This window comes from Cupriavidus sp. OV096, assembly GCF_900115455.1.
Taxonomy (GTDB): domain Bacteria; phylum Pseudomonadota; class Gammaproteobacteria; order Burkholderiales; family Burkholderiaceae; genus Cupriavidus.
The window spans coordinates 737,424-794,151 of record NZ_FOWM01000001.1 but is presented as its reverse complement, the minus strand read 5'-3'; the positions used below and the strand labels follow the sequence as shown (position 1 = coordinate 794,151).

At 64.0% G+C, this 56,728-nt stretch carries 53 protein-coding genes (2 of these 53 only partly in view); 24 read left to right on the top strand and 29 right to left on the bottom strand.

The genetic code is table 11. The features are described 5' to 3' along the window. From BM115_RS03695 to BM115_RS03670, 6 genes are all read right to left on the bottom strand, one after another. Positions 1–579: the 5' portion of a peptidoglycan recognition protein family protein gene (locus BM115_RS03695; protein ID WP_092290665.1), read on the bottom strand. The gene continues 12 nt to the left of window position 1, outside the view; the window shows 579 of its 591 coding nt (coding positions 1–579); it begins with the start codon at positions 577–579; its stop codon lies beyond the left edge, outside the window. Positions 580–856: 277 nt separating this feature from the next. Beyond that, complete coding sequence (locus BM115_RS03690) at positions 857–2,587, bottom strand: TRAP transporter large permease (RefSeq protein WP_092290663.1); 1,731 nt, start codon at positions 2,585–2,587, stop codon at positions 857–859. After that, positions 2,584–3,126 (bottom strand): TRAP transporter small permease subunit, encoded by a 543-nt coding sequence (locus tag BM115_RS03685; RefSeq protein WP_092290661.1) that lies wholly within the window; start codon positions 3,124–3,126, stop codon positions 2,584–2,586. Before BM115_RS03685 ends, BM115_RS03690 begins: the two co-directional genes overlap by 4 nt. Positions 3,127–3,312: 186 nt before the next feature. Continuing rightward, positions 3,313–4,722, bottom strand: coding sequence for an argininosuccinate lyase (gene argH / locus BM115_RS03680; protein WP_092290659.1), 1,410 nt, complete (start codon positions 4,720–4,722; stop codon positions 3,313–3,315). A gap of 120 nt (positions 4,723–4,842) precedes the next feature. Continuing rightward, entirely contained in the window at positions 4,843–5,577 is a 735-nt protein-coding gene (locus tag BM115_RS03675) for an anti-sigma factor (RefSeq protein WP_092290657.1), read from the bottom strand. Then, complete coding sequence (locus BM115_RS03670) at positions 5,574–6,197, bottom strand: sigma-70 family RNA polymerase sigma factor (RefSeq protein WP_369823375.1); 624 nt, start codon at positions 6,195–6,197, stop codon at positions 5,574–5,576. The genes BM115_RS03675 and BM115_RS03670 overlap by 4 nt, the downstream gene beginning before the upstream one ends. Before the next feature lie 195 nt (positions 6,198–6,392). Between BM115_RS03670 and BM115_RS03665 the strand changes: the two genes are divergently transcribed. Then, on the top strand, positions 6,393–7,001 hold the full coding sequence (locus tag BM115_RS03665) for a ferritin-like domain-containing protein (RefSeq protein ID WP_092290901.1): 609 nt from the start codon (positions 6,393–6,395) through the stop codon (positions 6,999–7,001). A gap of 13 nt (positions 7,002–7,014) precedes the next feature. On the opposite strand, the gene ppc is transcribed toward BM115_RS03665, so the two are convergent. Then, the gene (ppc, locus tag BM115_RS03660; protein WP_092290655.1) at positions 7,015–10,041 is read right to left on the bottom strand and encodes a phosphoenolpyruvate carboxylase; all 3,027 of its coding nucleotides are present in this window, start codon (positions 10,039–10,041) and stop codon (positions 7,015–7,017) included. A 133-nt stretch (positions 10,042–10,174) separates the two neighbouring features. Between ppc and hemC the strand changes: the two genes are divergently transcribed. From hemC to BM115_RS03645, 3 genes are read left to right on the top strand one after another with little or no spacing between them, the layout of a single operon-like run. Continuing rightward, entirely contained in the window at positions 10,175–11,170 is a 996-nt protein-coding gene (hemC, locus tag BM115_RS03655; protein WP_092290653.1) for a hydroxymethylbilane synthase, read from the top strand. 10 nt (positions 11,171–11,180) lie between these two features. Then, a complete protein-coding gene (gene hemDX, locus BM115_RS03650) occupies positions 11,181–13,289 on the top strand; it encodes a fused uroporphyrinogen-III synthase HemD/membrane protein HemX (RefSeq protein ID WP_092290651.1) in 2,109 nt (702 codons plus the stop codon). Positions 13,290–13,291: 2 nt separating this feature from the next. Further along, positions 13,292–14,482 carry a heme biosynthesis protein HemY gene (locus BM115_RS03645; protein ID WP_092290649.1) on the top strand — a complete coding sequence of 397 codons (1,191 nt, stop codon included), beginning with the start codon at positions 13,292–13,294 and terminating at the stop codon, positions 14,480–14,482. Positions 14,483–14,491: 9 nt separating this feature from the next. On the opposite strand, the gene BM115_RS03640 is transcribed toward BM115_RS03645, so the two are convergent. After that, entirely contained in the window at positions 14,492–16,072 is a 1,581-nt protein-coding gene (locus BM115_RS03640; protein ID WP_177219839.1) for a cryptochrome/photolyase family protein, read from the bottom strand. A 63-nt stretch (positions 16,073–16,135) separates the two neighbouring features. Between BM115_RS03640 and BM115_RS03635 the strand changes: the two genes are divergently transcribed. The 9 genes from BM115_RS03635 (at position 16,136) to BM115_RS27025 (ending at position 22,847) form a co-directional block, all read left to right on the top strand. Further along, positions 16,136–16,843: a pseudouridine synthase gene (locus tag BM115_RS03635; RefSeq protein WP_092290899.1), complete on the top strand. Its 708-nt coding sequence runs from the start codon at positions 16,136–16,138 to the stop codon at positions 16,841–16,843. 92 nt (positions 16,844–16,935) lie between these two features. After that, positions 16,936–17,508, top strand: coding sequence for a YqgE/AlgH family protein (locus BM115_RS03630; RefSeq protein WP_092290645.1), 573 nt, complete (start codon positions 16,936–16,938; stop codon positions 17,506–17,508). After that, the gene (ruvX, locus tag BM115_RS03625) at positions 17,501–17,938 is read left to right on the top strand and encodes a Holliday junction resolvase RuvX (protein ID WP_092290643.1); all 438 of its coding nucleotides are present in this window, start codon (positions 17,501–17,503) and stop codon (positions 17,936–17,938) included. Before BM115_RS03630 ends, ruvX begins: the two co-directional genes overlap by 8 nt. Continuing rightward, a complete protein-coding gene (gene pyrR / locus BM115_RS03620) occupies positions 17,935–18,459 on the top strand; it encodes a bifunctional pyr operon transcriptional regulator/uracil phosphoribosyltransferase PyrR (RefSeq protein WP_092290641.1) in 525 nt (174 codons plus the stop codon). The genes ruvX and pyrR overlap by 4 nt, the downstream gene beginning before the upstream one ends. A 61-nt stretch (positions 18,460–18,520) precedes the next feature. Further along, complete coding sequence (locus BM115_RS03615; protein ID WP_092290639.1) at positions 18,521–19,492, top strand: aspartate carbamoyltransferase catalytic subunit; 972 nt, start codon at positions 18,521–18,523, stop codon at positions 19,490–19,492. A gap of 40 nt (positions 19,493–19,532) precedes the next feature. After that, positions 19,533–20,807 carry a dihydroorotase gene (locus tag BM115_RS03610; protein WP_092290637.1) on the top strand — a complete coding sequence of 425 codons (1,275 nt, stop codon included), beginning with the start codon at positions 19,533–19,535 and terminating at the stop codon, positions 20,805–20,807. 45 nt (positions 20,808–20,852) lie between these two features. Further along, positions 20,853–21,683, top strand: coding sequence for a lysophospholipid acyltransferase family protein (locus tag BM115_RS03605; RefSeq protein WP_092290635.1), 831 nt, complete (start codon positions 20,853–20,855; stop codon positions 21,681–21,683). A gap of 246 nt (positions 21,684–21,929) precedes the next feature. Then, positions 21,930–22,277 carry a hypothetical protein gene (locus tag BM115_RS03600; protein ID WP_218158015.1) on the top strand — a complete coding sequence of 116 codons (348 nt, stop codon included), beginning with the start codon at positions 21,930–21,932 and terminating at the stop codon, positions 22,275–22,277. 66 nt (positions 22,278–22,343) lie between these two features. Then, on the top strand, positions 22,344–22,847 hold the full coding sequence (locus BM115_RS27025; RefSeq protein WP_143093847.1) for a hypothetical protein: 504 nt from the start codon (positions 22,344–22,346) through the stop codon (positions 22,845–22,847). A 65-nt stretch (positions 22,848–22,912) separates the two neighbouring features. Here BM115_RS27025 and BM115_RS03595 read toward each other — a convergent pair whose 3' ends face one another. Then, on the bottom strand, positions 22,913–23,761 hold the full coding sequence (locus BM115_RS03595) for a symmetrical bis(5'-nucleosyl)-tetraphosphatase (protein WP_092290633.1): 849 nt from the start codon (positions 23,759–23,761) through the stop codon (positions 22,913–22,915). Between the two features lie 259 nt (positions 23,762–24,020). Here BM115_RS03595 and rfbB point away from each other — a divergent pair, with 259 nt between their 5' ends. The 6 genes from rfbB to BM115_RS03565 all read left to right on the top strand — a co-directional run bounded on the left by rfbB (position 24,021) and on the right by BM115_RS03565 (position 29,537). Beyond that, positions 24,021–25,085 carry a dTDP-glucose 4,6-dehydratase gene (rfbB, locus tag BM115_RS03590; protein ID WP_092290631.1) on the top strand — a complete coding sequence of 355 codons (1,065 nt, stop codon included), beginning with the start codon at positions 24,021–24,023 and terminating at the stop codon, positions 25,083–25,085. Then, positions 25,075–25,992, top strand: a complete 918-nt coding sequence (gene rfbD, locus BM115_RS03585; RefSeq protein ID WP_092290629.1) for a dTDP-4-dehydrorhamnose reductase — start codon at positions 25,075–25,077, stop codon at positions 25,990–25,992. Before rfbB ends, rfbD begins: the two co-directional genes overlap by 11 nt. A gap of 8 nt (positions 25,993–26,000) precedes the next feature. Continuing rightward, positions 26,001–26,879, top strand: a complete 879-nt coding sequence (gene rfbA / locus BM115_RS03580) for a glucose-1-phosphate thymidylyltransferase RfbA (RefSeq protein WP_092290627.1) — start codon at positions 26,001–26,003, stop codon at positions 26,877–26,879. After that, positions 26,876–27,427 carry a dTDP-4-dehydrorhamnose 3,5-epimerase gene (gene rfbC, locus BM115_RS03575; protein ID WP_092290625.1) on the top strand — a complete coding sequence of 184 codons (552 nt, stop codon included), beginning with the start codon at positions 26,876–26,878 and terminating at the stop codon, positions 27,425–27,427. The genes rfbA and rfbC overlap by 4 nt, the downstream gene beginning before the upstream one ends. A 121-nt stretch (positions 27,428–27,548) precedes the next feature. Continuing rightward, the gene (locus BM115_RS03570) at positions 27,549–28,646 is read left to right on the top strand and encodes an MraY family glycosyltransferase (RefSeq protein ID WP_092290623.1); all 1,098 of its coding nucleotides are present in this window, start codon (positions 27,549–27,551) and stop codon (positions 28,644–28,646) included. A 3-nt stretch (positions 28,647–28,649) separates the two neighbouring features. After that, the gene (locus BM115_RS03565; RefSeq protein WP_092290621.1) at positions 28,650–29,537 is read left to right on the top strand and encodes a GumC domain-containing protein; all 888 of its coding nucleotides are present in this window, start codon (positions 28,650–28,652) and stop codon (positions 29,535–29,537) included. A 17-nt stretch (positions 29,538–29,554) separates the two neighbouring features. Here BM115_RS03565 and BM115_RS03560 read toward each other — a convergent pair whose 3' ends face one another. The 19 genes from BM115_RS03560 to BM115_RS03470 all read right to left on the bottom strand — a co-directional run bounded on the left by BM115_RS03560 (position 29,555) and on the right by BM115_RS03470 (position 49,458). After that, positions 29,555–30,445 carry a methyltransferase domain-containing protein gene (locus BM115_RS03560; RefSeq protein ID WP_255370679.1) on the bottom strand — a complete coding sequence of 297 codons (891 nt, stop codon included), beginning with the start codon at positions 30,443–30,445 and terminating at the stop codon, positions 29,555–29,557. A 38-nt stretch (positions 30,446–30,483) separates the two neighbouring features. Continuing rightward, complete coding sequence (locus BM115_RS03555) at positions 30,484–31,836, bottom strand: hypothetical protein (protein WP_092290617.1); 1,353 nt, start codon at positions 31,834–31,836, stop codon at positions 30,484–30,486. Next, positions 31,833–32,177 carry an EamA family transporter gene (locus BM115_RS03550; protein ID WP_092290615.1) on the bottom strand — a complete coding sequence of 115 codons (345 nt, stop codon included), beginning with the start codon at positions 32,175–32,177 and terminating at the stop codon, positions 31,833–31,835. The genes BM115_RS03555 and BM115_RS03550 overlap by 4 nt, the downstream gene beginning before the upstream one ends. Beyond that, the gene (locus tag BM115_RS03545) at positions 32,174–33,181 is read right to left on the bottom strand and encodes a glycosyltransferase family 2 protein (RefSeq protein WP_092290613.1); all 1,008 of its coding nucleotides are present in this window, start codon (positions 33,179–33,181) and stop codon (positions 32,174–32,176) included. Before BM115_RS03545 ends, BM115_RS03550 begins: the two co-directional genes overlap by 4 nt. 24 nt (positions 33,182–33,205) lie before the next feature. Beyond that, positions 33,206–34,327: a DUF1972 domain-containing protein gene (locus BM115_RS03540; protein ID WP_092290611.1), complete on the bottom strand. Its 1,122-nt coding sequence runs from the start codon at positions 34,325–34,327 to the stop codon at positions 33,206–33,208. Between the two features lie 9 nt (positions 34,328–34,336). Beyond that, the gene (locus tag BM115_RS03535) at positions 34,337–35,146 is read right to left on the bottom strand and encodes a glycosyltransferase family 2 protein (RefSeq protein WP_092290609.1); all 810 of its coding nucleotides are present in this window, start codon (positions 35,144–35,146) and stop codon (positions 34,337–34,339) included. Between the two features lie 2 nt (positions 35,147–35,148). Beyond that, positions 35,149–36,213 (bottom strand): EpsG family protein, encoded by a 1,065-nt coding sequence (locus tag BM115_RS03530; protein WP_092290607.1) that lies wholly within the window; start codon positions 36,211–36,213, stop codon positions 35,149–35,151. A gap of 64 nt (positions 36,214–36,277) precedes the next feature. Beyond that, entirely contained in the window at positions 36,278–37,456 is a 1,179-nt protein-coding gene (locus tag BM115_RS03525; RefSeq protein ID WP_092290605.1) for a glycosyltransferase family 2 protein, read from the bottom strand. Further along, positions 37,456–38,466, bottom strand: coding sequence for a polysaccharide biosynthesis protein (locus tag BM115_RS03520; RefSeq protein ID WP_092290603.1), 1,011 nt, complete (start codon positions 38,464–38,466; stop codon positions 37,456–37,458). Before BM115_RS03520 ends, BM115_RS03525 begins: the two co-directional genes overlap by 1 nt. A 12-nt stretch (positions 38,467–38,478) precedes the next feature. Beyond that, positions 38,479–39,843, bottom strand: coding sequence for a lipopolysaccharide biosynthesis protein (locus BM115_RS03515; protein ID WP_092290601.1), 1,365 nt, complete (start codon positions 39,841–39,843; stop codon positions 38,479–38,481). Then, the gene (locus BM115_RS03510; protein WP_092290599.1) at positions 39,843–40,991 is read right to left on the bottom strand and encodes a DegT/DnrJ/EryC1/StrS family aminotransferase; all 1,149 of its coding nucleotides are present in this window, start codon (positions 40,989–40,991) and stop codon (positions 39,843–39,845) included. Before BM115_RS03510 ends, BM115_RS03515 begins: the two co-directional genes overlap by 1 nt. A 12-nt stretch (positions 40,992–41,003) precedes the next feature. After that, the gene (locus BM115_RS03505; RefSeq protein ID WP_092290597.1) at positions 41,004–42,089 is read right to left on the bottom strand and encodes a DegT/DnrJ/EryC1/StrS family aminotransferase; all 1,086 of its coding nucleotides are present in this window, start codon (positions 42,087–42,089) and stop codon (positions 41,004–41,006) included. 13 nt (positions 42,090–42,102) lie between these two features. After that, on the bottom strand, positions 42,103–42,927 hold the full coding sequence (locus tag BM115_RS03500; RefSeq protein WP_092290595.1) for a GNAT family N-acetyltransferase: 825 nt from the start codon (positions 42,925–42,927) through the stop codon (positions 42,103–42,105). A 15-nt stretch (positions 42,928–42,942) separates the two neighbouring features. Beyond that, positions 42,943–43,326 carry a MarR family EPS-associated transcriptional regulator gene (locus BM115_RS03495; protein WP_092290593.1) on the bottom strand — a complete coding sequence of 128 codons (384 nt, stop codon included), beginning with the start codon at positions 43,324–43,326 and terminating at the stop codon, positions 42,943–42,945. Positions 43,327–43,484: 158 nt separating this feature from the next. Next, complete coding sequence (locus BM115_RS03490; RefSeq protein WP_092290895.1) at positions 43,485–44,492, bottom strand: glycosyltransferase family 4 protein; 1,008 nt, start codon at positions 44,490–44,492, stop codon at positions 43,485–43,487. 68 nt (positions 44,493–44,560) lie between these two features. After that, positions 44,561–45,808: a lipopolysaccharide biosynthesis protein gene (locus tag BM115_RS03485; RefSeq protein ID WP_092290591.1), complete on the bottom strand. Its 1,248-nt coding sequence runs from the start codon at positions 45,806–45,808 to the stop codon at positions 44,561–44,563. Continuing rightward, the gene (locus tag BM115_RS03480; RefSeq protein ID WP_255370678.1) at positions 45,808–46,959 is read right to left on the bottom strand and encodes a glycosyltransferase; all 1,152 of its coding nucleotides are present in this window, start codon (positions 46,957–46,959) and stop codon (positions 45,808–45,810) included. Before BM115_RS03480 ends, BM115_RS03485 begins: the two co-directional genes overlap by 1 nt. Then, complete coding sequence (locus BM115_RS03475) at positions 46,959–48,287, bottom strand: sugar transferase (RefSeq protein ID WP_092290589.1); 1,329 nt, start codon at positions 48,285–48,287, stop codon at positions 46,959–46,961. Before BM115_RS03475 ends, BM115_RS03480 begins: the two co-directional genes overlap by 1 nt. 1 nt (position 48,288) lies before the next feature. Further along, entirely contained in the window at positions 48,289–49,458 is a 1,170-nt protein-coding gene (locus tag BM115_RS03470) for a glycosyltransferase family 4 protein (RefSeq protein WP_255370677.1), read from the bottom strand. 172 nt (positions 49,459–49,630) lie between these two features. Between BM115_RS03470 and BM115_RS03465 the strand changes: the two genes are divergently transcribed. The 5 genes from BM115_RS03465 (at position 49,631) to BM115_RS03445 (ending at position 55,676) form a co-directional block, all read left to right on the top strand. After that, entirely contained in the window at positions 49,631–51,016 is a 1,386-nt protein-coding gene (locus tag BM115_RS03465; protein ID WP_092290587.1) for a phosphomannomutase/phosphoglucomutase, read from the top strand. Then, positions 50,997–52,097, top strand: a complete 1,101-nt coding sequence (waaC, locus tag BM115_RS03460; RefSeq protein WP_092290585.1) for a lipopolysaccharide heptosyltransferase I — start codon at positions 50,997–50,999, stop codon at positions 52,095–52,097. The genes BM115_RS03465 and waaC overlap by 20 nt, the downstream gene beginning before the upstream one ends. Further along, positions 52,097–53,371, top strand: coding sequence for a lipid IV(A) 3-deoxy-D-manno-octulosonic acid transferase (gene waaA, locus BM115_RS03455; RefSeq protein ID WP_092290583.1), 1,275 nt, complete (start codon positions 52,097–52,099; stop codon positions 53,369–53,371). Before waaC ends, waaA begins: the two co-directional genes overlap by 1 nt. Positions 53,372–53,487: 116 nt before the next feature. Next, positions 53,488–54,285, top strand: coding sequence for a DUF4377 domain-containing protein (locus BM115_RS03450; RefSeq protein ID WP_369823374.1), 798 nt, complete (start codon positions 53,488–53,490; stop codon positions 54,283–54,285). Positions 54,286–54,362: 77 nt separating this feature from the next. Then, on the top strand, positions 54,363–55,676 hold the full coding sequence (locus tag BM115_RS03445; protein WP_092290579.1) for an O-antigen ligase family protein: 1,314 nt from the start codon (positions 54,363–54,365) through the stop codon (positions 55,674–55,676). On the opposite strand, the gene BM115_RS03440 is transcribed toward BM115_RS03445, so the two are convergent. Further along, positions 55,660–56,728, bottom strand: the 3' portion of a protein-coding gene (locus tag BM115_RS03440) for a TolC family outer membrane protein (RefSeq protein WP_092290577.1). Its footprint extends 419 nt past the window's final position; the window shows 1,069 of its 1,488 coding nt (coding positions 420–1,488); its start codon lies off the right edge, out of view; it ends in the stop codon at positions 55,660–55,662. The two genes, BM115_RS03445 and BM115_RS03440, sit on opposite strands and share 17 nt — an antisense overlap.

The following is a 56,728-nucleotide window of genomic DNA, read 5'->3' as shown; positions in this document are numbered from 1 at the left end:
GGAGCTCGCTTCGGACTCGGTTTTCCGAGAGAGTTGAGGGTGTCTGTAGACATCGCCCATGGCCACTTTCAGGGTGGCTGAAAGTTCTGCTACGAGCCATCGAACAGCGTCATTCTGTGACGGGGTCACGGACTCGTACACTTCGTTTTTCTCAATGTATGCCCCTACCAGTTCAATGCCAACCGAATCCGTATTGCCGGGATATCGTTCGGGGAAGGGTTTCCTGTGCTCATGCCGCGATAGTGGCGTAGGTCGCCATTTCAATGGGTAGGCGGCATTGAACTCTGCCGGCGAGCATTTCCTGGTTTCCAGGCAACGCGACTTGATATTGCCGACGTGGTTCGTTCTTTTTCTCAGCGACGCGGTCTGATAGATAGTCCCATCCCTATCAATCAGGAAGTGTGCGCCATTGGCGCCATTGACCTGATATGAACTGAAGGTGCTGGAGGCCGTGGGAGCTGCCGTCTGATGCACCACAATTCCATTCACCTTGTGCATCGGACCGCGTTCGATCCGAGGATAAATCCGTACAACGATACGATCTGAGTCAACGTGTCCTTCCTTCGATATGAACAGCATGGTCTCTCCTAAATCAGGCCGCCTTACCGGTATTGCTGTCGTACCGTGTCTGCGGCAGAAACACGATCTCGTCGGTTGTCTTGCCATCGCAGGTCGGTAGCCATGGAAGTCATGGCCCTGACGTGGCAAGGTACCAATGCGTTCAATACCGTAATGACTCGCTGCCGTCTTTAGCACTACGTCCAAAAATCTGGAGGCACTCGGCCCTTGGCGCAAACGACGGACGAAAAAAAGCCCCGCATCGCGCGGGGCTCTTGTGCAGTCCGATTCGGCCGTATTACTTCTTCTTCTCGAACTCGAACTGCGGTGCGGCTGGTTCGGCGGGCTCGGCGGCCGGCAATTCCAGCGTGCCCGGGCTCGATGCGCCGCCCGGTGGCGCCGCCGGCTTGGCATCCTCTCCGCCAAGCGGGATGCTTACCTCCGCCGAGTTGCTGTGCTTGAGCGAGCCCTTGTCCAGCAGGCCCGTCACCATGCCCGGCCAGAACATCACCAGCAGCACCATCACCATCTGCAGGCCGACCCAGGGCAGGGCGCCCCAGTAGATGTCCGAGCTTTTCACTTCCTTCGGGGCGATGCCGCGCAGGTAGAACAGCGCGAAGCCGAACGGCGGATGCATGAACGAGGTCTGCATGTTCACGCACAGCATCACGCCGAACCACACCAGGGCCGCCGTGGCGGCCGCTTCGGGATTGCCGCCCATCGATTCGAGCACCACCGGCGTCAGCACCTTCACCGCCACGGGTGCCAGCATCGGCACCACGATGAAGGCGATCTCGAAGAAGTCGAGGAAGAACGCCAGGAAGAAGATGAACAGGTTCACCACGATCAGGAAGCCGATCCAGCCGCCCGGCAGCGAGGTGAACAGGTGCTCCACCCAGGCGCCGCCGTCCACGCCCTGGAACACCACCGAGAAGCAGGTCGAGCCGATCAGGATGAACACCACCATCGCGGTCAGGCGTGCCGTGGACTGGTAGGCATCGACGATCAGCAGCCGCAGGTCGGTCAACTGCCCCGCGCGGACCAGCAGCCACAGCAGGACCAGATAGGCCAGCGCCAGCGGTATCCGGAACGCGTGGGAGCCGAACGCGTAGAAGCCGACCCCAGCCGCGACCAGCGTGGCGGCGAGGCCCACGCGGTAGATCGTGCGGTCGATCCGGTTGAAGCCCTTGTCACGGATCACGGCCAGCACCAACGCACCCACCGCGCCCATGGCGCCCGACTCGGTCGGTGTGGCAATGCCCAGCATGATCGTGCCCAGCACCAGGAAGATCAGCACCGCGCACGGGATGATGCCGCGCAGGCACTTGCGCCACAGGGCCCAGCCGGTCAGCGTGCGCGCCTCCGGGGGCACCGGCGGCAGCCAGTCCGGCTTGATGCGGGTGATCACGAAGGTGTAGAGCGCGAACAGCGCGATCTGGACCACCGAGGGGCCCCAGGCGCCCAGGTACATGCTGCCGACGTCGGCGCTGCCCATCGGGGTCTTGAGCTGGTCGGCCAGCACCACGAGCACCAGCGACGGCGGCACCAACTGCGTGATGGTGCCCGAGGCCGCCAGCACGCCCGTGGCGTACTTCATGTTGTAGCGGTAGCGCATCATCACCGGCAGCGAGATCATGGCCATGGCGATGACCTGCGCCGCCACCGTGCCGGTGATCGCCCCCAGGATGAAGCCGACGATGATCACCGAGTAGCCCAGCCCGCCGCGCACGGGGCCGAAGAGCTGGCCCATGGAGTCGAGCATGTCCTCCGCCAGCCCGCACTTCTCGAGGATCGCCCCCATGAAGGTGAAGAACGGAATGGCCAGCAGCAACTCGTTGGCCAGCACGCTGCCGAACACCCGGCTCGGCACCGCCTGCAGGAACTGGACGGGGAAGTAGCCCCACTCGATGGCCAGGAAGCCGAACGCCAGACCCACGGCGGACAGCGAGAATGCGACCGGGAACCCGATCAGCATGAATACCACCAGGCCGCCGAACATCAGCGGCGGCATATATTCCAACGGGATCATTGCACCGGCCTCTCGTATTTCGATTCGATGCGCACCAGCCCCTTCAGGGCCGCGAAGCGCTTGATCAGCTCGGAAATGCCCTGCAGCGTGAGCAGGGCAAAGCCGATGGGCACCACCAGCTTGATCGGGTACCGCGGCAGCCCGCCGGAGTTGCCCGATTGCTCGAGGATGCGCCACGAGGGCAGGAACAGCGATTCCCACGAGAGCCACGTGAACAGGATCGTGGAGGGCAGCAGGAACACGACGATGCCGAAGATGTCGATCCAGTGCTGCGCGCGCTCGGACACGTTGCCGTAGATCAGGTCCACGCGCACGTGCTCATTGCGCTGGAACGTGTACGACGTGCCGAACATCACGGCGATGGCGAACATATACCACTGCAGTTCGAGTGGCCAGTTGTCACTGAGGTTGAAGCCATAGCGCAGCAGGGCGTTCCCCGCGCTGACCAGGCACGACAGCAGGATCATGATGTTTGCAACTCTGCCTGTGTGCTGGTTCAACCTGTCGATCTGTCGTGACAGACCAAGCAAGTAATACATGGGTTGTCTCCCCCGGTTTTTGCGGCGATTAGTGTATCTGTAACAAATTCTATCGGCGCTAGGGGGATGTACCTACCGGCGTCGCGTGCACATCACGGGCGCCAAAGAAAAACCGCCGGGGCTTGCGCCACGGCGGTTTCGGGGCTCTCCGAACCTTACGGAAAGCTTACTGCTTCACGTGCGTTTTCAGAGCGCGGCGCGGGCGGCCTGGATGGCGGCGCGCACCTGGGCGGGCGCGGTGCCGCCGATGTGATCGCGGGCGGCCACGGAGCCTTCCAGCGTCAGCACGGCGTGCACGTCGTCACCGATCAGGCTCGACTTGTCGCCCAGGCCGGAGACCTCGCGCAGCTCGGCCACGGTGAGGTCGGCCAGGTCGCAGCGGCGGTCGTCGCAGGCGCGCACGGCGTGGGCCACGGCCTCGTGGGCGTCACGGAACGGCAGGCCGCGCTTGACCAGATAGTCGGCCAGGTCGGTGGCCGTGGCGTAGCCCTGCAGCGCGGCGGCGCGCATGGCCTCCGGCTTCACGGTGATGCCCGGCACCATGTCGGCAAAGATGCGCAGCGTGTCCACCACGGTGTCCACCGTGTCGAACAGCGGTTCCTTGTCTTCCTGGTTGTCCTTGTTGTACGCGAGCGGCTGGCCCTTCATCAGCGTCAGCAGGCCGATCAGGTGGCCGTTCACGCGGCCGGTCTTGCCGCGGGCGAGTTCGGGCACGTCCGGGTTCTTCTTCTGCGGCATGATCGAGCTGCCCGTGCAGAAGCGGTCGGCGATGTCGATGAAGCCGACGCGCGGGCTCATCCACAGCACCAGTTCTTCGGAAAAACGCGAGACGTGCGTCATCACCAGCGCGGCGGCGGCACAGAATTCGATCGCGAAGTCGCGGTCGGAGACGGCGTCGAGCGAATTGCGGCAAACGCCGTCGAAACCAAGCTGGGACGCCACGAACTCACGATCGATCGGGTAGCTCGTGCCGGCCAGCGCGGCGGCGCCCAGCGGCAGCCGGTTGACGCGTTTTCGGCAATCGGCCATGCGCTCGGCGTCGCGCGTGAACATTTCCACATAGGCCAGCAGATGGTGGCCGAAGGTGACCGGCTGGGCCACCTGGAGGTGGGTGAAGCCGGGCAGGATGGTGTCGGCGTTCTGCTCGGCCAGGTCCAGCAGCGCGGCGCGCAGGGCGCCCAGCAGGCCGATGATGTTGTCGATCTCGCTGCGCAGCCACAGGCGGATGTCGGTGGCCACCTGGTCATTGCGCGAGCGGCCCGTGTGCAGGCGCTTGCCGGCGTCGCCGACCAGCGCGGTCAGGCGGGCCTCGATATTCAGGTGGACGTCCTCGAGGTCGAGCTTCCACTCGAACGCGCCGGACTCGATCTCGCCACGGATCTGCGTCATGCCACGCTCGATCTCGGCGCGGTCCGCCTCGGCGATGATGCCTTGCTTGGCCAGCATGGCCGCATGGGCCAGCGACCCCGCGATGTCGAACAGCGCCAGGCGCTTGTCGAAGAAGACCGATGCGGTGTAGCGCTTCACCAGGTCGGACATCGGTTCGGAGAAGCGGGCGGACCAGGCTTCGCCTTTCTTGGCAAGTTGGGAGGTCATGGGCGAGGGGACAGTTGTTGCGCGCACCGCGAACGGCGGCGGGCGCTGGCGAAATTCGGGAAAACCGCGATTATATCGCCCCCGGGGACGGATTCCGCGCCCGTTGGACGTTACCTCGCCTCAAGCCGGCTGGGCGACCACCCGGCCCTGGAACACCACCGGCCCAGACGGCCCGTCCGGGCTGGGCGAGCCGCCCGGCGGCTCGATGCTGATGGCGAGCGCCGGCACGCTGTGCGGCGCGCGCTTCACTTCCAGCCGCACCTCGTGGCGCCGGCCGATCACCCCCAGCGACTGCGGCTTGCCGCCTTCCGGCAGGGCCCAGAGCTGGAGCACCTGCTGGTCGGCCAGCTTCAGGTGATCCAGGCGGCGCACGGTGACCGTGCTGGCGGGGGCATCCCAGAGCACAACCACGGCGGGCCGAGCCTGATCATCGTTCAGGATCGCCACGGCGGACATCGTCGGCGCCTGCTCGCGCTGGTTCACCAGCCATTGCGACACCCCCACGGCCATCAGCGCCAGCAAGGCCAGCGCCGCCGAGGCCATGCGCAGCAGCACCGGGGCGTCCTGGAAGGCCTGCCACCAGTGGCGCGGGGGCGGCGGTTTCACCTTGAGCGGGGCGGCCTGCCAGCCCAGCCGTTGTTCGATGCCGCACCAGACCTTGTCGACTGGCTGGGCCGCCGGCTGCAACTCCGCCAGCCCGGTCAGGCGTGCCTGCCAGCGTTCGATGGCGGCGCGCACGGCGGTCTCCTCGTGCGCCAGCCGCTCCAGCCGGCGCCGCGCGCCGCCGCGCAGCACCCCCAGTGCATATTGGGCGGCCAGACGGTCGAGCAGGTCAGGATGGCCGGTGAGCCTCATGCCAGCCCCTCCAGACAGGTGCGCAGCCGCTCCAGCCCCCGCCGGATCCACGACTTGATGGTGCCGAGCGGCACCTGTAGCTGGGCCGCCAGTTCGGTGTGGCTCAGGTCGCGCAGATAGGCGAGGGCGATGGCCTGCCGCTGCGACGGTTCCAGCCGTTGCAGGCAGCGGGCCAGTGCCGCCGCGCGTTCGCTCGCCAGCGCGGCGTCGGCGGGGCCGGCGCGGTCGTCGGGCAACCAGGCTTCCAGGTCGTCATCGGGCTGTGCCGGCTGGCCACCCCGCGCGGCGGCCTGCCGGCGCAGGCAGTCCAGCGCCCGGTTGCGCACGATGGCGGCCATCCAGGTCATGGGGGCCGCCACGTGGGGGCGATAGTCGCCGGCGTGATGCCAGATGCTGACAAAACTCTCCTGCACGACGTCCTCCGCCCAATCCCGCCTATTAGTAATACGCAGCGCCAGGCCAAACAGTTTCGTCACGGTGAGGTCGTAGAGCGCGCGCAGCGCCGGGCGGTCGCCCAGGGCGATGTCCTGCAGCAGGCCCGCCAGCCGCGCGGCAGGGTCCGGCTGCGCCGCCGCTTCGGGAGGAGCAGGGTTTGCGTGGGCATCCGCGGAGGAGGGCAGGGAAGCAGGCACGGGGGCGGGGCTAGGGGCTCCGCCTGAGTATAGGAAGAATGGGCTGGAAAGGCTGGAAAGGCTGGAAAGGACGGAAAGCCGATGGACCGCATCGGCTGCATCCGTCTGGCGCGCTGCCGCGTATATGCGGACAGGTGCGCCAACCCGTGGCGCGCCTCCCCCCAAAAGGAACAGGAGACCGTCATGGCCACTCTGGAAGAACGTCCCGCCGCCGCATCGCGCATCGTCACCCTGCCGGATGCCCGCCGGCGCGGCCTGCTGAAGGCCCCCGGGCTGTTTGCGCTCGGCTCGCTCGCGGTGTTTTCGCTGGGCGAATCGATGCCGGCCTGGGCGCAGACCCAGTCGGGCAGCACCCGCGATGACATCAACATCCTCAATGTCGCGCTCGGGCTCGAATATCAGGCCATTGCGGCCTATCAGGTGGGCGCGGAAAGCGGCTTGCTGCAGAAGCCGGTCCTGGACACCGCCGTGAAGTTCCAGGGCCATCACAAGGCCCACGCGCAGGTGCTGGCGGGTACCGTCAGCAAACTGGGCGGCACGCCGGTGACGGCGAAGAAGCCGGGGGACTACAACTTTCCCGCCGAACAACTCAAGACGCAGGCCGATGTGCTGCGCTTCGCGGCCGGGCTGGAGAAGGGCGCCACGGCGGCCTACCTCGGCGTATTGCCGAATTTCCACAACCGCGAACTGACCCGGGCCGCCGGCAGCATCCTCGGGGATGAGGCGATGCACTGGGCCGTGCTGCTGTCGGCGCTCGGCGAAGACCCCGTGCCCGGGGCCTTCGTCGGCTAGATGCCGGTGTCGATCAGCCGCTGTTGCGCAGCCCGGCCGCCACGCCGTTGATGGTCAGGTGGATGCCGCGCCGCACGCGCACGTCGTCGCCGTCCTTGCCGGCCCGGTAGCGCTTGAGCAGCTCCACTTGCAAGTGGTTCAGCGGGTCCAGGTAGGCAAAGCGGTTCTTGATCGAGCGCGCCAGCAGCGGGTTGTCGGCCAGCCGCTCGTGGCGGCCGGTGATCAACGCGAGCATGTCGCTGGTCAGGTGCCACTCGGCGCTGATGCGCGCGAACACGCTCTTGCGCAGCGCGGCGTCCTCGCACAGTTGGGCGTAGCGCGACGCCACCGCAAGGTCGGTCTTGGCCAGCACCATGTCCATGTTCGAGAGCAGCGTTGAGAAGAACGGCCAGCTCTTCACCATGCGGCGCAGCGTGGCCACCGTGGCCTTGCGCGATTTCTCGTCCGGCGCCTCATCGACCAGCGCCTTGACCGCGCTGCCGAAGCCGAACCAGCCCGGCAGCAGCAGCCGGCACTGGCCCCAGGAGAAGCCCCACGGAATCGCGCGGAGATCCTCGATCTTGCGGTTCTTCTTGTCCATCAGCTTGCGCGAGGCCGGCCGCGAACCCAGGTTCAGGTCGGCGATCTCGGTGATCGGCGTGGTGGCGAAGAAGTAGTCCTTGAAGCCCGGGGTCTCGTAGACCAGGTCGCGATAGGCGGTGAAGGCGCGGTCGGACAGCTGCTGCATCACGCCCTCGAACGACTCCAGGTCCTTCGGCGCATTCTGCGTGGGCAGCAGCGAGGCCTCGAGCGTGGCCGCCACCACGGTTTCCAGGTTGCGCCGGCCGATTTCGGCATTGGCGAACTTGCTGTTGATGATCTCGCCCTGCTCGGTCAGCCGGATCTGGCCGTTCACGGTGCCGGGTGGCTGCGACAGGATGGCCTGATAGGTCGGGCCGCCCCCGCGCCCCACGGTGCCGCCCCGGCCATGGAACAGCCGCAGCTTCACGCGGCGCGCCTCGAACAGCTTCACCAGCGCCAGCTCGGCCTTGTACAGCTCCCAGTTCGACGTCAGGAAACCGCCGTCCTTGTTCGAATCCGAATAGCCGAGCATCACCTCCTGCTCCACGCCGTGATGGGCGATGACCGAGTCGAAGCCGGGCAGGTCCAGCAGCGACTGCATGATGCCGGCCGCGTTGCGCAAGTCCTCGATGGTTTCGAACAGCGGGATGACCATCAGCTCCATGCGCGCCGGATCGGTCTTGCTGCCGAGCGTGCCGCGCAGCATGCCGGACTCCTTCTGGAGCAGCATGACCTCGATCAGATCCGACAGCGTTTCGGTATGCGAAATGATGTAGTTGCGGGCCACGCGCTTGCCGTAGCGGGCGCGCAGGTCACGCGCCATGGCGAAGATCGCCAGCTCGCTGCGCGTCTGCTCGGAATATTCGTGCCACGGCATGGTCAGCAGCCGCGGCTGGCGCAGTTCGGCCAGCAGCAGTTCGCGCTTGCGGGCCTCGGGCAGCGCGGCGTAGTCGCGCTCCACGCCGGCGGCGGCGAACAGTTCGGCGATCACGGCCTCGTGGACGTCGGACACCTGGCGCATATCCACCGAGGCCAGGTGGAAGCCGAAGATGGCGATGGCGCGCTGGAGCGCGTCGATGCGCGCCTGGGCCAGCGCCACGCCATGGTGGGTGCGCAGGGAATCCATCACGACCTGCACATCGGCGGCGAAGGCCTCGGCATTGTCGTACGGGGCGACGTCCGCCACCGGGTGGCGCTGGGCCTCGTGGCCGGTCAGCTTCTGCGAGGTGGCGGCCAGCCGCGCGTACATGCCGATCAGCGCCCGGCGGTACGGTTCGTCGGATCGATGGTCGGAATGGTCCGGCGAGGCATCCGCCAGCGCGATCAGTTCCGGGCTGACATCCACCATCAGCGACGACATCGACAACTCCGCGCCCAGCGCGTGCAGTTCGTCGAGATACCACGCCATGATCAGTTGCGATTGCTCGCGCGCGGCGTGTTGGAGTGTCTCGGCGGTCACATTCGGATTGCCGTCGCGGTCGCCGCCAATCCACGACCCCATCTGCAGGAACGGGGCGAGCGGTGCCGGCGCGGTGCCGGCCTTGCCCTTCTTGCTGGTCGGGAAGACGGCGGCGATGTCTTCCTCCATCTCGGCCATCAGGCGCGGAATGCCGTGCAGGAAGGTGGTGCGGTAATAGGAGAGGGCGTTCTCGATCTCGTCCACCACCATCAGCCGGTTGTTGCGCAGCATGCGGGTCTGCCACAGCGTGGTCACGCGGGCGCGCAGTTGCGCCGTGTTGTGGTCGCGCTCGCGGGCGGTCATCGGCAGGTCGCGTTCGGCCAGCAGGCGGGCGATTTCGCGCTCGGCGTCGAGAATGCTCTTGCGCTGCACCTCGGTCGGGTGGGCGGTCAGCACCGGCACGATCAGCGCTTCGTCGAGGAACTTGCGCAGCTGCTTGCCGGTAACGCCGGCGGCGTCGATGGCTTCCAGCGCGCGGGCCAGGCTGCCCGGCTGCGGCGGCGAGCCGGCCAGTGCGTGCACGCGGCGACGGCGGTTGTGGTGCTGGTCCTCGGCGATATTGGCCAGGTGCGAGAAATAGCTGAAGGCGCGCACCACCTGATTGGTCTGGTCGCGCGACAGCCGCTTGAGCAGGCGGTCCAGCTCGGCACCGGCGGCGCGGTCGTTCTCGCGGCGGAAACGCACGGCGGTCTGGCGAATCGTCTCAACCAGATCGAACGCCGCCTCGCCTTCCTGTTCGCGCACGCAGTCGCCCAGCAGGCGGCCCAGGAAGCGGATGTCCTCGCGCAGCGGCAGGTCCTTGTCGGCGGTACGGCGCGCGGGGGAGGTCGCGGCGATGGCTGCATCGGCGACCGTCGCGCCATTGGTGGCCACCACGGCCAGCTTGGCACGGGCGGCGCGCTGCTTCGCGGGGGCGGAGGAAGTGCCTTCCGCTTCACGTGGCGCAGCGGTGGTCTTGGCGGACTTGCGGGCAGGGGTGGTACGGGTGCGGCCCGATGGGCGCGCGACGGGCTGGGTCATGCAGTCATCTCCTCTGTCTTTTATAAGGTGCCGGTCGCCTTGAAGGCGCCCTGGTCATGTCCGATACGCGGCGAAGCGATTTCGGGCGCATTCCGGGGCCTGAGGCCGCCGGGGTGCGTGCTAACATGCGCGCATGCAAGCACCTGCGTCTCCGTCTTCTTCGTCCGCTGCCGTATCCCGCAGCATGCCGCACAAGCTCGTGATCGCCTCGCGCGAAAGCCGGCTGGCGATGTGGCAGGCTGAACATGTACGTGCTGCGTTGCAACAATACTATCCCTCGTGCGATGTGTCCATTCTCGGCATGACGACAAGGGGTGATCAAATTCTCGACAAGTCCTTGTCCAAGGTAGGCGGCAAAGGGCTCTTCGTGAAAGAGCTGGAGGTGGCGATGGCCGAGGGCCGCGCCGACCTGGCCGTGCATTCGCTCAAGGATGTGCCGATGGAACTGCCCGCCGGCTTCACGCTCACCGCCGTGATGGAACGCGAAGACCCGCGCGATGCGCTGGTCTCGTCGCACTTCGCGTCGCTGGACGAGATGCCGCCCGGCACCGTGGTCGGCACGTCTAGCCTGCGCCGCGAAGCCGCGCTACGCACCCGCTACGCCCATCTGGTCATCAAGCCGCTGCGCGGCAACCTCGACACCCGTCTGCGCAAGCTGGACGCCGGTGAATTCGGCGCGATCATCCTGGCTGCGGCCGGGTTGAAGCGGCTGGGCCTGGGCGAGCGCATCCGCGCGCTGATCGAGCCAGAGGCCTCGCTGCCGGCGGCCGGGCAGGGCGCACTGGGTATCGAGATCCGTTCCGATCGACCCGAACTCGCCGCATGGCTGGCGCCGCTGAACCATACGCCGACGCTGCTGGCGGTGTCGGCCGAGCGCGCCGTGTCGCGCCGGCTGGGCGGTAGCTGCCAGGTGCCGCTGGGCGCCCATGCCCGCTGGCGTGGCGATGCCCTGCAACTCGACGCCTTCGTGGCCCTGCCAGACGGCAGCCGCGACATACGTGCGCATGCGGCCCGGGCGGTGGACACGCTGGAGGCGGCCGAGCAGCTCGGCGCATCGGTGGCCGGCGACCTGCTGGCGCGCGGTGCCGATGACGTGCTGGCGGCGCTTGCCGCGGCGGGTCCGACCTGAGGCGCGCGCGATGCCCCGCCCGACCGTCGTAGTTACGCGACCTGCCGGGCAGTCCCGGCAACTGACCGAGGCGCTCCAGTCCGCTGGACTGGACGTGCTCGGCTTCCCATTGCTCGCCATTGGCCCGCCCGCCGACGACGCCGCGCTGCGCGCAGCGCTGGCCCGGCTCGCCGACTATGCGCTGGTGGTCTTCGTCAGCCCCAATGCGGTCTCGTTCGCGCTCGATGCGCTGGCGAACGTGCAGAACGCGCCGGCGCTGCCGCAATGGCCGGCCCAGGTGCCGGTGGCGGTGGTCGGGCCGTCGAGCGTGGCGGCGCTGGCCGAACGCGGCATTGCCGCGCCTGTCTATCGCGTGGTGGCCCCGGCCGGGGCGCATGGCAACGCGGAAATCCACAATGAACCGGCGCGCTTCGATTCCGAGGCGCTCTGGTCCGAACTCGACACCTCGCCCGGCGCGTTCTCGAACCAGCGCGTGCTGATCGTACGGGGGAACGGCGGGCGCGACTGGCTCGGCGATCGCCTGCGCGATGCCGGCGCCACCGTCGACGCGGTGGAGGCATACAGCCGCACGCTGCCGGAGCCCACGTCCATGCAATGGCAGGCCGTGCGCGATAACCTGAAGCCGGGCGCGCCGCCCTGCGCGTGGCTGCTGACCAGTTCCGAAGCCGTGCGCAACCTCGACGCGCTGGCCCGGTTGCACCTGTCGCCGCAGGAACACGAGCGTCTGAAGCAGATGCAGTGCATTGCGCCGCATGCGAGAATTGCCGCGCAGGCGAACGCGCTGGGCTTCGCCCATGTGCTGCCCGCCGCGCCCGGCGACGCCGGCCTGCTGGCCGCCTGCACGCAGTGGGCCGATGCCCACGCGGGGCCGGCGGAGGCGCTGGTCCGCCCAGATTCATCCGACACCCCGGTGGTGGCCGTCGCTCCGACGCCAACCCCGCGCGCGCCGGTTCCAGATTCCCCGTCAACGAAGGTTGATCGCGTGACGCCAGACACTACGTCCTCCTCTTCTTCAGCCTCCGCAGCCGCTGCGGCATCGGCCCCGCCGCCGCATGTCGCGCCGCCTGCGGCTCCTGCCGCCAGTGCCCCCACCGCTGCGTTCGCACCGCGCCGCATGAACCCGTGGTGGATCGTCGCCGCCGTCATCGTGCTGGCCACCGCGGCCGGCTTCTGGTGGCTGCAACTGCGCGTGGAACATCTGACGCAGGAACTGGCGCGGCGCCAGCAGAACAACGACGCTCTGGTCCAGGAGACCCGGGTGCTGTCCCGCAACGCGCAGGAGACGGTCAAGGAACTCCAGGCCAAGGTCGGCGCGCTGGACGGCCAGGTGGTCGAGACCCGCGACAAGCAGGTGGCGCTCGAGCAGGTCTACCAGGACCTGATGCGCAACCGTGACGACTGGGAAATTGCCGAGATCCAGCAGTTGCTGACCAACGCCGGCCAGCAACTCCAGCTCAGCGGCAACGTGCAGGTGGCGCTGGCCGCGCTGCAAAGCGCCGACGCGCGGCTCGCGCGGGCCGACAAGCCGCAGTACAACCAGCTGCGCCGGGCCTTGGCGCGCGACATCGCCCGCATGAAAGCCGTGCCGGATACGGACCTGACCGGCGCCGCGATCAAGCTCGATGAGTCGATCAACCAGATCGACGTGCTGCCGCTGCTGTCTGGCGAACGCATGCTCGACCGCACGCCCGGCGAGAACGGCAAGCCCGCCAGCGGGGCGCAAGCATCACAAAATACCCAGCCGACGCCCGAATCCGGCAACGCCTTCGTGCGGCTCTGGCACTACGTGCTGGCCGAAATGGGGCAGGTGATCCGCATCCGCAAGGTGGACGACGCCAACGCGCTGCTGCTCTCCGGCGACCAGGGCTGGTTCCTGCGCGAGAACGTGAAGCTGCGCCTGCTCAACGCGCGGCTGGCGCTGCTGTCGCGCAACGAGCCGGTGTTCCGTAATGACCTCGCCGCCGCCCAGGCGCTGATTTCACGATATTTCGATACCCGCTCGCGCCGCGTGCAGGGCGTGCTGACCCTGCTCAAGCAGGCGCAGGCCAGCGCGGTCTCGGTCTCGCTGCCGACCATGGCCGAGAGCCTTGGCGCGCTGCGTGCCCTGAAGAAGGAGTAGCCATGCGACTTCTGTTCTGGGTAGCGGTCCTGTTCGCCGGCGCCGTCGGGCTGGCGCTGTTCACGCAGTTCAACCACAGCAACGTGGTGCTGTTCTACCCGCCGTACCGGGTGGAAATGTCCCTGAATCTCACGCTGGCGCTGCTATTGCTGCTGTTCTTCGGGGTGTGGACGATCCTGACCACGTTCCGGCACCTCTCCGAGATGCCGCGCCGCGCTGCCGCTTACCGCGAACGCAGCCGCATGAGCAAGGCGCAGGCCGCGCTACGCGAGTCGATCGAAAACCTGTTTGCCGGACGTTTCGCACGGGCCGAGCGCGCCGCGCGCGATGCCCAGGCGTGGCCGGAACAGGCGCAGACCGCAGCCCTGGTGGGCGCGCGGGCCGCGCACCGGATGCAGGAATCGGAACGCCGCGACGCCTGGATGGCGCAGGTCACGGACCCCGAGCGCGCTCAGGCGCGGTTGGTTTCCATGGCCGAACTGCTAGTCGATGCCCGTGACGCCGAGGGCGCGCTGGAAACCATCGCCCAGTTGCAGTCGCAGGGCGGGCGGCAGATCCACGTGCAACGGATTGCGCTGCGTGCGCACCAGCATCTGAAGAACTGGACCGAGGTATTGCGGCTGGCGCGCTCGCTGGAGAAGCGCAACGCGCTGCACCCGGTGCTGGCGCTGCGGCTCAAGCAGCTGGCGGTGGAGGCGATGCTCGACGAGCGTCGCCATGACGCGGAAGGGCTGTACCACTTCTGGCGCTCGCTGTCGCCCGATGAGCGGCACGCGGTGCGCATTGCCGAGCCGGCGGCGCGCTACTTCTCGGCGCTGGGCCGCCAGAACGAGGCGCGGCGCATTGTCGAGGAAGCGCTCCGGGTCAACTGGGACAGCCGCCTCGTGCAGCGCTATGCCGAATGCGCCGAGCCGGGCAAGGCGCTGCCCCAGATCCAGCAGGCCGAGAAATGGTTGGCCGAACATCCGGCCGATGCGGATTTGTACTACACGCTGGGCGTGCTGTGCCTGGGCGAGCAGCTCTGGGGCAAGGCCCAGTCGAACTTCGAGCGCGCGCTGAAGTACGCCAACCCGGAGTCGCAAGTCCGGCTCCGCGTGCGCACGCATCTGGCGCTGGCCCGTCTGTTCGAGGAAACGGAGCGCCCCGAGGATGCCCAACGGCATTATCGGGAAAGTGCGATGCTGGCGGCCTGAGCCGATGGCTCAGCTTTCCTCTTCCGCCAGCTTCGCCCGGGCGGCTGCCTTCGCCTTCGGCGTCTTCACCACCGCGTAGCGCGCCAGCGTCTCCTGCCGGGCTACGTCGTGCTGCACGATCGGCCTCGGATAATTCTCACCCAGTCGCACCCCGGCCTCGGCCAGCACGGCCTCCGGCGCCGTCCACGGCGCGTGGAGGTATTTGTCTGGCAGCCGGGCCAGTTCCGGCAGGTACTTGCGGATGAACTGACCGTTCGGGTCGAACTTTTCCGATTGCGTGACCGGGTTGAAGATGCGGAAGTAGGGCTGCGCATCGCAGCCTGTGGACGCCGCCCATTGCCAGCCGCCGTTGTTGGCCGCGAAGTCGAAATCGTTGAGCTGATCGGCGAAATACTGCTCGCCGCGCCGCCAGTCCACGCCCAGATCCTTGACCAGGAAGCTCGCCGTCACCATCCGCAGCCGGTTGTGCATATAGCCGCTCTGGCGGATCTGGCGCATCGCCGCATCCACCAGCGGATAGCCGGTGGACGCCTCGCACCATGCCTGGAAATAGCGCTCGCCGGTCTGCGGGGCGACCCAGCGCAGGCCGTCGTACTCGGGGTGGAACGACTTGCTTTCGGCCACGCGCGGGTGGTGATGCAGGATCATGAAGTAGAAGTCGCGCCAGATCAGTTCCGAGAGCCATACCGCCGCCCCGGCGCTGGCGGCGCCGCCGCGCAGCACGGTCTCGTGGGCGGCGCGGGCGAGGGTGCGGATCGAGATCGTACCGAAGCGCAGGTGCACGGACAGGTAGCTCGGCCCGCGCAGTGCCGGGAAGTCGCGGCGGTGGCCGTAGTCGCCGATCCGGTCCAGGAATTCGTCGAACAGCGCGTGGGCGCCGTCCGAGCCGGTGGGCATGGCGATCTCGGGCAGGTTGCTCGGCGCGAAGCCCAGGTCGGCCAGCGTGGGCAGGTCCCGGCGATAGGGGGCCGGTACCGGCGCCAGTGCGTGGCGGTACTTATCCACAGGATAGGGGCGCAGGTCGAATGACTGCACCGTGCGCAGCCACGCGTTCTTGTAGGGCGTGAACACGGCGAACGGGGCGCCCTGGCCGTTCAGGACCTCGTCGGCCTCGAAGATGACCTGGTCCTTGAAGGTGAACAGCACGCGGGAATCGGCGGCCAGCGCATCGCGCACGGCGGCATCGCGGGCGTTGGCGGCCGGTTCGTAGTCGTGGTTGGCGAAGACCGCCTCGGCCTCGAGGGCGGCTGCGAGTTGCGGGATCGCCTCGCGGGCCTTGGCATCGCGCACGATCAGGCCGCCGCCCCACTGGCTCAGGGCCGCGTGCAGCGGGGCCAGTGAGCGCAGGATGAAGTCGACGCGACGGTCGGCCTGGAGCCCCCGTTCCAGCAGGGGATCGAGGATCTCGCGGTCGAAGACGAACACGCACCATACCTGCCGGCAGTGCTTAAGGGCATAATGCAGCGCCGCGTGGTCGTCGGCGCGCAGGTCGCGCCGGAACCAGACCAGGCCGCGTTCGAACCGTTGTTCGATACGATACGGCGCGCGGCCGGCGGCATCCATCGATTGGGGCTGGGACGATCTTGGCATCGTCGTACCCTAACATATGGATACCCCGGCATCACATCCGCATTTCAGAGCATTCCCATGGCCATGACACTCGATCGAATTCTGCAATCCCAAGGCTTCGGCACGCGCCGTTATTGTGGCGACCTCGTGGCCGCCGGGCTCGTCGAGGTCAACGGCGAGCTATGCGAAGACCCCGGCGCACGCTTCGAGGTGGATGGCCTGCAGCTGACCGTGGACGGTGAGCCCTGGCTGGCCTGCACCAAGGCCTATTTGATGCTCCACAAGCCCGCCGGCTATGAGTGCTCGCAGCGGCCGCGACACCACGAGAGCGTCTACAACCTGCTGCCGGTACCGCTGCGTCAGCGGGAAGTACAGGCCGTGGGCCGGCTCGACCACGACACCACGGGCCTGCTGTTGCTGACGGACGACGGCCAGTTCATCCACGCCCAGACCTCGCCCAAGCGCAAGGTGCCGAAGTTCTACGAGGTAACCACGGCCGAGCCCGTGACCGAGGCGCAGGCCGAGGCACTGCGCACCGGCGTGAAACTCGACGACGAACCGGCCCCGATCGCCGCCGAAGGCTGCGAGATCACGGGCGAACGCAGTCTGCGGCTGACCCTGATCCAGGGCAAGTATCACCAGGTGAAACGCATGGTGGCCGCCGCCGGTAACCACGTGAGCGGCCTGCACCGGAGCGCCATCGGACGCCTGCAGCTCGATCCGGCGCTGGCGCCGGGCGAATGGCGCTGGCTCACGGCGGACGACCTCGCCGCACTGAAGCCGGCCGACTGACGGGCCGCATCGACGAACCCTCCGGTGACGGATGCTGCGCAGGCCGGCAGAAAGTTTCGGGCCGACCGGCAGCGATTTGATAAAATGCAGCCATGGCGACGCCCGAAGCTCCAATCAATCTCACGAATCAGTTCCTGATTGCCATGCCCGGCATGGCCGACCCGACTTTTTCGGGTTCCGTGGTCTACCTTTGCGAGCACAACGAACGCGGCGCGCTCGGCCTGGTCATCAACCGGCCGATCGACATCGACATGGCCACGCTGTTCGACAAGATCGATCTCAAGCTCGAAATCCAGCCTGTGGCCCATCAGCCTGTCTACTTCGGCGGCCCGGTGCAGACCGAGCGCGGCTTCGTGCTGCACGATCCGGTCGGTGTCTATGTGTCGTCGCTGGCGGTGCCGGGCGGGCTCGAGATGACCACCTCCAAGGACGTGCTCGAAGCCGTGGCCAACGGCAGCGGGCCGCACCGGTTCCTGCTCACGCTGGGTTATGCCGGCTGGGGCGCCGGGCAGCTTGAGGAAGAACTGAGCCGCAACGGCTGGCTGACCGTCCAGGCCGATCCCGAGATTATTTTCAGCGTGCCGCCCGAAGAGCGGTTCGCCGCCGCAGTGCGCCTGCTGGGCATAGATTTCACGATGCTCTCGGGCGAGGCGGGGCATGCCTGATCAGGCGGGGCGCGCGACGCCCCCGGACGGCACCGTCCTCGCCTTCGACTATGGCGAGAAAAAAATCGGCGTGGCGCTCGGTAATTTCATCACCCGGCAGGCCCGCGCGCTGACCATTCTTCCCAATGTGACCGTGGAAGGCCGCTTCGAGGCCGTGAGCGCGCTGGTGCGCGACTGGACGCCGGTGCAGTTCGTGGTGGGCATGCCGGTCAACCCCGAAGCCGGCCCCGACGATGCCGAACAAGCCTCCATGCGACTTGCGCGCCGCTTTGGCAACCAGTTGAACGGCCGCTTCGACCTGCCAGTGGCCTTCGTGGACGAGCGCTACAGCTCCCGCGCCGCCGCCATGGCTGGGGCGAAGCGCGGCGCGCTGGACGCCGAGGCCGCCCGCATCATCCTGCAACAGTATTTCGACGAGCTTCCGCTATGACCCAGACCTCCACTCCCGACGCCGAGGCGCTCTACCACGCGCTGCGCGACCAGGCCCAGGCGCTGATGCCGGCGGCCGAGCGCGCCAACTGGTCCGTGGCCGGCATCTACTCCGGCGGCGCCTGGATTGCCGAGCGCCTGGCAGCGGACCTGAAGCTCGACAGCCATGGCGTGATCAACGTGGCCTTCCACCGCGACGACTACGCCAAGAAGGGCCTGCACAGCCAGGCCGAGCCGACCACGCTGCCGTTCGACGTGCAGGACCGCAACATCCTGCTGATTGACGACGTGCTGGCCACCGGCCGCACGATTCGGGCCGCCGTGAACGAATTGTTCGACTACGGCCGCCCGGGGCGTGTGGCGCTGGTGGTGCTGGCCGACCGCGGCGGGCGCAACCTGCCGATTGCCGCCGATTTTGCCGCGGCCACCATCGAACTGCCCCAAGACAAGACCCTGGTGCTGTCCCGCCAGGGCGAGGGTGCCGCCACGCGCTTCGCCTTCGCCACCGAAGCCCGTGCCTGACCGGCCCCGACCCGCACCTCCGCAAGCCACCCAGACCGACCCTGCCCGCGCCCGACCTGCCATGACCAAGATGTTCCGCAACCCGCAGCTGACCAAGAATGGCGAGCTGAAGCACCTGTTGTCGATCGAGGGGCTGTCGCGTGACATGATCACGCACATCCTCGACACCGCCAGCCAGTTCGTCTCGCTCTCCGACTCGGACCGCGACGTGAAGAAGGTGCCGCTGCTGCGCGGCAAGAGCGTGTTCAACCTGTTCTTCGAGAACTCCACGCGGACGCGCACCACGTTCGAGATTGCCGCCAAGCGGCTCTCCGCCGACGTGCTGAACCTGAACATCAACGCGTCTTCCACCAGCAAGGGCGAATCGCTTCTGGACACGATCAACAACCTCTCGGCGATGTCCGCCGACATGTTCGTCGTGCGCCACGCCAGTTCGGGCGCGCCGTACCTGATCGCCGAGCACGTGGCGCCGCACGTCCACGTGATCAACGCCGGCGACGGCCGCCACGCACACCCGACGCAGGGTTTGCTGGATATGTACACGATTCGTCACTTCAAGAAGGATTTCACCAACCTGACGGTGGCGATCATCGGCGACATCCTGCATTCGCGGGTGGCGCGCTCGGACATTCACGCGCTGACCACGCTCGGCGTGCCGGAAGTGCGCGCGATCGGGCCGCGCACGTTGCTGCCGTCCGGGCTGGAGCAGATGGGCGTTCGCGTCTTCCACAATATGGAAGAGGGCCTGAAGGGCGTGGACGTGGTGATCATGCTGCGCCTGCAGAACGAGCGGATGAGCGGCGCGCTGCTGCCGTCCGCGCAGGAATACTTCAAGGCGTACGGGCTGACGCCGGAGCGGCTGGCGCTGGCCAAGCCCGATGCCATCGTCATGCACCCGGGGCCGATGAACCGCGGCGTGGAGATCGACTCCGCCGTGGCCGATGGCTCGCAATCGGTGATCCTGAACCAGGTGACGTTCGGCATCGCCGTGCGCATGGCGGTGATGGGCATCGTCGCCGGCAACAATGATTGAGTCAGGCTCCCCCGAACAACCGAACGCCAAGCGACAGAACATGAAGATTCACATCCAGGGTGGCCGCCTGATCGACCCGGCCGCGAACCTCGACGCCGAGCAAGACCTGTTTATCGCCGCCGGCAAGGTCGTCGGCGTGGGCCGCGCACCGGCCGATTTCAACGCCAACAAGACCATCGACGCCCGCGGGCTGATCGTCTGTCCGGGGCTGGTGGACCTCTCCGCGCGGCTGCGCGAGCCCGGCTACGAGTACAAGGCGACGCTGGAATCCGAAGTGGCCGCCGCCACCGCCGGCGGCGTGACCAGCCTGGTCTGCCCGCCCGACACCGATCCGGTGCTGGACGAGCCGGGCCTCGTAGAAATGCTGAAGTTCCGCGCCCGCACGCTCAACCAGACCCACGTCTACCCGCTGGGCGCGCTGACGCTGGGCCTCAAGGGCGAGATCCTGACCGAGATGGGCCAGTTGACCGAGGCCGGCTGCGTTGGCTTCAGCCAGGCCGAGATGCCGATCCGCAATACCCAGGTGCTGCTGCGCGCGATGCAGTACGCGCAGACCTTCGGCTACACGGTGTGGCTGCGTCCCGAGGACCCGTTCCTCGGCGGCGGGGTGGCGGCGAGTGGCGCGGTGGCGTCGCGGCTGGGCCTCTCGGGCGTGTCGGTGATCGCCGAAACCGTGCGCCTGCATACGATCTTCGAACTGATGCGCACCACGGGCGCGCGCGTGCACCTGTGCCGGCTGTCGTCGGCGGCCGGGCTGGAGCTGGTGCGGCAGGCGCGCAAGGAAGGGCTGAGGGTGTCGTGCGACGTGAACATGCACCATGTGGCGCTGACGGACGTGGACATCGGCTTCTTCAATAGCCAGATGCGCTTCTCGCCGCCGCTGCGCAGTGCGCGGGACCGGGATGCCATCATCGCCGCCCTGGCCGATGGCACCATCGACGCGCTGTGCTCGGACCATACCCCAGTGGACGACGACGAGAAGCTGCTGCCATTCGACGAGGCCTCGCCCGGCGCCACCGGCCTGGAATTGCTGCTGCCGCTGACGCTGCGCTGGGCCAACGAGCACAAGGTGCCGCTGGTGAAGGCGCTGGCGCGCATCACCAGTGAGCCGGCCCGCGTGATCGGCCTTGGTGCTGGCACGCTGGCCACCGGCAGCGCGGCAGACGTCTGCGTGTTCGACCCGAAACAGGTGTGGAAGGTGGAGCGTAGCGCGCTGAAGAGCCAGGGCAAGAACTCGCCGTGGCTCGGCTACGAGATGGAAGGGCGCGTGCGCATGACGCTGGTCGGTGGCCAGATCGTGCACGAAGCGCGCTGATCAGCACGGATCTTAGTCGATCAATATCATCCGAGAGCCCTTACGATGATCTGGTTACGCAAGACGCGCCTCATCCTGCTGATGCTGCGCGGCATGCTGATCTGCGCCACGGTGTTCCCGTGGGCGAGTGTGGCGATGCGCGAGCGGCTGATCCGCAACTGGTCGCGCAAGCTGCTGAAGCTGTGTGGCGTGGAAGTGGAGGTGCAGGGTTTGGCGCCCGGCCAGCCCGCGCCGCGTGGCGCGATGATGGTTGCGAATCACATCTCCTGGCTCGACATCTATGTGATCCATAGCTGGCATCCCGCACGCTTCGTGGCGAAGTCCGAGATCCGTAGCTGGCCACTCGTCGGCTGGCTATGCGAGAAGACCGGCACGATCTTCATCGAGCGTGGACGCAAAAGGGACGCGCACCGGGTGCTCCATCACATTACCGAGGTGATGCGCGACGGTGACTTGGTGTGCGTGTTCCCGGAGGGGACGACGACGGATGGGACGGAGGTGCTGCCGTTCCATGCCAATCTGATGCAGGCCCCAGTGGCGGGCGGGCTGCCGGTGCAACCGGTGGGGCTGCGGTATCTGGACGCAGCCACCGGCGAACCGACTGCGGCGCCGGCCTATATCGGCGATTTGTCGCTGCTGGACTCGCTCGACATGATATTGCGGTCGCCGCCGATCAAGGCGCGGCTGACGCTTGGGCCGCAGCTGATGGCGCAGTCGGCCAGCCGGCGGGAGTTGGCGGAGTCGGCGCGGGAAGTGGTTGTTCACTTGAGCATGGGAAACCCCAGCGCGGCAGCAGATTTTGCGCTTCAAATGCGCCCGACTGCGGCTGGTGTTCTCGCTGAAGAATCGAGCGCGAGCCCCGCAGTAATGAAATAGGCTCCATTCGTACTTTATCGACCCACAAATCCAAGGCATTCTCCCTTCTATCGTGCGGGCTTTATTCGCATGCACTCGTCTCCTTCCTTTGCTTAAGTCGCCTTGACTTTCAAGAAGCCCGCCTTCAGTGCAGCTACTCCAAGTTGAACTAGATCAACTCTGATCGACATGCCGTAGGGTAGATTCTGTCTGCGGTAGTTGTGAAGTAATAACACTTCGCGGTTAAATCTAGTTAAAGGATTAAACATGAAGGTTGAATTCTTCAAGAAAGCGACTTGTTTTGTTGGTGCATGTGTTGTCGCTTCCAGCGCTTTTGCGGGATCGAGCAGCGGAAAAATCACGTATATAAATGTCCGGGACGATGGGCTGGTGTACTTCGCCTTGAGTGGCGCTCCGACTAATCGTCCTGGCTGCGCCTCTGCTTCCACTTATTTCATGATCAAGGACGAGAAATCCAATATTGGGAAGCAACAGTTAGCGTTGCTGTTGACTGCCGTTGGTACGGATAAGGCAGTAAGCGTCGAAGGAACGGGGCAATGTTCCAGGTATGTCGACGGCGAGGACGTGCGCTTCGTATTGCTCCATAACAGCTAGTGCAAGGTAGAGTCGTCCTGCACTCAGTAGTGTCCATGGGTGTCATGCCCTACCGGAGTTTTCAGTATGCGCGTCCTTCCAAAGATATTATTGGCGTTGTCGTGCTTGATTTCAATGTTCGACGCCAGGGCTGGGGTCTACGCCACCAGTCTTGAGGTGACAAAGCCATCGACGGTCAAGCCAGGGCAGCAATTTCAGATTGCTGCAAAGCTTTCGGGGCTGTTTTTTGTGAAATGGATATACCCATCTGCCTCTGGCCAGGGTGCCTATATATTGCTTTATCAGGGGAACAAGGAAATTGGCCGATATCGGATCAGTCAATACAATACCGCTGTGACAAGATCGGTAACTGCCGTGGGACCATCGGGTTGGAATGATTTGATTGGCCTCGGCTCAGAGACTATCGCTCGTTTCAACGTTACAGCCCCAAGCAAGGCTCAGACGCTTGAATATTCAGTTGTGTATACGGGGGAGAAGTGGAGCAATAGCGCGAACTCCGGCGTCTTGAAAGTGAAGGCGGGTTACCCCAATCTTGTGCCCGCAATCACCCCGCTCTTACTTGGCGATTGAGTCGTAGGCACTGACCACGAAGTGGGTCTCCGATCAGCCCCCCGCAAGAGCGGGGGCTGATCTTTTTAAGCGAGTGGATCAGAATACTGCGGGCAATCGACTTGGACGATGGTCCGGTCCGCTGGATCGGATGCGAGCCGGGCAGCGGTCAGCTTGCCTCCCCAGACACAGCCGGTATCGAGCGCCATGAGGTTGGGCCGCTTGACCAGTCCGAGCGTGGACCAGTGACCGCAGACGACGGTGACATCGGCGGTACGGCGGCCGGGCACATCGAACCAGGGCATGACGCCGTTTGGCGCGCCGCCTGGGCTTTCCTTGGTTTTGAGATCCATGACCCCGTCCGCGGAGCAGAAGCGGAGGCGGGTGAGGGCGTTCACGACCACGCGGTGGCGGTGGATGCCGGTCAGGTCGTCTCGCCAGCGGTCTGCGGCGTTGCCGAAGACGTTGCCGAGAAAGTCTTGCCAGTTGGGGCCCCGCAACTCCGCTTCCACTTCGCCCGCCAGATCGACTACCTGCGACGCGGTCCATTGCGGCAGGACGCCGGCGTGGACGATCAGAAAGTCGCTCTCCAGGATCGCCAACGGCTGATGACGCAACCATGTGATCAGAGAATCACAATCCGGAGCGGCCAATATGTCATCCAGGGTGTCTGACTTGCTATTCTTGCGCGCCCCGGCGGCGACGGCCAGCAGATGGATGTCGTGGTTGCCCAGTACCGTCCCGGCGCGCGGGGCCATGTCCTTGACCATGCGAAGGGTTTGGAGCGAAGCCGGGCCCCGGTTGATCAGATCGCCGACGAAGCGAAGCGGGGCGGTGGACGGAATTTGGGCCAACAGAGAGGTCAAGGACGGCGCGCAGCCCTGAAGGTCGCCGATGGCGAATGTGGTGTCTGAGGGTGCTGGATTAACAGGCATCGAAAATTTGCCACAAATGGGAGGATCGGGCGCAAAGTGCCAGAATAAGCATTCTTGTGTCGAGCCATAATCGATTTGGTCGAACGTTACAAGACGCTACAAAAAGTTGGGTATCACACCAAGGATACAGGTCAGGGTCAGATAGAATAGCGCCACTTCCGAGAGGACTAAAAAAAGACCGCTATCCCCCACCGGATCTGGCGGACAACCGACTGTGTCGGGAACTCGAAACATATCGAATGGGTAAGGGAGCACAGGTTTGTCGCATATTCTTGTCACCGGCGGTGCTGGGTTCATCGGGGCCAATTTTGTGCTCGACTGGCTTGCACAGCCGGACGCGGACAGCGTCGTCAACGTCGACAAGCTGACGTATGCCGGGAACCTCAAGACGCTCGCATCGTTGAAGGATGACAGCCGCCACGTCTTCTCGCAGACCGATATTTGCGACAGGGCGGCCCTGGACCGTTTGCTGACCCAATACAAGCCGCGGGCCGTGGTGCATTTCGCGGCGGAATCCCATGTCGACCGGTCCATTCACGGCCCGGGCGAGTTTATTCGGACCAATATCGTCGGTACCTTCACGTTGCTGGAAGCTGTGCGCGGCTACTGGAGCGGCCTGGACGATGCGGCAAAGGCCGCCTTCCGATTCCTGCACATCTCCACCGACGAGGTATTCGGCTCCCTCGGCCCAGCGGATCCGCAGTTCTCGGAGACCACGGCCTATGCGCCGAACAGCCCGTACTCTGCGTCGAAGGCCGCGTCGGACCATCTGGTGCGCGCCTACCATCATACCTACGGCCTGCCGGTCCTGACGACGAACTGCTCCAACAACTACGGCCCGTATCACTTCCCCGAGAAGCTGATCCCGCTGATGATCACCAACGCGCTCACAGGCAAGGCGCTGCCGGTCTACGGTGATGGCCAGAACGTGCGCGACTGGCTGTACGTGCGCGACCATTGCAGCGCCATTCGCGAAGTCCTAGCGCGTGGCCGAGTGTGTGAGACCTATAACGTTGGCGGCTGGAACGAGAAGACCAATCTCGATGTCGTGCATACGCTGTGCGACCTGCTAGACGAGTTCAAGCCAAAGGCTTCGGGGTCGTATCGCGACCAGATAGCTTTCGTGAAGGACCGCCCCGGTCACGATCGGCGCTATGCCATTGACGCGCGCAAGCTCGAGCGCGAACTCGGCTGGAAGCCGGTCGAGACCTTCGAGACGGGGCTGCGCAAGACGGTTCAGTGGTATCTCGATAATCAGGCGTGGGTGCAGGACGTGATGTCGGGCGAATACCGGAATTGGGTGGCGAAGCAATATGCAGCGTAAGCCCGGCGGTATCCCCACGATTCTTGTAACAGGAAGCAACGGCCAAGTCGGTTTTGAATTGCGACGTAGCCTGGCGCCACTGGGCAACGTCATGGCCTTGGATCGGGCGGGGTGCGATCTGTCGAATCCCGATGCGATTCGCGACGTGGTTCGCCGTGTGCGCCCCGACGTGATCGTGAATGCGGCTGCCTACACGGCTGTGGACAAGGCTGAAAGCGAAACGGCGCAGGCGTTCGCCATCAACGGCACGGCGCCGTGCGTGCTGGCGGAAGAAGCCCGTGCGTTGGGTAGCCTGCTCGTGCATTACTCCACGGACTATGTGTTCGCTGGCATCGGCAACGCACCCTATACCGAAGCCGATGCCGTCGGTCCGCTGTCCGTCTATGGCAAGAGCAAGCTCGCGGGCGAGCAGGCGATCGAAGCCGCAGGGGCCGTTGCTATCGTGCTGCGTACATGCTGGGTAGCAGGCGCGCATGGCGGCAACTTCGCCAAGACGATGCTCAAGCTCGGGCGCGAACGCGACAGCCTGCGCGTGGTGGCCGATCAGTATGGCGCGCCGACCACGGCGGCGCTGATTGCCGACGTGACCGCCCACATTGTCGATCGGGCCTGGCTGCATGGTGACCGCACAGCGTTTCCCGCCGGCGTTTATCACCTCGCGGCATCCGGGGAAACATCCTGGCATGGCTACGCGGCGGAAGTGCTGCGTTATGCGAAGAGCAAGGGCGTAGCGCTGAAGGTGGACCCGGATACCATTGGGGCGATCCCTGCATCGGCCTATCCGCTGCCCGCCCCGCGGCCGGCCAATTCGCGATTGGATACGCGCAAGCTCCGCGATACTTTTGACCTCAATCTTCCGGAATGGCAGCAAGGCGTACGGCACTTGCTGGACCAGATTCTCTCCTGATACCGCACATGCATAAAGGCATCATCCTGGCCGGCGGCTCCGGTACCCGGCTTTATCCGATTACCCGTTCGGTGTCGAAACAGCTACTGCCTGTTTACGACAAGCCGATGATCTACTATCCGCTGTCCACGCTCATGCTGGCGGGGATTCGTGACATTCTCGTCATCTCCACGCCGGAAGATACGCCCCGATTTGCGGAGATGCTTGGCGACGGCAGCAGTTGGGGTATCAACTTGTCCTATGCGGTGCAGCCATCGCCGGATGGCCTGGCACAGGCATTCATTATTGGCCGCGACTTTGTCGGCAATGATCCGTCCGCCCTGATTCTTGGGGACAATATTTTCTTCGGTCACGATCTCGCTCGCCAATTGCAAAACGCGGCAACGCAGGAGAGCGGCGCCACTGTTTTCGCCTATCACGTGCATGATCCGGAGCGGTATGGTGTCATCGAATTCGATGAGCATTTTCGCGCCGTGTCGCTCGAGGAAAAGCCGAATACGCCGCGTTCGAACTACGCGGTGACCGGGCTCTATTTCTACGACAACCAGGTTTGCGACATTGCCGCGGATATCAAGCCGTCGGCGCGTGGTGAACTGGAAATTACGGACGTGAACAAGCACTATCTGGCAAATGGCGAGCTCAACGTCGAGATCATGGGGCGGGGGTATGCCTGGCTCGACACTGGCACCCATGATTCACTTCTGGAGGCAGCAAGCTTTATCGCGACGCTGCAGAAGCGCCAGGGTCTGATGGTGGCCTGTCCCGAAGAGATTGCGTATCGCAGCAAATGGATCAATGCCGAGCAGGTGGAAGCGCTGGCCAGACCGCTGTCCAAGAACGGTTATGGGCAATACTTGCGCCAGATTGTTTCGGAGGCCATCAAGTGAGCCTGAACGTGATCCCGACAAGCCTGCCTGAAGTTCTCATCCTCGAACCCCGGGTGTTTGGCGACAGTCGTGGCTTCTTCTTCGAATCGTTCAATCAGAAGGCATTCGAAGCGGCGACGGAGTACCAGGGAACGTTTGTTCAGGACAACCATTCCCGATCGGCGCGCAATGTGCTGCGTGGATTGCACTATCAGATCCAGCACGCGCAGGGAAAGCTGATTCGTGTGGTATCCGGCGAGGTATTCGATGTCGCGGTGGATATGCGCCGAAGCTCGCCAAATTTCGGAAAGTGGGTCGGCGTGACCCTGTCGGCGGAAAATAAGCGCCAGCTTTGGGTTCCTGCGGGGTTTGCGCATGGCTTCGTCGTGACGTCGGATGAAGCAGAGTTCCTGTACAAAGTTACGGACTATTGGCATCCGAAGTATGAACGAAGCCTGATCTGGAACGATCCGGATGTCGGCATTGAATGGCCAATCGAAGGCAATCCCATACTTGCCGCAAAGGACGCCGAAGGCAAGCGCCTAGTGGAGGCTGATCTGTTCGAGTAATGCATCGCTGTGATTGCTGTGCGAGGCCAGGGCGGGATGATCATCGCGCCAGTAAAACGATGACATTGGCCCGGCAGTAATCAATCGCAACAGCCAACAGTGGTGATATAACGCTTCCTATATGCTGACACTTTCGATTGCTTTTGTTCTCTCGTTTCTCTTTACGCTGTTGGTGATACGCTATTCGAGCGTTCACGCTCACATCACGGCGGACTGGGATTTGAGCGGAGTCCAGAAATTTCATGCTCGTCCGGTGCCACGGGTGGGCGGACTGGGCATCGCTCTCGCGCTAGTTGGGGTGAGTATTGCGTTGTTCTTTCTTCGCGACTCGAAGGCGCTCGGCTTCCCCTATCTCTTGTTGCTCTGCAGTGCCACGCCGGCATTCGCGGCCGGCTTTATCGAGGATCTGACCAAGCGCGTGAGCCCTCGTGAGAGACTCATCGCGACGATGATTTCGGCAGTCCTCGCGGCGTATCTGCTCGATGCGCGCATCGTACGCATCGATGTCCATTATCTCGACATGGCACTCGCACTGCCGCTGCTGTCCGGTCTTATTACGGTATTTGCAGTGGCGGGCGTTGCCAACGCCATCAACATCATCGACGGATTCAACGGTCTCGCTTCGATGGTGGCGATGCTGATGTTTGTCTCACTGGCCTATGTGTCCTTCCAGGTAAGCGACCCGCTCATCATCACGGTGGCTTTTGCCATGGTCGGGGCCATCCTTGGATTCTTCATCTGGAATTTTCCGGCCGGGCATATTTTCCTCGGCGATGGCGGCGCCTATCTCATCGGTTTTGTACTGGCGGAATGCGGGATACTCCTGGTCATGCGCAACCCGCAGGTGTCTGCCTGGTATCCCGTCCTGATGCTGATCTATCCGATCTTCGAGACCTTGTTCTCGATCTATCGTCGTCGGGTCCTCAAAGGAGTGCCCGCTGGATACCCAGACGGCGTTCACCTTCATACGCTGATCTATCAGCGCCTGATGCGATGGGCCGTGGGTAGCAAGGACGAGCGAAACATGCTGCGCAGGAATTCGATGACCTCGCCCTATCTTTGGCTGCTGAGCCTGATGGCGGTGCTGCCGGCCACGCTGTTCTGGAATAACCGGATTGTTTTGCTGATATTCATCGGCCTGTTCATTATTCTGTACGTCTGGCTGTACTGGCGGATCGTCCGATTCCAGTCGCCGCGATGGATGATTATTAAGAGATAGCTTATGGAAATGAAATCTGTCCCTGCACCGAAAAGCGAGGAGGAGGGTATCGTTATCACGTTCGAGGATGTCGTGCGCTTTCTCAAGCGTCATGCCGTGAAGATCCTTGTGCTGAGCATGGCGGGGCTGGTCATCGGTGTTGGCACGACGTTCCTGGTTTCCCGCCAATGGGAGGCAAAGGGCGTCCTGCAGATTGGTCAGGTTTCGAACGAGGGGGGGAATGCACCGCTTGTCACGCAAATCGAACCGACTTTGCGCGCGCTCGAGCGCCTCAGGATCCCGCAGTTTACGGAGGAAGTACTGAAGAGGCTTGGTTTTTCGGTTGGACTCGAAGAGCCCGCTGCCGCCGTGCTGATACGACGTTCCTTGAAGTCCACGATGCTGGTCGGTACCGATCTGATTCAGTTCAGCGTGCGGGGCTATTCGCCGGAGGAGGCGAGGCGTGCGGCGGAGGGCATCAGCACAGAGATGATGCGCATCCATGCCGATCTTATGCGCCCGTCGCTGAGCCGATTGAATGCAGATTTGGCAGAGGTCAAGCAGGGTATTGCCAGGGAGGACAAGCGCCGGGAAATGCTGAATGAGCTCGTGCAAAACCGTGGCAACGCCAGTGTTGCGGCGAAATTCTCGGAAAATGTCCTGCTTAGCGAGATGGTCAGTGAAAATGAAAAGGGCCTGCGAACGCTACGCCTTCGCCAGAACTCGCTTGGCGAGCTGATGAGCAAGGAGCGTACTTACAATACCCATTTGCTAGGGCCGGTCGAAACCAGCCGACGGGCTGTCTTTCCGAGCAAAATGCTCTTCGGTCTCGCGGGCCTAGTGGTCGGTCTGGTGATCAGTCTTCTGATTGGTATGGGAATTGACGCACGCCGCCGTCTGACCCAGGCGTGAGGCCATCCCTGGCGCGCTCAGTCGCGCCGGTAAAGACACACCAGTACGTCGCTGGGAAAAAGTCGGGTCAGTGGGAGAAGCATCATGGTTCCCAGGTACTGAATCCATACGCTGATTGGGCTCGCCGTATTATCGAACCGCATCCGTGCCAGCATTCCCTTGGCCCTGACCGAGGGAAGCTCGGTGCTCTTTGCCAGGCTGAATCCATGGCGCGAGACGACGTTGGTCAGATTCGTCTCATTAAAGAAGTGGACATGCGGCGACGGGAATCCCTTCTGCCACAGCCGCTCAAAGGGTCCTATCCATCCCGCGCGGGCAAACACCTTTGACAACCGATAGAAGAGGCCCTTGCTGCTCGGAAGATTTAGGACAAGCAGGCCGCCTGGCGCAAGACGCTGGCGACAGACTGCCGCGATCGAGTGGACATCTAGAATGTGTTCGAACACGTCGTTGAACACGATTACGTCGAACTGTTCGTGAGGCTGTAGCGCGTCGGGAAAATAGCCCTCGCGGACGGGCAGCCCTCTGGCCGTTGTCGCAGCAAATACCTTCGCGTCGGGCTCCAGGCCGAGCACCGAATAGCGGGATGCTCCTGCGGCTTCCAGGAACCATCCGTGGGCACAGCCAACATCGAGCAATCGGCGCGATTCAGACACCGAATTCGCCTTGATCAGCGTGAGAACATCCTTGAAATTTTCCAGCCGGATTTCCCGCAATCCTACCTCGCGATCCCTTTCATCGATGGAATGTTGCGTCGCCTCGTCGTTGATCCTCGGCTGGAGATCGCCGGATTCATAACGGCATTTGGGGCAGATCCGATGCCAGGATAAGATCCCAGCTTCGGTTTTGTGGCCACACGCCGGGCACGCGCTATCGCGAGTTTGGGAAGGCATTGCATCAACAGTCATGAAAGATCGCGGAATTCATTTGCAGTCACGGAAGCAGGTTAGGCATGCGCCGACGATCTGCGGTCGCGCCAGGCTGCGGCCAGGAAAACGATAATCGATAGATTGGTGGCGATGATGCACCAGTACGCGTAACGAAAATCGACGGACGGTACGGCCGCCAGCAAACTGGCATAACAGCCCAGCGCGGAAAGGTTCAAGGCAAATACCTGAGTCCTTTCAATAGAAGGCCGCATGCGGGCACACAGTACCAGCATGACTGCAGCAAGGATTAGCCACAGGTAGGGCTTGAAGAATTCGCTCAGCACACCGTTCTGGCTCACGGTGACGTACGCTTCCAGCCGTTGGGCACTGTCTGGCCGTGCCAGCGCGATACCCAGGTCATTTTCCATGATTCCTGGCTGCCATACGTAAGCCGGTGCGAGTTGAGGAGACCGAATGAAATACAGGAAGGCATCCCACCGAATCTTCGCGGAGAGTATCGGATGTGCGAGTACGGTCTCTTTCCACAGATTGTGCGTGGTCTCATACGGGACTTCCGTCACCAGACTCCCGCCAGGGTCGTAGCCTCGGCTGATAAAGCACAAGGCTCGTTCGTACAGAATGCGAGGCTGGGTGCAGGCCATCAGGTCGTCATGCTTGACCCACGGCAGCAGGTTCTGCCCCGTCTGGGCGGAGATCATCGCAATTTCGTCGCCCATCAAGAATGTCTCCAGATGCCGCCGCTCAGCTTTCAGCAAGCCGTAGCTGACCAGAGAACCGATGAGCCAGAACGCAGCCGACACTACAACGGCGATGACGGCCGCATAAATGATCTTTCGCCTGCGGAGATAACCCAGCGAGGCAACAAAGATAAGAGGGGCGGTAGCAAGAATGGCGTTGTGCCTCACAGCAAACGCGTAAAACAGGAAAGGCAGGCTTAGCAGCGCCAGCCGGGTGTTGCGGCGAAGGTTGAACAGCAGACCCGTGGCCACCAGCAGCGAAAATGCCATGCCGACGTCTTTCCACAGCACGCCGGCGAAATTCAGAATCCACGGCAAAAAGAAGATGGCGGGAATCAAAATCTTCCAGCGGGGGCTGGGCATGTCCATTTGCCAGACGAGGATGCCGAGCACAAGCAACATCAAATGCAGTACCAGCAGGCTCTCCGGCCCATGTATCAGGGACAGGCTCAGATGCCACACGTAGGACATGATGGCCGGATGGTTGTCCGCGTAGCTTTGCGCCAGGGCACTGCGATACTGGCTGACGGAGTCGTTGGACATGAATCCTGGCGCGAATGCGGTCCAGATCGTCACTATCAGGAGCGCGGTAGTGACGATCGACAATGCCGTGTACTTCTTGCTCATGTCGGTGCGGTAGTTCAGGTTGGTGTCCGTTGAAAAGGGCGTCATGCGCTGGTTGTCAGTATCACGCCGATTAGAATGAAGACGACGCCGAACAGGTACTGCGGCTGAAATCGCTCACCGAAGAGAAAATACGTGCCGAGCGGCACAAACACGAAGGCCAGGGCCATGAAGGGGTAGACCTTACCCAGAGAAATGCGTTGAAGCACCCACACCCAGACGATCGAGGTCACGCCATAAAGGCACATCGCTGCGAACAGAACGGCAAGGGGCTTGAGCGAGAAAAGGCTGCCGGTTTCCTGGGAAGCGCTCGCGCTCATCTTGAACAGTATCTGCCCAAACGTCATGCCGAGCGTGCAGACGAGTGCGACTGCATAGGTGAGGATCATTGGTCCCTTCCAGTTGAGTTTTCAATCACGCCGCGCCGGATTCGACGTCGATGGAGTGGCCGCCGGGGAACAGACGCGATGTCATAAGCCAGAAACGCCAGAACAAACTGTAGGCCGACAATCACGGGCAACCCGGCAAGCATGACGGTACCGGCGGAAGCTGGCGCGTGAGCCTGGAACGACCGCATCCATTCGATTCCGCCGAATATGAAGCCGAATGCAAGCATCGCCACCCCGAGAGGGAGTTCCAGGGAAGCAATCGAAAGATCGCGCAGATAGTAGTTGTAAAAGACCCGCTTTACGAAGTTTCGCGCATGCTTCACAAGGAATTCGCCAACCACTTTGCCGATCTTCAGATTGCTGACTTCGTCGCCATACTTCGCGTCCATCGGGATATCGAGTACCACCGCGCGAAGCGTATTCAGTCGGAAGAGCATGTCCGATTCGAAGAAGTAACGATGGCTGATCTTCCTCATTGGCAGATGGCGAGCCACTTCGCTGTGAATTGCTGTATAGCCGTTCGTGGGATCGAACAGATCCCAATAGCCGGACGACAGCTTGCTCATGAACGAGAGCGTGGCGTTCCCGATCAGGCGCGCTTTCGGCATCTGCTCCAGGCTGTCGAGGTTGAAGAAGCGGTTTCCCTTCGTGTAATCCGCCTCGCCCGCCAGGATAGGCTCAACAAAGTTGGTGATATATCGGGGATCCATTTGCCCGTCACCGTCAACCTTGACCATGACATCCACGCCGTCCTGAATACCCGCTTGATAGCCGGCCATGACGGCGCCGCCCACTCCGAGATTCTTCGGCAGCCGAATCACCTGTACGCGGGAGTCCTTACATTCGCTGGTGACAAATGCACCGGAGTTGTCGGGGCAGCAGTCGTCTATGACGTAGATGTGCGTCACCAGATCACCGATATTCTCGATGACGCTCATGATCTGGCTGCGTACCTTGTAGGCCGGTATCACAACCGCGATCCTGGGGAAATGGTTGCTAGTCATATCAGATCGGCCTGGAGGGCGGGTTCAATGGCGTGCCTGCAGCAAACCGGCCACAACGTCGTCATACTGGCCGAGAATACGACGCCACAGGAACTGATCCACGCAGCGCTGTTTGGCAGCGGCAATCATCGACGCACGGACTTCCGGACTGGGTGGATTATCGAGGTGGACGGCGAGGTCTTCTGCGCCCCTGAAGAACAGCCCCGAACCATCACCACCCATTACCCACCGATTGAATGGGTTGTCGTGAGCGACCAGCAACGCCCCTGCAGCCATGGCTTCGATCAGGGAAGGATTGGTACCCCCGACCGAATGGCCGTGAATATAGAGCGAGCTGCGGCGTCGCAGTTCATTCAGGACTGGTGCGTTATACACGCCGCCAGCGAAATGAACGTCGGGGTGCTTGGCACGAAGCTGGCGACCGTACTCGTTGACCTCGAAATTGCCGAGCACGACCATCGGATGCTTTTTCCCGCTTCGCTCGAATGCATCGAGCGTAACGTGGATCTGGTTTTCCGGCTCCGGTCTTGCCACGACAAGGGAAAAGCTCTGGTCCGGAAACTGACTCAGCAGAGGATGCGAGAGGCTGCTTCGATCGCCGGACTCCAGAGCGTCATCATCCACACCATAGGCAATCATGGTGGAATCCTTGCCAAGCTCTTCCTGCAGATAGCGTTGAATCTCGGGATGGTCGGCAATCAGGATATCCGCCTGGCGGGCCGCGGCGCGTTCATTCCAGCGTAGCCAGATGCGGGCGATGCGCCCCCACTTCTCGCGCCGCCATTCGATGCCATCCATGTTGACCGCGTGCGGTACGTTGTGCTGCTTCAGGTAACGCTGAAAGATACCGGTTCCGTAACCGAAAATCAAAGCGACCGCGCCCGGCGGCACGTCCTTGAAGGATCTCCAGTCATATTCGATGGTGCCAAGGGGGCCGCTGCTGCGAACGGAAATAAATCGACGCCGGACGCCCATCCAGCGGTCCTCATCTGCGCCCGTCTCGTTGACAGGGGGATCGTTATTGCAAAACACGGTCACATCGTGTCCCTGGTTTGCCAGGTGGGGGGCGAGGACTTCTACCAGTCTTTCGAAGCCGCCATAGCGGTTCGGAATGCCCCGTACACCGATCAGATAAACAGTTGCCATAATCCCGACTTAGCGAAAATATCGTCCGCGCAGGACGTCACTCGTTATTCGAAGGAGCCCCGCCATGCCGCCAAGGCAGTAGCGCGGGAGGCCGGAAGGCCAGGGAGATTTTAGGAGGACCTGGCGGGCCGCGAACTCGCCCTTGCGCATTTTCCATATTGCACTGGACAAGCCACCGCTGGTTCCAACAGGCCGATAGACGATGGAGAGTTCCTGCTGGAGAAAGCAGATTCGCGTATCGGGCTGAACGTACCGAAGCAGGAAGCACCAGTCTTCGCAGTGCCGCAGGCGCACGACGCCGAGGCGTCGTTCACGCCGTATCACCAGCGTTGGCGTCACAACGGGATTCAGAAGCGCAATCCACCAGCCAAATGGTAGCCAGCGGCTCAGAGAGCCCGTCCAGAGGCGGGCCAGCTTACCATACTTGGGCATCCCCTGGACACCATGAAAAAGCAGGTCAACGGGGCCATTGTCCAGCTGTTCAAGGACCAGGTCGATCTTCTCCGGCGTGAACGCATCGTCGGAATCCAGGAAAGCAATATGGCTGAATCGTGCTCGCCGGATCCCCAGGTTTCGCGCAGCTTGTGGCCCCCGGTTGCGCATAAACCGATAACAACGGATCGGAATGCCCCAGTCATTGCGCATGGGGAGTTGCTGGCGAAGATCTTCGTTGGATCCGTCATCGATAACAATGATCTCCACCCGATCGAGATGGGTCGAGCGCACCGACTGGCATGCTCGCGCGACCATTTCAATGCGATTTAGCGTGGGAATCACGACCGACAGACCGCTCGGTCGCGCGGATGAATTCAGTTGCATGATCAGCCGATAAAGGGGAGCTCGCGCATATAGGTCGAGCCAGCTGCCCAGGCGAGCAGAATCACGATATTCATTGCGCAAAGGGAAAGGAACTTCTTCCCGGGCTTTACGTGAGGCTCCAGGGAAGGACTCAGCGTAAGGAACAAAATGACCGGATACATGCCGTAGATGAAGCGATACCCAAAGTAGGGCAGGGCAAGAAACGGCGTGCAGACTAGGGCCATCCGAAGCGCAATGGCATAACGCCGGTCAGACGCGATCGTGTGCATCGTCACGCCGGTTCGCCGGCACAGCAGGGGCGCTAGCAATGCGGCCACCACGCACGCAAACGAAAGAATGCGGATCCACAGTTCACTGTCCTGATGCGCGAGATATTTGTTGATTTCGTACAGGAACCGCGACACGAACGGCAACTCGACCGAACTGCTCAGAAAATGGATAGTGAGCAGGATCAGGGTGGCCATCAGGCTGAGAAAAACCCTCCAGTTCTGTCGTGAGAGCAGGTATCCGAACAGCACGAGGCCGGCGCTGGGATGGAAGACCATGGCGAAGGCACCGAACAGCAACGTGAGAAGCGCGCTTACCGGCGTCAGCGATACGGCAAGTACCATCAGACCGGTGGACAAGCCCTGCCGCAAGGCGTTGGTAGACAGCTCAATGCCGATCAGGGACAGCAGGAGTGCCGAGATATAGCAAAGGCGGACGCGCCAAGGTGCCCGAAAAAACAGCGCGGGCAACACGATCAGGAATATCCAGACGGCAGGCAGCAACTCCGTGTCGCAACTGCCCAGCATGGTGAAATTAAGCACTTCCGTCGCGATCTGAAAGCTGGATTCGCGGTCGGTGATCAGTCCGCCTTTGCAGAAGTCGGCGAATATCTCGGCATAGGCGGCCGTATCCACGCCAAAGCTCAGGCTGCGGAAGCACATCATCAAGATGACGAACCCGGCCGCGGTCACGCCACCGACTATGTATGGCGACGGTTGCTGGACCTTTAGCGCGCGCAAGCCGAAGCCCGAGGACAGTCCCAATGCCGTGGCCAGCAGGACGATTTCGGTCAGAAACATGGATTAAGCTGTCCGGCCTTCATCGAATTGGGGGCGACTGTGCGATGACTTTGCACATGACGCATCATGAACCGCTCTTCGTCAGTTCCAGTTTCTTGCCAAGTTTCTGGATGTACTGCGATGCGACCTCGAAAGCCTGTTCGGTGTCCGCTACGTCGTGCAGCACTACGGTATTGTCCGGCTTGAACCGATTCATCTGCTTTTTGACGAGTATGCGCCCAATCCGGGTTGCCTCGCGCACGGTCGCGCCAAAGAATTCGATCCCGGTCGCTATATAGCCGGTGGCGCGGGCATGCTGCTTCAGGCATTGCAGCACCATGTCCTTATATTGCGGATCGCTGATCAGGCAACGCAGATACAACATGGAGAAGTCGGCTTTGCGCAGCCACTGCGGCTTGTCCTCAATGCCTTTCAGCAGCGAATATCCCCAGACCGTGGGAACGCTGTAATACTCGGGCACGCGTTCGTCCCAGACGAGGTTCTTGAACGCGCCAATATGGGCATTGTCGCGCAGCCCACCGACGTGACGGCCACGGGCGCTTTTGCCCGAGGTGCTACCGGCGCATGCGCCCGGCACCACGATGGGAAAGTCGACGTGAAAGCTCTTTCTGCTTTCGAGCGAGATCAATGCGGCGCTGTATATATCCGGGCTGACACCGCCGAACAATGCGCCGTGCGTCGCAATAATGCGATCGACCAGCGGGCGGGAAATCATGCCCGCATAGGCGCGCGGCATGCCCAGAACGCCCGAGCCCATGTTGCGCAGCGCTGCGGACAGTTCTGCCTTGGCGTCGAACGGCGTGATACGTCCGTCGAAATCGCTCACCACCAGCGTGCTGCCTTCCGCCTTCCAGCGCGTGGTACTGGAAAATGTCGGCCAGTAATACAGCATGGGGAAAGTAAAGCTGAAAGCATCGACTCGATTGGCGATGCCCCAGTGGGCGATCTCCGCGATTTGCGGTGATACCAGATCATCATCCCCGATGAAGGCGAGGTATTCCCCGCTGGCATGGCTCAGCGCGAAATTGAAGTTGTCGACGACACTGAGCGGCTCACCAGGCCGCAGGAGCTTGAGTCGGGCAATGTCTTGCCCGGTGAACGCCTGCGTGATGCGATCTTCGCTGCTTGTGTCGCTAACAACAACTTCGAGTTCCTCGGATGCCGCCAGCACGGCGCGAATCGTCGACACCGCGCATTCGGGGCGACCATGGGTGGGGATAATGACTGATACCAACGGGCGCATTAGATCGTCACCTCTTCCAGGACGTAAGGAAGCGTAAGCAGCAATTGCTTGATGCGTTCTACGTTAAGGCGCTCGGTATTGTGCGAGGTGTAATCGTCAACGTCGTTGGCGTCGGGATGACCCTCGAGAATGAACTTGTCGTAGTTGAGGTCGCGATTGTCGGCAGGAATTCGGAAATAACGTCCCATATCCTCCGACTTGGCCATCTCCTCCCGGGATACCAGCGTCTCGTAGAGCTTCTCGCCATGCCGGGTGCCGATGATTTCCACCGGCACATTGCTGCTGAACAGTTCCTTGAGCGCCTGGCCTAGCTCCTCGATCGTGGAGGCAGGTGCCTTCTGCACGAAAATATCTCCCTGGGTGCCATGTTGGAAGGCATGCAGCACGAGGTCAACCGAGTCTTCCAGCGACATCAGGAACCGGGTCATCTTGGGGTCGGTCACGGTCAGCGGCTTGCCGGCCTTGATTTTGTCGATGAAGAGAGGGATGACCGAGCCGCGGGACGCCATGACGTTGCCATAGCGCGTAGCGCAGAGCACCGTACCGCCTTCGCGGACAGTACGCGACTTTGCCACCATGATCTTTTCTGCCATGGCCTTCGAAATCCCCATGGCATTGATCGGATACACGGCCTTGTCCGTGCTGAGCACGACCACGCGCTTCACCTTGTTGGCAATCGCCGCGTTCAACACGTTTTCCGTGCCGATCACGTTGGTCAGGGTTGCCTCCATGGGATAAAACTCACAGGAGGGCACCTGCTTCAGGGCGGCGGCGTGAAAGACATAGTCGACGCCCTCCATCGCACGGGCGACGCTTTCATAGTTCCGGACGTCGCCGATATGAAACTTGACCTTGCGATTGTTAATGGCGATCCGCATGTCCTCCTGCTTCTTTTCGTCGCGGCTGAAGACGATGATCTCCTTGACGGAGGAATGGAGGAAGCGATTGAGGACCGTGTTGCCGAACGACCCGGTACCGCCGGTGATCATCAAGACCTTGTTATCGAACATTGTGAGAATCTCTTAGTAACTTTGAATCAAAAACTGAGCCAGAATCGCAATGCCAATTAGCGGAACGAAGAGCTGTAATGCCAGTACCGCCGAATATGTTGCCGCGGCGCGAATCCTTTCCAGCGTCATTGCGCGCACCCAACTGATGAGCGTGGAAGTAGTGTGGTAAGTGGCGTATATGTAGCACACGCCCTCGACACTGTGCTTATACGCAGCCGCCGCGGTAAGCGCCAACGTCACTACGCTCATGGCAATCGATGCAACGGCCTGGAAACGAAAATCCTTCGCATAGAGCAGCAGCGTGTAAGGAATATAGCCGAACGCCCCCACCACAAAGCCTGGTAGAAGTATTTTTACATAATGGGCGACGGTGGCGCTGTCCTGTCCATGACCCATCCAAAGGCCGATCAACGGTTCGCGCGCCAACCAGAGAGCCAGAGATGGCACGGCGGTGATCAGGATTGTGCCGAGTACGAATCTTTGGATGGTTGGTTTCGGGAAGTCCTTGCCCGAAAAATCCTGATTCAGGACGCGCGGCTGGAAATACTGGCTGATCGGGCCAGCCAACAGCGAGAGCGGAACCATGCACAGAGTGGTCGCCAGAAAATAGGGCGATACGCTGTTTGCGGAAATCAGGCCAGAAACCAAAGGCTTGTCCAACTGGGTGACAGCTGCCCCGGCCGCGGAGAACAGCACCAGGGAGCGCCCCTTCATGATGAGAGCCCATGCGTCGCGGGTCGTCGGACGCTTCAGCAGCGGGGCGCCGGATGTGCTTCGTCCCCAAAAGGCGAAGCACCGATAGCGTGTGACGAGCGCCTGCGCAGCCGCGAAAACCAGTTGGGTGACGATGAACGCCGTCATTGTGCTGGAAACGGCAGCCAGTACATAGGCCGTGGCGCATGCGCGAGCGGCCACGCCCACAACCTGGATCGTACTGGCCGCCGCGTACTCGCGACGGGCCAGCATCGCCCCGTAATACATGTTTTGGAGCACAAGTACCCAGAACAGCGCGATTGTCCCGACGATCGTGCTCCAGTTGATACTGCCGAAGGCACCGAGTGCCTTCAGGCAGATGGCGGCCGGCAGCAGCAGGAGATAAAAGCTCGTCAGACTCATTTCCGCCGTACGGGCCAGCGATACCAACTCGTTCGGTCCGGAATTCGCCACGGCGATATCGCGGCCGACCAGCGTCGACATTCCCAGGTCGAGCATGATCAGCAAGCCCTGGAGCGAGAGGATGACCGCAACAATGCCGAATTGCTCGGCCCCAAGCAGATGTCGATAGAACGGCAGAAAAATAAACCCGACGAGGACTGCCGACACTTTGCCGGCATACAGCATGACCATATCGAGCACTGCGGCACGGAGCAATTTCATCAGACCTTGCCGGGTAGCGATAACGTTGCGGCTTCGGCTGCCGCGCGCGCGCAGGCATTGCCGATTGCATCGACATCGGCATCACTGAGCCACCATCCACAGGGCAGGGCAATAATATGATCCTGCAGCCAGGTCGTTTCGCTGCCCGGATCCATCCGCGCCGCATGGAACCCGCTGTACGTGTCATTGCGGTGGTGCAAAATGGACGCGGAGATGCCTTGGTCCTTCAGATTCTGGAGTAGCGTGTCCCGATTTTCGGCTAGGCAGAGCATGACCCAGTAGGCCGGCATGGCCCCATCGGCGGCAAGGATCGGTTGGATACCGTTGACGTCGTCCAGGCGAGCGCCGAGCCGGCGCACATTGGCGCGGGCCTTCTCGATCTTTTCCTGGACCAGTGCCAGTTGCGCCGCCCCCAGGGCCGCGCAGAGGTTGTTCATGGTATATGCCCAACCGATTTCGGGAATGTCCGCCAGCGGATTGATCTCACCCTGTGGCGTACGGAACCCCGAACCATCGATGCCAAACCGACGCAACTGACGGGCCTTCGTGGCCATGTCCGCGGATTTGCAGACAAGCGCGCCGCCTTCGGTGCAGTTAATCTGGCGATTCGGATAGAAGGAGTAGATCGAAAAATCGCTGTACTGGCCCACGTGTGCACCGTCCTGGGTGGCACACAGGGCGTTGTCGCAGTCTTCGATAAAGGCAATGCCACGCGCCTTGCACAGCTCGGCCATTTTTCTGGCCGGTCCCGGGTAGCCCGCCACGTGATACATGATGATGGCCTTGGTGCGTGCGGTAATCTTTTGCGCGGCATCATCGACGTCCATTTCCACGGAGCGAGGGCGTACGTCGACCCATACCGGCGTCGCACCCGCATGCGCAATCGCAGAATTCGTCGCCATGCAGGAGAACGCCGTCGTCAAGACTTCGTCCCCGGCGCGAACCCCGGCAAGGTGCAGGGCGAGGAATACCGCGTTCGTCATGTCGTGTGTGGTGACCACGTGCGGATTGCCGACGATCTCCCCCAGGCCTTTCTCGAACTTGCCGACGTAATCGCCGCTGGCGATACGGCCGGAGCGCAGGACCTCCAGGGCCACAGCTTCCATTTCGGGGGTGTGTACCACCCCGAACAATGGGATTTGCTTCATTTGATAATCTCCTTAACCCTTCCGGATTACCTCGACGATGCGCGCGCGGTCTTCGTCGCTCACCCACCAGCCGCAGGGAATATGAAGCAGGCGCTTGTAGAACGTGTCGAGACCGGGCAAATCCCGTCGGGATGCGGCGAAGATGCTGTGCAGATTATTGGGCCGATGAAGTTTCGATGCCGAAATTCCCGCCCCATTAAGAGCCTTCTCCAGGCTTGCACTGTCATCGCTCAGCAGGGTGTAGAGCCAATAGCTCGGCTCGGCCGAAGCGTCGCAGCGCGCAAAGTCCACGCCGCTGATCGATTCGAACAGCGCATCGAAGTACTTGCCGTTCTCGGTGTGTCGATCGAGTACGGGGGTAATGTTCTGCAACTGCACCAAACCGATCGTCGCATTGACGTTGCTCATGTTGTACTTGTAGCCAACACTTGTGATATCGATCTCGGTGCGCGGAACGCCCTTGAGCATGCCGAACCAGCGGAATTTCTTTGCCGCTTCCATTTGAGCGTCATCTTGGAACGTCAGCATACCGCCGTCGACGGTCGTCATGTGCTTGATCGCCTGGAAAGAGTAGATGCCGTAATCGCCGATCGTCCCGATGGGCTGGTCCTGATAGCTCGCGCCCAGGGCGTGGGCGCAGTCTTCGATCAGGGCAATGCCACGCTCGTTGGCGATTTGCCGCAGTTCGGCAAGACGCACTGGGTAACCCGCATAGTGGACGCAAAGGATGGCCTTGGTCTTGTCCGTCACGCATTGGCGGACCGAGTCGGGGCACATATTGCCGGACGCTGGATCGACATCGGCCCATATCACCTTGGCGCCCGTGTAGAGGATTGTCGTATTGGTCGGCTCCGCCGTCATTGGCGTGGAGATCACCTCGTCGCCCGGGCCAACGCCTGCCAGAGTGAGCGCGGAATGCAGCGCGCCAGTACCACTGCTCATGGCGAGCGATCGCTTCAGGCCAAACCGCCGGTTGAACTCGGCTTCGAACTGATAGACCGATTCCCCTTCCGCGATCATGCCGCTATACAGCACGGTTTCCAGCGCGGGCATCAGGGCCGATTTCGGCGGCATTGCGACTTTGACGATCGGAATCATGCTTAGGGTTTCCTCAGATGCGGTTGAGCAAAGGGATGTACGGCAGGCGGGGAAGATCCCGGCCCGAGAGTTCGTGGATCATCCTGTAGGAACCCGGTGAGAGATCCGACTTGTACGCCCGGCTGCGCAGCTCGGCCAGGATGGCGGAATCCGCCGGCGCATTCAGGCTCCAGGTGGCCGGTAAAATCTGTTCGATCAACCGGAACACGCCCTCCCAGTCGCCTTCCCAGTCCGTCAGCGTGTATCCCTGCACTGCAGGCAAAACCGTAATCGCGGCGTTGTCACTGCTGAATACCAGCACGGTTTTTGCGAAAGCCGGAATGCCCCGGGCGGAAATATCGTCGGTCTTCAGGCCGGCCAGATCGTGGCAGAAGGGCGGGTCCGTCCCCTCATGCGCGGGCGTCCATACCGGACCATACCGGTCTGCGCTATCCACGGCGAAACCGTGCTTGGCGTAGACGTTGGGTTTGTTGGTCCACAACACCAGTGTGTCGAAGGCACGGTCCCTGCCGACTTCCGTCGCAGCGGCAACCAGCGTGTGGCCCAGCCCTTTGCCACGGAACGCCTCGTCGACGCAGACCAATCCCACCAGGCCGACCTTCCGGCCGTCGGCCATGGGGGTCTCCTTGATGACCAATCCGGCGGCCGCCTTCGTCTCATCGCCCGGCTGGTCCGTGCCGATCAGGATGGTCGTCACGCCCGTGCTGGTATCGATCCACGGGTAGTGCGACGGAAGGCCCATACCGCGCCCCCTGGACCTGAAAAACACTTCCCAGATCAGCGCCCTCGCGACGGACGGTACGCCCTCGTGTACGGAATGCTGCATTGCTTCGGCCATATTGCGGGTCTCCGACTATTCTGACGGTTCAGTCCGTTCTGCCTGCTGTCCTTTAGCGACCTCACTCCCGACTTCTTCCCGGAGGGCCTCGATCTCGGCTTTCAGGAGTTCGTATTCCTCCATCTTCCGCTTCAGGAACCGGCTGGTCAGGGCCGCCTTTTCGGCAATACCGCGCGGGGTGAGGATGTAGACGTAGCCAAACTTGTTCTTCGACTGGCTGAAGTTCTGCACCTTGACCCAGCCTTTCTCCATCAAGGCCTTCAGGCAATAGTTCAGGCCGCCGACACTGACGCCGAGTTCCTTTGCCAGCTCGCGTTGGGTCAGGTCCGGATTCTCCTGCAAGATGCGCATGATCCGAAAATACGTGTCTTCTTGTATCTTGGCTTGGCGGCTTGTCATGGAATGAACACAATGCTTGTTCCCGGCGCGAACGGATGTGGCGATATGCCGCTCCCACCACGTTTCAAGAGAAAACGGCCTAAAAGTGCAGTGCACTGCGTGTTTGTTTGAACTTGAACGATTCTACTTCGCTCTGCCCTTTCGGTCCAGAGGGTGAGTCAGCCAAGCAACGCGACCCAGCTGTCTGTGATGTGCGCGATGTCGAAGTGCCGGGCGTTCTCTCTGCCCCGGCCGGCGAGCTGGTTCGCCAGCGCGGGCGTGTCGATCACGCTGCGGAGCGCCCGGGCAAGTGCGGGCGCATCTTCCACCGGTACCAATAGTGCATCGTCAGGGCCAAGCAATTCCCGTGGTCCCTGTTCGCAATCAGTGGAGACGATGGGCAGGCCGAACGCCATGGCTTCGATCAGCACCAGCCCAAATCCCTCATAGCGCGAACTCAGGCAGAAGACGGCACCTTGCGCATAGGCGCCGGTGATGTCAGCAAGCACGCCAGGCAGGGAAATACGTGCCTCAAGCCCCAGGCGAGCGCGCAGCGCTTCGAGCTGGCCGCGTTCCTCGCCTTCCCCAATGATCACCAAGTTCCAGTCGGGTGCGACCGGTGCGACCGCTCCCCACGCTTCGATCAACACGTCGAAGCCCTTGGCGGGCGTCAGTCGGCCCACCGCCAGCACGGTTTTCGTGTCACGGGGCGCAGGCGTGGCGGGAATCGGAAAGGGGAGCGGATTCGGAATATGGACGAGCTTGGCCCCAGGGCGCAGGGCGTCCCGCCAGCGGCGCTCGTCGCCCTCCGTCAGCACCACGATGTGCGCATGAGTCCGGGCCGCCAGCGCGCGTGCAACCTTGCGCGCCGGCTTTCCCAGATCCTCATCGAAATGGCAGTGTTCCCACGCAATCCTGCGGACGTTCATACGAACGGTGGCCGGCACCGTGAACAGCGCCAGCATCGTGTCGACCTCGATCAGCACATCAATGCCGTGTTCCCGCACAAAGCGCCGGATGCCAAGGACTGTCGACAGATACGCTGTCTTGAACGACGGCCGATGCTCGAACAGTGCATGATGCTGCACATCCGCGTGCAGGGGAAACACGCTGGCCCGGTCCCACAGGCTCAGGATGCGCACCCGGTACCCGCGCTCCGCCAGCGCATTGGCGATCACCGCTGTCATCCGCTCCGCACCTGCAAACGCGTTCAGCGTGCCAGTCAGGAAACAGACGCAGGGCAGGGCGGTGCCGCTCACGCCGCTGCCATGTCGCGAACCGGGCGATTGCGCCACCACAGGGCCACGCCGACGACGACCGCGACGCTGTTGCCCAGGACATAGCCCGCAATCGCGCCCCAGTTGCCGAACCGGGGGATGACCGCCAGATCGAAGGCGAGCGTCGTCGCCAGCACCAGCGCCCACTTCATCGCCACCCAGCGCGGGCGGCGCAGGTAGACCGCCAGCAGCGTCAGGGCGACGTCCGCGAAGACGAGCGCAGATGCCACGGCGGCCACCCGTAGCAGCGTCACGGTGGCCTCGAAGGCGCTGCCGTAGAGCAGGCGGACGATCCACGGCGCGCAGGCGGCAATCGCCAGCCCGCCGACCAGCCCGAGCGCGCCCAGCGCCGCAGCAATCCGGCCGATGTTCGCGTGGGCATCGGCAAATGCCGTGCGCGCATAGACGTAGCTGGGGGCGATGCCCGCCACGAGGATGGTCGCGAGCATCGAGAAATTGTCGAGCAGTTGCATGCACGCCGCATAGGCGCCGAAGTCCGCCGCCGGCACCGCCGGCTGGAGCACGAGTTGGTCGACCCGGCGCGCGCCCATCATCAGGATGAAGCTGACCCAGAACAAGGCGCCCGCCGAAAACAACTCGCGCGCCTGGCTCGCCTGCCAGGTCAAGGGCTGTCGGGGGGATCGAGTCAGGTAGTAGGCCGCGAGCAAGGTGGCAAGCAGGACGGCTTCAAGCGCAAACGCCACGGCGTAGCCCGATACCGCGGTAACGCCCGCAGCGAACAGCCCGCCGACCACCGCGGCCTTGATCGACAGCGCGGCGAGGCTCGCCAAGGTGCCGGGCCGGTTGTTGGTGTGAGCCTGCATCCAGGCATTCACCACGCCGAAGGGCTCGCGTAGCAGGATGGCCACGCCGAGCCACAGCGCCGCGTGCCACACCTCCGGCGTGGGCGATGTCAGCACGAGGTACGCACACATCAGCAAGTACCCCGCCACACCGCCGCCAAGACGCAGCACAAACGCATGGCCGATGATGTGGCCCTGGGCGTCGGGCGGCGTCGCCACGAGACGCGGCACCACCACCTCCGCACCGCACACCAGCGCCAGCGACGCGGCAATCAGCACCACCGACTGGGCGTACTGGAAATGCGCGAACCCGGCCGGCCCGAGCGCGCGCGCCAGCATGGCCACCACGCCAATCCCGATGCCCACCTGCAGGCCGCGCTCGGCCAGCATCCACAGCACATTGCCCGCGATGCGCCGATGCATCACGCGGTCTCCGCCGGGTTGGCACGCGCGCCGTGCGTCAGGCTGGCGTAGTGCGCCAGCCAGCGTCGGGCGATGCTGTCGATCGAAAACGCGGACAGCACGCGCTCGCGCCGGGCCGCCGCCTGTGCCGGGGTACCGCGACCCGCGCGCAGGGCCTCGGCCATTGCACCGGCAAGCGCTGCGGCGTCGCCGCGCGGCACGATGACGCCCTGGTCGCGCAGGACTTCGGCCACGCCGGGCGCGTCGGTCGACACCACCGGGCATCCGCACGCCAGCGCCTCCACCAGCACCATGGGCAGCCCTTCGATATTCGATGAGAGGACGAACAAGTCGGCCGCATTGAGCATGGCGGGAATATCGTCGCGCGGGCCGAGCAGGGTGACGGACGAGGTGAGTCCCTGCGCCACGATCTGACTGGCCAGCGCCTCGACCAGCGCGCCGCCGCCCGCGATCAGCAGGTGCGCCGGCACGGCGGGCGGGAGCTGGCCAAACGCGCGGATCAGCAGATCCTGGGCCTTCTCCGGTGCCAGACGGCCGACATTGAGCACGACCCGCGCGTCGGGCGCGATGCCCAGCCTGGCGCGGGTGGCATCGCGCAGCGCCGGATCGGGCCGGAATCGTTCGACATCGATCCCGTTGGGCATGACGACGATACGGTCGTCCCGCACGCCCCCGGCAGCGATCATGCCGGCGCGGCCGTCCTGGCTCACGTGGGTGGTCAGCGCTGCCCACCGGTCGGTCAGCCGGTAGGCCAGCATCCGCATGCTGCCGCCTTCGCGGAAGCTGTGCGCGGTGCAGACCAGCGGCGGGCTATCGACAAGGCGCGTCAGCAATCGGCCGAACAGGTTGGCGTGGACCATGTGGGCATGCATGACATCGGGCCGCCATGCCTTGACCAGCGCACGCGCCTGCGCCAACGCGGCAGCCATGCCGCCGGGCGTCTTCCGCATGTTCAGCTCGAAGACCTCGACGCCGGCAGGTATGTCGATCTCCCGGCCCGGCGACAGACTCAGGATCGCCACCGCGTGCCCGAGCGCCAGGAAGGCACGGGCCAGCGCCACGACCTGATGCTCGGCGCCGCCCACCTTGAGGCCAGTCGTGATCAGCAGGATCCGCATCGCCCGCTGCGTGTCCATGTCGGCTGGCGCCATCAGCGGGCTCCGTAGCCGGTCAGCAGCGTGCGCAGCGTCTTGACCACGATCAGCAAATCGAGCGCGAACGAGCAATGCTTGACGTAGTACAAGTCGTAGCTCAGCTTGGTCACGGTTTCCTCGTGGGTGCCGACATAGCCCTGCTGCACCTGTGCCCAGCCGGACAGCCCGGGGCGCACGAGGTGCCGGTACGGATAGTAGGCAATCGTCTCGGCGAAGGTGTCGACCATCGGCACCTGCTCGGGGCGCGGGCCGATCAGGCTCATGTCGCCCATCAGCACGTTCCACAACTGCGGCAGTTCGTCCAGCCGATACTTGCGGATCACGCGGCCCACGCGCGTGACGCGGGCATCCTGGCGCGCCGCGAAGCGCGCCGTGGCGTCGGACTGGACGCTCATGCTGCGGAACTTGAGCATCGTGAACGCTTCGCCGAAGCGCCCGGCGCGGGCCTGCCGGAACAGGACCGGCCCCGGCTGCTCCAGGCGGATGGCCAGCGCGGTCAGCGCCGACAGCGGCAGGGCGAGCGGCACGAGGCACAGCACGGCGGCGATGTCGAGCAGACGCTTCACAAAGCCGTAGAGATAGTGGCGCGCGTAGTCGTCCAGGAAGTTCTCGTCGATATGGTCGAGCCCCACGCGGCCGGTCAGCATCTCGCCAATCCGCTCCACCGAATACAGGCGGACGTGGCTCATCTTCAGCCGCGCCAGCGTGCGCGTGCGCTCGGGGTCGGCGGTGCCCGAGCGGTCGAGCATCAGGCCGTCACAAAACACGGCATCCTCGATCGAGCGGATGAAATCGAAGCGGATCCGTGCCGGCGGGCTGGCGCCGGGCATGGCGAGGATCGCCTCGAGCTGTTCCAGCGCGCGCGGGTCCGTGTAGCCGATGACGGGCACGTAGTTCTGGACGAAGCGCCGGTAGCCGATGCCGCTCCAGACCAGCGTGGTCAGGTAGCCGAGCAGCAGCGCGCCGCGCGAGTACTCGATATGCCAGCCGGCGAAGACGAACAGCAGTAGGGCAAACGGCAGCGTGGCCGAGATGCCGACCAGACTGTTGCCCTCGATCGGCGGCAGGTGCAGCGAGCGGTGCAGCAACAGGAACGTGCACAGGTACGGCACGATGCCCCAGAGCAGCGTGCGCGTGAAGACGTAGGTGACGATGCCCGCGTGGTGCAGGGTTTCCGCCGCGATCGTGTTGAGGCCGAACAGCACGAGCCCGAGCGCGGCCCAGGACAGCATGCGGCTGGCGCGGCGGATGGTCTCGGACGCGCGTCTGGCCGTCGTGGCGCGCGACGTGCCGGCGAGACGGGCGGCTTCCTTGTTGGCGCTCATGTCAGGCACGCTCCGTGGGCATGGGCTCGCTCACCCGCCGGCCAAGCGCCTGCCGATAGACCGCCCACGTGGCGTCCGCCATGGGGCCAATCCCGAACGCCTGCTCCCATCGGGCGCGAGACAGCCGGCCGAGGGCGGCGCGGCGCGCGCTGTCGCCTGCGAGCATCGACAGATGTCGGGCCAGCGTGGCCTCATCGCCCTCAGCCACGAGCAGCGCGTCTGGCATGTCGCCAAATTGCTCACGGATGCCGGGCAAGTCCGACGCCACCACCGGCAGGCCTGCCCGCATCGCTTCCAGTACAGAAAGCGGCAAGCCTTCGTGGTCGGAGGCCAGTACGAAGACCTGCGCCGAAGCGAGCAGGGCGGGGATGTCGGCGACATTGCCCGGCAGGCGTACCCGGCCGGGCGCGACGGCGTCGGCCAGCGCCTGCATGGCGCCGCGCATCGGTCCCGCGCCGGCGATCACAAGTTCGCAATCGCCCAGCTTCGCCTGCCCGAAGGCCCGGATGACCGTATCGGGCCGCTTCGGCGCGGCCAGTCGCGCCACCATCACGATCCGCGTGAGCTGCGCTGCCGGCTGCGCCCGCGCGGCGTCGTCGGGGATACCGTTGTGAATCACGCTGATACGTGACGCGGGGATCGGCAGGCTGCGCGCCAGTTCTCGCTCCGCATCCGCCACGCAGATCAGGCGCGCGGCCAGCGGTGCCAGGCACCATTCGGCAACGCGCGATGCCAACCGGCGTGCCAGCGGCGCGGCGGGTTTGAATCCGAAACCGTGTACCGTGTAGACGACCGGGATGCCGAGCAGCCACCCGGCCAGCCTGCCGAGCGCGCCGGCCTTGGCGCTGTGCACGTGAATCAGGTCGGGTGCGGCATGGCGCAGCGCGGCCATCAGTTCGCGCAGGGTCTTCAGGGCGCGCAGCGGCGACATGGCGTTGTCGAGCAGGGCCAGCCGCGCCGTCTGTGCCCCGGCGGCCTGCGCGGTGGCGAAGAGTGGTCCCTCACCGCCCGCCAGCACCGTGGCGTCGATGCGGCCCCGCAGCGCGCGCACGAGGTCGGCGACGTGCGATTGGGCGCCGCCGATCTCGGAATTGGTGATGACAAAGGCGACGCGAGGCCGGGAAGGAGGCAAGTTCTGCACGAACGCGGAAGAGAGTTGGATGGGCGGCACGGAATCGCGCGAGAAATGCCGGTTTGCAGACGGTTTGCAGGTAGCCCGGTGATTATAAACTGGCGCGGTTTGCACAATCCGGCAAAATACACCTTTTTGGCGCCCTGCCCGCGCCCCGCCCAGGCCAGTCTCCGGGCGGTATCGCACCATGAACTCGTACACGGGAAGCCACATGAAACTTGACCCCTCAATCTTCAAGGCCTATGACATCCGCGGCATCGTCGGCAAGACGTTGACGCCCGAGGTCGCCCGCCAGATCGGCCTGTCCTTTGGCTCCGCCGCCGTCGAACTTGGCGAGAAAACCGTCGTCGTGGGCCGTGACGGGCGCTTGTCCGGCCCGGATCTGCTCGGCGGACTCGTGGAAGGGCTGCGCGCTGCCGGTGTCGATGTGATCGACCTCGGCATGGTCGCCACCCCGATGGTCTACTTCGGCACCAATATCGAGCTGGACGGCCGCCGCGCCGGGTCCGGCATCATGGTCACCGGCAGCCACAATCCGCCCGACTACAACGGTTTCAAGATGGTGCTCGGCGGCAAGGCCATCTACGGCGACCAGATCCAGGCGCTGCACCAGCGCATCGAGGCCGCCAAGTACACGCAGGGCAGTGGCGGATACAAACTAGTCGATATCCGACAACAGTACCTCGACCGTATCGTCAGCGACGTCAAGCTGGCCCGCCCGATGAAAATCGCCCTGGACGCCGGTAACGGCGTGGCTGGCGCCTTCGTCGGCGACCTGTTCCGAGGGCTCGGCTGCGAGGTCGTCGAGCTGTTTTGCGATGTCGACGGCCATTTCCCGAACCACCATCCGGACCCGGCCCACGTCGAGAACCTGCAGGATCTGATGCAGTGCCTGCGCGACACCGACTGCGAGCTGGGCCTGGCCTTCGACGGCGACGGCGATCGCCTCGGCGTGGTCACCAAGGATGGCGAGGTCATCTTCCCGGACCGCCAGCTGATGCTGTTCGCCGAGGAAATCCTCTCGCGCAACCCGGGCGCGCAGGTCATCTACGACGTCAAGTGCACCGGCAAGCTGGCGCCATGGATTCGCGACCACGGCGGCGAGCCGCTGATGTGGAAGACCGGCCATTCGCTGGTCAAGGCCAAGCTCAAGGAAACCGGCGCGCCGATCGCCGGGGAGATGAGCGGCCACGTGTTCTTCAAGGACCGCTGGTACGGTTTCGACGATGGCCTCTACACGGGCGCGCGCCTGCTGGAAATCCTGTCGCGCCACGCCGACCCGAGCGCCGTGCTGAACGCGCTGCCGAACTCCAACTGCACGCCCGAACTGCAACTGAAGTGTGCCGAAGGCGAGGCGTTCACGCTGCTCGACAAGATCCGCGCCAATGCGAAGTTCGAGGGCGCGCGCGAAGTCATCACGATCGACGGCGTGCGCGTGGAGTACCCCGATGGCTTCGGCCTGGCGCGTCCGTCCAACACCACGCCGGTGGTTGTCATGCGTTTCGAAGCCGATAACGATGCCGCGCTGGCGCGCATCCAGGCCGAGTTCAAGCGCGTGATCCTGGCCGAGAAGCCGGATGCAAAGCTCCCGTTCTGAAGTGGGGCAGCCGGCCGGCGCCGCAACGTCGAACCAGGCCGCGCCGCTCGCCGTGGCCGCGCCGTTCGCGTTGCCGGCCCCGCCGCGCATCCTGGTCGTCAAGGTCTCGTCGCTGGGCGATGTGGTGCACAACATGCCCCTCATCCACGACCTGCGCGCGCGCTGGCCCGATGCCGAGATCGACTGGGTGGTGGAAGAGGGCTATGTCGATCTGGTGCGGCTGCTGCCGGACGTCCACCGCGTGATTCCGTTCGCGCTGCGGCGCTGGCGCAAGCGGTTCTGGCAGGGCGATACCTGGGCCGAAGTCGGCGCGCTGCGCGACGCGATCCGGGCGCGGCCCTATGACGCGGTGCTGGAGACCCAGGGCCTGCTGAAGACCGCCATCGTGGCGCGCACCGCCGCGCGCACGGCCGGGGCGCCCGTGATCGGGCTCGGCAATGCCACGCAGGGTTCCGGCTACGAGCCGGCATCGCGCCTGTTCTATACCGCGCCAGTCAAGGTGCCGCGCCAGACCCATTCGGTGCGGCGCTCGCGTCTGCTTGGTGCCGCGCTCACGGGTGGCACGCCACCGGAGCCGCCGCGCTTCTTCGGTCCTGCGGCGACCTCGCTGCATGTCGATGATCCGCTCTGGGCCGGGCTGCCGCCTCGGTACGCGGTCTGTTTCCATGCCACGGCCGGCGCGAAGAAGCGCTGGCCCGTGGCGAACTGGCATGCCCTCGGTCAGAAGTTGCATGCCGAGGGCCTGACCGTGCTGCTGCCCTGGGGCAGCGAATCCGAACGCCGCGATGCCGAGGCGCTCGCCGCCGGCATGCCCGGCGCGCAGGTGCTGCCGCGCTTCTCGGTCATGCAGGGCTTTGGCCTGATCAATCGGGCCGAAGTGGTCATCGGCGTGGACACCGGCCTGGTGCATATCGCCGCTGCGCTGTGCCGGCCCACTGTCGAGATCTACACCGCCACCTGGCGCTGGAAGACCGAGGGCTACTGGTCCGACCGCATCGCCAATGTGGGCGACGACGGCATCGTGCCGTCCGTCGACGAGGTCTACGCCGCCGCCGCGCGGGTACGCGGAGTGCCTGCCTGATGCTTCGTCTGGTTTACACGTTGCTGTGGGGGGTGATCCTCCCACTGGCGCTGCTGCGTCTGGTCTGGCGGTCGCGCAAGGAACCTGGCTATCGCCGCCACATCGGGGAGCGGCTTGGCCGATATGGCGGGCTGCCGGCCAACGGGCCGTGGCTCTGGGTCCATGCGGTGTCCGTCGGCGAGACGCGCGCCGCGCAGCCGCTGCTCGACGCCTTGCTGGCCGCGTATCCCCGCCATCGTATTTTGCTGACCCATATGACGCCGACCGGCCGCCAGACTGGCCAGCAGCTCTATGGCGACAACCCACGCGTGCAGCAGTGCTACCTGCCGTACGACGTGCCGGCGCTGGTGCGCCGCTTCCTCGCGTATTTCCGGCCCGAGGCAGGGCTGATCATGGAGACCGAGGTTTGGCCCAATCTGGTCCACGTCACGCGCCGGGTGGGTGTGCCGCTGTTCCTGGTCAATGCCCGACTGTCGCCGCGCAGCTATCGACGGACGGCGCGCTTCGGCGGCGCGGCGGCCTCGCTATATAACGATTTCACGGCGGTGCTGGCCCAAACGGCTGGCGATGCCGAGCGCTATCGCGCGCTCGGCGTGAAAGCCGTGCAGGTGACCGGCAATCTCAAGTTCGACATGCAGCCGCCGGAGGCCGGCGTCACGCGTGGCCAGACCCTGCGCAGGGCGTTCGGCGCCCGCCACGTGCTGGCCGCCGCGAGCACGCGTGAAGGGGAGGAGCCGCTGATCCTGGAGGCCTTCGCGCGCTGGCCCGGCGCGGCGCGTCCCGCGCTGCTGCTGGTACCGCGCCATCCGCAACGGTTCGACGAGGTGGCGGCGCTGGCCACACGCGCCGGCTTCAGCGTGCAGCGCCGCAGCCAGTTGGACGTGGAAACCCTGGACACGCCGATCACCGCCGACATCGTGCTCGGTGACTCGATGGGCGAGATGGCGATGTACTACGCCGCCTCGGATATCGCCTATATCGGCGGCAGCCTGATCCCGCTCGGCGGACAGAATCTGATCGAGTCCTGCGCCGTCGGCACGCCGGTGCTGATGGGCCTGCACACGTTCAACTTCGCCCAGGCCACCGAGGATGCCATCGCCGCCGGCGCCTGCCTGCGCGTGGCCGACGCCGACGCCCTGATGGCCGCCGCCTCGGCCGTGCTGGCCGACGAAGCGCGTCTGGCCGACATGCGTGCCCATGCGCTGACGTTCGCCGGCTTGCATCGGGGTGCCACGCAGCGCACTTTGGCAGCCGTCGCGCCAGTGTTGCGCTGACATACAGGCGCCACGCAGGCGTCTACACTGGTTGCATAGTGAGGAAAAGTGCGACATCCGCCTCTTTATCGTGGCATGCGCAACCAGGAGCTCGATCGATGCAACATCCCTTCTCCATGCGTGGTGTTTTCGCCACATTGATGCTGGCCGCCGTGGGGGCGGTGGCGGGCTGCGCCACCGGCCCGGCGCCCGACCAGCCATCGGCCAGCGCCAGTCTTAACGAGACCCGCTCCGGCGGCCCGAGCCGCTGGGAACTGATCCGCTGGCAGAACGCCGATGGCACAGTCCGCGACATTCCGCATGGCGACAACGGCCAGCCGGTCATCTTCGAATTCAATGACGGCATTGATGCCTCCCAAGGCACCGTGAGCGGCACCAGCGGCTGTAACCGCTTCACCGGCGGCTATGGCAAGACCAGCGCCGGCATCCGCTTTGACCGCATCGCCGGCACGCGTATGGCCTGCCCGGGCATGCGGATGGAGGTGGAGAGCGCGCTGCTGAAGGCCATGCAGTCGCCCTTTACGACGGTCGGCACGCAGCCGTCCGCCGGCGCCACGGGGCGCCAGATCATCTGGAAGACGGCTGACGGCGATCTGTTGCAATTCGTCGAACGGGAAGGCGTGGGCCGGCGCGGCGCCAAGGCGGACGCCGCCGCGGGGCACGAGAAAATCGTCTATATCGACTCCCAGCGCGTGGAGTGCTCGGGTGTGGGCCGCATGCAGTGCTACCGCTGGCGCGAATCGCCCGATGCCCCGTGGCAGCTCTGGTACGGGCCGATCGAGGGCCTGGATTTCGAATCCGGCGTGAGCTACAAGCTGCGCGTGCGCGAGTACCAGGTGCCGAATCCGCCAGCCGACGCGTCGGCCATCCGCTGGCAGCTGTTGAGCGTGGAGGAGCGCAAGCGCGGGGGGTGACCTAGTCGATCGTTTAGAATGCCGGGCTATCTCTAGCGCACGGATGCCGGCCGTATTGCCGTCTCGAACAAGCTGATATGTCTTTCCCCAAACATTGGGTGTCCTCCCTGGCGGACCTCCTGGTATTCGTGTTTCCGGTGTTGATCCTGTGTGTACCGCGCGGAGCCGGGGTATTTCTGGCCGGGGTTGGCGTGCTGGCCCTGCTGGGCTGGGCCGAGATGGGGCGCGCGTGGCGGCAACACGTCACAATTCTGCGACCGTTGGCGATGTCAGTGCTCGCCTTCATCGGCGTCTATGTGGTGTCGAAGTTTCTCCATCACACGCCCTGGGACGTCATCGACAATCCCTCCCGCACCCTGCTTTCCGTACTCGCCTGCTGGGTGATCTTTCGCGCCGCGCCGAATCCGGCGTTGTTGTGGCGGGGTATCACCATCGGGCTGTTCCTGGCCCTGCTGATCGTTACTTACCAGAAGATCCAGTTGGACCTGGACCGGCCTTCCGCGTGGACCCAGGCGATTGCCTTCGCCAATATGGTCGCGGCGCTGGCGCTCGTGGGGTTCGCGCGCCCGGGGGACTCCCGCCGCGTGCATGCCGAGGCGTGGTTCAACGTCCTCTGCGCGCTGCCCATCCTGGTGATGAACGGTACCCGTGGCGCGATGATCGGCATGCTGGTCACGCTCTTCCCGCTACTGCTGGTCCGCTATCGTCGCTTTAGCGCACGGATGTTCATGTTTGCGCTGGGCGGCATTGCCGCGCTGCTCATCGGCTTGTATCAGATTCCGGGCAGCCCGGTGGCGAAACGGGTGGATCTGGCGGTCAAGGAGGTTCAGCAGTTCCAGCAGGGCAACGTGGAATCGTCGGTCGGCGCCCGGCTGATGATGTGGAAGGTGGGCATGCAGTACTTCGTCGAGCACCCGTGGACGGGCGCCGGCGTGGGGCAGTTTGCGCGGGTTCTTCGCGCGGACCCCTACTGCGAGCAGCGGCGGGAGTCCGCAGCATGCGGACTGGAGCACGCGCACAATGATCTGGTCGAAGCGGCCGCCACTACTGGTATTCCCGGGGTGCTGGCCACGCTGACCCTGTTTCTGGTGCCGGCCGGCCTGTTCTGGCGAGCATTGCGCACCTGCCATGCCGACAATAACTATGCGGGAGTGAGCCTGGGCGGCGCGGGATTGGCCGTCGTGATGGCGTCGCTGATTTCGGGCCTGACGCAGGTGACGACCGCCCACCAGGCCAACGTGGTGTTCTACGCAGGCGCCATTGGCATGCTGCTGGGGCTGGCGGGGCGCGAAGCCTGGGCCACCCGGCTCTCCAATGCGGCGACACCCTCCGGCCAGCCGAAGGCGGCCTCGTCACCGGGCGAGTCGCACGCCGTCAGGATCGTGGCGTAGCCCCCGGAATCGGGCTTTCGCGCCGGCCCTGCTCGGCGCGCTTGCGGTCCGGAGCGGGCAGCGGCGCCGACCCCACCCGCGCCTTCTCCGGCAGCTTGTACATCGTGCCCGGCACCGACGTCAGCAGCGTATTGATCTGCACGACGTCTTCCTCGCTGAGCACCGCCGTCGATGCCTTCAAGCGCAGCCCGTTCATGATCGTGTCGTAGCGGGCCTTGGCCAGGTCGCGGCGGGTCGAGAACAGTTGCGCCTCGGCATTCAGCACATCGATATTGATGCGCACACCCACCTCGTAGCCCAGCTGGTTCGATTCCACCGCGCTCTGCGCCGAGCGTTCGGCCGCTTCGAGCGCCTTGACCTGGGCCAGCCCGTTGGACACCCCCGAGTACGTCTGCCGCGCAGTCTGCGCAGCCGTGCGGCGCGCGAATTCGAGGTCGCTGGCGGCCTTGTCGGCCAGCGCCAGCGTCTCCCGCACGCGCGACTGGATCTGTCCGCCGGCGTAGATCGGAATGCTCAGTTGCACGCCCACCACGCCCGAGTTGTAGCGGCTGCCGACATTGCTGAGCTGGGTCGCCGTGCCCTGCGCATTGGTATAGCCGTACGAGGCGACGAGGTCGACGGACGGCAGGTGGCCGGCCCGGGCCTTGTTCGATTCCCGCTGGGCGGTCTCGAGGTTGTAGCCGGCAACGCCGACCTGAAGATTGGTCTGCTCCGCCTGCGCGGCCCAGGCGTTCACGTCGGCGGGCATCGGGCCCGGAATGGCGGCCTCGGCGCGCAGCCCCATCAATTCGTCGACCGGCTTGCCAGTGATCTGCTGCAACGACGCGCGTGCCACTTCGAGCGCGCTTCGGGCCGAAATCTCGGTGGCCGTGGCCAGGTCGTACCGCGCCTGGGCGTCGTTGGCATCGGTAATGGTGGCCGTGCCCACCTCGAAATTGCGCTTGGCCTGCTCGAGCTGCTCGCCGATGGCCTTCTTCTGGGCGCCGGCCAGGTACAGGTTGTCCTGCGCGGCCAGCACGTCGAAATAGGCCTGGGAGGCCCGCGTGATCAGG

Bases quoted from the DNA above. Each gene is read 5' to 3' on its own strand.
- BM115_RS03450 (WP_369823374.1), top strand. From the start codon at position 53,488: ATGCGTGGTGTTTTCGCCACATTGATGCTGGCCGCCGTGGGGGCGGTG.
- ppc (WP_092290655.1), bottom strand. From the start codon at position 10,041: ATGACCCAGCCCGTCGCGCGCCCATCGGGCCGCACCCGTACCACCCCT.
- pyrR (WP_092290641.1), top strand. From the start codon at position 17,935: ATGACCCAGACCTCCACTCCCGACGCCGAGGCGCTCTACCACGCGCTG.
- BM115_RS27025 (WP_143093847.1), top strand. From the start codon at position 22,344: ATGCGCGTCCTTCCAAAGATATTATTGGCGTTGTCGTGCTTGATTTCA.
- BM115_RS03635 (WP_092290899.1), top strand. From the start codon at position 16,136: ATGACACTCGATCGAATTCTGCAATCCCAAGGCTTCGGCACGCGCCGT.
- BM115_RS03520 (WP_092290603.1), bottom strand. From the start codon at position 38,466: ATGTTCGATAACAAGGTCTTGATGATCACCGGCGGTACCGGGTCGTTC.
- BM115_RS03610 (WP_092290637.1), top strand. From the start codon at position 19,533: ATGAAGATTCACATCCAGGGTGGCCGCCTGATCGACCCGGCCGCGAAC.
- BM115_RS03525 (WP_092290605.1), bottom strand. From the start codon at position 37,456: ATGCGCCCGTTGGTATCAGTCATTATCCCCACCCATGGTCGCCCCGAA.
- BM115_RS03555 (WP_092290617.1), bottom strand. From the start codon at position 31,836: ATGACGCCCTTTTCAACGGACACCAACCTGAACTACCGCACCGACATG.
- BM115_RS03540 (WP_092290611.1), bottom strand. From the start codon at position 34,327: ATGGCAACTGTTTATCTGATCGGTGTACGGGGCATTCCGAACCGCTAT.
- BM115_RS03510 (WP_092290599.1), bottom strand. From the start codon at position 40,991: ATGAAGCAAATCCCATTGTTCGGGGTGGTACACACCCCCGAAATGGAA.
- BM115_RS03565 (WP_092290621.1), top strand. From the start codon at position 28,650: ATGGAAATGAAATCTGTCCCTGCACCGAAAAGCGAGGAGGAGGGTATC.
- ruvX (WP_092290643.1), top strand. From the start codon at position 17,501: ATGCCTGATCAGGCGGGGCGCGCGACGCCCCCGGACGGCACCGTCCTC.
- BM115_RS03600 (WP_218158015.1), top strand. From the start codon at position 21,930: ATGAAGGTTGAATTCTTCAAGAAAGCGACTTGTTTTGTTGGTGCATGT.
- BM115_RS03505 (WP_092290597.1), bottom strand. From the start codon at position 42,089: ATGATTCCGATCGTCAAAGTCGCAATGCCGCCGAAATCGGCCCTGATG.
- BM115_RS03475 (WP_092290589.1), bottom strand. From the start codon at position 48,287: ATGAGCGCCAACAAGGAAGCCGCCCGTCTCGCCGGCACGTCGCGCGCC.
- waaC (WP_092290585.1), top strand. From the start codon at position 50,997: ATGCAAAGCTCCCGTTCTGAAGTGGGGCAGCCGGCCGGCGCCGCAACG.
- BM115_RS03515 (WP_092290601.1), bottom strand. From the start codon at position 39,843: ATGAAATTGCTCCGTGCCGCAGTGCTCGATATGGTCATGCTGTATGCC.
- BM115_RS03675 (WP_092290657.1), bottom strand. From the start codon at position 5,577: ATGAGGCTCACCGGCCATCCTGACCTGCTCGACCGTCTGGCCGCCCAA.
- argH (WP_092290659.1), bottom strand. From the start codon at position 4,722: ATGACCTCCCAACTTGCCAAGAAAGGCGAAGCCTGGTCCGCCCGCTTC.
- BM115_RS03445 (WP_092290579.1), top strand. From the start codon at position 54,363: ATGTCTTTCCCCAAACATTGGGTGTCCTCCCTGGCGGACCTCCTGGTA.
- BM115_RS03480 (WP_255370678.1), bottom strand. From the start codon at position 46,959: ATGGCGCCAGCCGACATGGACACGCAGCGGGCGATGCGGATCCTGCTG.
- BM115_RS03665 (WP_092290901.1), top strand. From the start codon at position 6,393: ATGGCCACTCTGGAAGAACGTCCCGCCGCCGCATCGCGCATCGTCACC.
- BM115_RS03545 (WP_092290613.1), bottom strand. From the start codon at position 33,181: ATGACTAGCAACCATTTCCCCAGGATCGCGGTTGTGATACCGGCCTAC.
- hemC (WP_092290653.1), top strand. From the start codon at position 10,175: ATGCAAGCACCTGCGTCTCCGTCTTCTTCGTCCGCTGCCGTATCCCGC.
- rfbA (WP_092290627.1), top strand. From the start codon at position 26,001: ATGCATAAAGGCATCATCCTGGCCGGCGGCTCCGGTACCCGGCTTTAT.
- BM115_RS03485 (WP_092290591.1), bottom strand. From the start codon at position 45,808: ATGCATCGGCGCATCGCGGGCAATGTGCTGTGGATGCTGGCCGAGCGC.
- rfbD (WP_092290629.1), top strand. From the start codon at position 25,075: ATGCAGCGTAAGCCCGGCGGTATCCCCACGATTCTTGTAACAGGAAGC.
- BM115_RS03550 (WP_092290615.1), bottom strand. From the start codon at position 32,177: ATGATCCTCACCTATGCAGTCGCACTCGTCTGCACGCTCGGCATGACG.
- BM115_RS03530 (WP_092290607.1), bottom strand. From the start codon at position 36,213: ATGTTTCTGACCGAAATCGTCCTGCTGGCCACGGCATTGGGACTGTCC.
- hemDX (WP_092290651.1), top strand. From the start codon at position 11,181: ATGCCCCGCCCGACCGTCGTAGTTACGCGACCTGCCGGGCAGTCCCGG.
- BM115_RS03595 (WP_092290633.1), bottom strand. From the start codon at position 23,761: ATGCCTGTTAATCCAGCACCCTCAGACACCACATTCGCCATCGGCGAC.
- BM115_RS03690 (WP_092290663.1), bottom strand. From the start codon at position 2,587: ATGATCCCGTTGGAATATATGCCGCCGCTGATGTTCGGCGGCCTGGTG.
- BM115_RS03570 (WP_092290623.1), top strand. From the start codon at position 27,549: ATGCTGACACTTTCGATTGCTTTTGTTCTCTCGTTTCTCTTTACGCTG.
- BM115_RS03640 (WP_177219839.1), bottom strand. From the start codon at position 16,072: ATGCCAAGATCGTCCCAGCCCCAATCGATGGATGCCGCCGGCCGCGCG.
- BM115_RS03685 (WP_092290661.1), bottom strand. From the start codon at position 3,126: ATGTATTACTTGCTTGGTCTGTCACGACAGATCGACAGGTTGAACCAG.
- BM115_RS03615 (WP_092290639.1), top strand. From the start codon at position 18,521: ATGACCAAGATGTTCCGCAACCCGCAGCTGACCAAGAATGGCGAGCTG.
- BM115_RS03535 (WP_092290609.1), bottom strand. From the start codon at position 35,146: ATGCAACTGAATTCATCCGCGCGACCGAGCGGTCTGTCGGTCGTGATT.
- BM115_RS03490 (WP_092290895.1), bottom strand. From the start codon at position 44,492: ATGACAGCGGTGATCGCCAATGCGCTGGCGGAGCGCGGGTACCGGGTG.
- BM115_RS03645 (WP_092290649.1), top strand. From the start codon at position 13,292: ATGCGACTTCTGTTCTGGGTAGCGGTCCTGTTCGCCGGCGCCGTCGGG.
- BM115_RS03630 (WP_092290645.1), top strand. From the start codon at position 16,936: ATGGCGACGCCCGAAGCTCCAATCAATCTCACGAATCAGTTCCTGATT.
- waaA (WP_092290583.1), top strand. From the start codon at position 52,097: ATGCTTCGTCTGGTTTACACGTTGCTGTGGGGGGTGATCCTCCCACTG.
- BM115_RS03560 (WP_255370679.1), bottom strand. From the start codon at position 30,445: ATGACTGTTGATGCAATGCCTTCCCAAACTCGCGATAGCGCGTGCCCG.
- BM115_RS03495 (WP_092290593.1), bottom strand. From the start codon at position 43,326: ATGACAAGCCGCCAAGCCAAGATACAAGAAGACACGTATTTTCGGATC.
- BM115_RS03500 (WP_092290595.1), bottom strand. From the start codon at position 42,927: ATGGCCGAAGCAATGCAGCATTCCGTACACGAGGGCGTACCGTCCGTC.
- BM115_RS03605 (WP_092290635.1), top strand. From the start codon at position 20,853: ATGATCTGGTTACGCAAGACGCGCCTCATCCTGCTGATGCTGCGCGGC.
- BM115_RS03465 (WP_092290587.1), top strand. From the start codon at position 49,631: ATGAAACTTGACCCCTCAATCTTCAAGGCCTATGACATCCGCGGCATC.